This window comes from Planctopirus hydrillae (assembly GCF_001707835.1).
Lineage (GTDB): Bacteria > Planctomycetota > Planctomycetia > Planctomycetales > Planctomycetaceae > Planctopirus > Planctopirus hydrillae.
Window position 1 is genome coordinate 1 of record NZ_LYDR01000050.1, and the last position, 57,671, is coordinate 57,671.

General features: G+C 54.2%; 44 protein-coding genes, 1 tRNA gene and 1 pseudogene (1 of these 46 running past the window's edge). 24 read left to right on the forward strand and 22 right to left on the reverse strand.

Annotation, left to right across the window (positions count from 1 at the left end; translation table 11 throughout):
* Window positions 1-77: 77 nt before the first annotated feature.
* Window positions 78-176, reverse strand: a pseudogene (locus A6X21_RS24005) (hydroxymethylbilane synthase); the annotation flags it as partial.
* A 127-nt stretch (window positions 177-303) separates the two neighbouring features.
* Window positions 304-1,128, reverse strand: coding sequence for a ComF family protein (locus A6X21_RS06405; RefSeq protein ID WP_068846788.1), 825 nt, complete (start codon window positions 1,126-1,128; stop codon window positions 304-306).
* Window positions 1,129-1,177: 49 nt separating this feature from the next.
* Here A6X21_RS06405 and hpnE point away from each other — a divergent pair, with 49 nt between their 5' ends.
* On the forward strand, window positions 1,178-2,713 hold the full coding sequence (gene hpnE / locus A6X21_RS06410; RefSeq protein ID WP_068846789.1) for a hydroxysqualene dehydroxylase HpnE: 1,536 nt from the start codon (window positions 1,178-1,180) through the stop codon (window positions 2,711-2,713).
* A gap of 196 nt (window positions 2,714-2,909) precedes the next feature.
* On the opposite strand, the gene A6X21_RS06415 is transcribed toward hpnE, so the two are convergent.
* Window positions 2,910-3,131, reverse strand: coding sequence for a hypothetical protein (locus A6X21_RS06415; protein WP_068846790.1), 222 nt, complete (start codon window positions 3,129-3,131; stop codon window positions 2,910-2,912).
* A gap of 79 nt (window positions 3,132-3,210) precedes the next feature.
* On the reverse strand, window positions 3,211-4,971 hold the full coding sequence (locus A6X21_RS06420) for a sulfatase-like hydrolase/transferase (RefSeq protein WP_068846791.1): 1,761 nt from the start codon (window positions 4,969-4,971) through the stop codon (window positions 3,211-3,213).
* A 650-nt stretch (window positions 4,972-5,621) separates the two neighbouring features.
* On the opposite strand from A6X21_RS06420, the gene A6X21_RS06425 reads away from it, so the two are divergent.
* The gene (locus tag A6X21_RS06425) at window positions 5,622-8,951 is read left to right on the forward strand and encodes a WD40 repeat domain-containing protein (protein WP_131818214.1); all 3,330 of its coding nucleotides are present in this window, start codon (window positions 5,622-5,624) and stop codon (window positions 8,949-8,951) included.
* Between the two features lie 127 nt (window positions 8,952-9,078).
* Here the strand turns inward: A6X21_RS06425 and A6X21_RS06430 are convergent, their stop codons facing one another.
* Window positions 9,079-9,780: a hypothetical protein gene (locus tag A6X21_RS06430; RefSeq protein ID WP_131818215.1), complete on the reverse strand. Its 702-nt coding sequence runs from the start codon at window positions 9,778-9,780 to the stop codon at window positions 9,079-9,081.
* A 58-nt stretch (window positions 9,781-9,838) separates the two neighbouring features.
* Here A6X21_RS06430 and A6X21_RS06435 point away from each other — a divergent pair, with 58 nt between their 5' ends.
* On the forward strand, window positions 9,839-10,048 hold the full coding sequence (locus A6X21_RS06435) for a hypothetical protein (protein WP_068846794.1): 210 nt from the start codon (window positions 9,839-9,841) through the stop codon (window positions 10,046-10,048).
* Window positions 10,049-10,100: 52 nt separating this feature from the next.
* Entirely contained in the window at window positions 10,101-11,834 is a 1,734-nt protein-coding gene (ggt, locus tag A6X21_RS06440) for a gamma-glutamyltransferase (RefSeq protein ID WP_083233437.1), read from the forward strand.
* A gap of 156 nt (window positions 11,835-11,990) precedes the next feature.
* On the opposite strand, the gene A6X21_RS06445 is transcribed toward ggt, so the two are convergent.
* Window positions 11,991-12,410, reverse strand: a complete 420-nt coding sequence (locus A6X21_RS06445; RefSeq protein WP_131818216.1) for a hypothetical protein — start codon at window positions 12,408-12,410, stop codon at window positions 11,991-11,993.
* A gap of 218 nt (window positions 12,411-12,628) precedes the next feature.
* Between A6X21_RS06445 and A6X21_RS06450 the strand changes: the two genes are divergently transcribed.
* Both A6X21_RS06450 and A6X21_RS06455 read left to right on the forward strand, forming a co-directional pair.
* Complete coding sequence (locus tag A6X21_RS06450) at window positions 12,629-13,408, forward strand: class I SAM-dependent methyltransferase (RefSeq protein ID WP_068846796.1); 780 nt, start codon at window positions 12,629-12,631, stop codon at window positions 13,406-13,408.
* Between the two features lie 289 nt (window positions 13,409-13,697).
* The gene (locus A6X21_RS06455) at window positions 13,698-13,901 is read left to right on the forward strand and encodes a hypothetical protein (protein WP_068846797.1); all 204 of its coding nucleotides are present in this window, start codon (window positions 13,698-13,700) and stop codon (window positions 13,899-13,901) included.
* 423 nt (window positions 13,902-14,324) lie between these two features.
* Here A6X21_RS06455 and A6X21_RS06465 read toward each other — a convergent pair whose 3' ends face one another.
* Entirely contained in the window at window positions 14,325-14,606 is a 282-nt protein-coding gene (locus tag A6X21_RS06465; RefSeq protein WP_068846799.1) for a hypothetical protein, read from the reverse strand.
* Between the two features lie 29 nt (window positions 14,607-14,635).
* Window positions 14,636-15,100 (reverse strand): hypothetical protein, encoded by a 465-nt coding sequence (locus tag A6X21_RS06470; RefSeq protein WP_068846800.1) that lies wholly within the window; start codon window positions 15,098-15,100, stop codon window positions 14,636-14,638.
* Window positions 15,101-15,299: 199 nt separating this feature from the next.
* Here A6X21_RS06470 and A6X21_RS06475 point away from each other — a divergent pair, with 199 nt between their 5' ends.
* The gene (locus tag A6X21_RS06475; protein ID WP_068846801.1) at window positions 15,300-15,608 is read left to right on the forward strand and encodes a ribosomal protein L7/L12; all 309 of its coding nucleotides are present in this window, start codon (window positions 15,300-15,302) and stop codon (window positions 15,606-15,608) included.
* Between the two features lie 780 nt (window positions 15,609-16,388).
* Here A6X21_RS06475 and A6X21_RS06480 read toward each other — a convergent pair.
* The 3 genes from A6X21_RS06480 to A6X21_RS06490 all read right to left on the reverse strand — a co-directional run bounded on the left by A6X21_RS06480 (window position 16,389) and on the right by A6X21_RS06490 (window position 20,885).
* On the reverse strand, window positions 16,389-18,122 hold the full coding sequence (locus A6X21_RS06480) for an ATP-binding protein (protein ID WP_068846802.1): 1,734 nt from the start codon (window positions 18,120-18,122) through the stop codon (window positions 16,389-16,391).
* A 7-nt stretch (window positions 18,123-18,129) separates the two neighbouring features.
* On the reverse strand, window positions 18,130-20,022 hold the full coding sequence (locus tag A6X21_RS06485; RefSeq protein WP_068846803.1) for a SpoIIE family protein phosphatase: 1,893 nt from the start codon (window positions 20,020-20,022) through the stop codon (window positions 18,130-18,132).
* Window positions 20,023-20,174: 152 nt separating this feature from the next.
* Window positions 20,175-20,885: a phosphatase PAP2 family protein gene (locus A6X21_RS06490; RefSeq protein ID WP_165603698.1), complete on the reverse strand. Its 711-nt coding sequence runs from the start codon at window positions 20,883-20,885 to the stop codon at window positions 20,175-20,177.
* Window positions 20,886-21,208: 323 nt separating this feature from the next.
* On the opposite strand from A6X21_RS06490, the gene A6X21_RS06495 reads away from it, so the two are divergent.
* The 7 genes from A6X21_RS06495 to A6X21_RS06525 all read left to right on the forward strand — a co-directional run bounded on the left by A6X21_RS06495 (window position 21,209) and on the right by A6X21_RS06525 (window position 26,359).
* Window positions 21,209-21,297 (forward strand) — tRNA-Ser (locus A6X21_RS06495).
* Window positions 21,298-21,517: 220 nt separating this feature from the next.
* On the forward strand, window positions 21,518-21,979 hold the full coding sequence (locus tag A6X21_RS25485) for a DUF6881 domain-containing protein (protein WP_369009487.1): 462 nt from the start codon (window positions 21,518-21,520) through the stop codon (window positions 21,977-21,979).
* 535 nt (window positions 21,980-22,514) lie between these two features.
* Window positions 22,515-23,804: a TIR domain-containing protein gene (locus A6X21_RS06505; RefSeq protein WP_083233440.1), complete on the forward strand. Its 1,290-nt coding sequence runs from the start codon at window positions 22,515-22,517 to the stop codon at window positions 23,802-23,804.
* Window positions 23,805-23,917: 113 nt separating this feature from the next.
* Complete coding sequence (locus A6X21_RS06510) at window positions 23,918-24,619, forward strand: metallophosphoesterase family protein (protein WP_068846807.1); 702 nt, start codon at window positions 23,918-23,920, stop codon at window positions 24,617-24,619.
* 110 nt (window positions 24,620-24,729) lie between these two features.
* On the forward strand, window positions 24,730-25,281 hold the full coding sequence (locus tag A6X21_RS06515) for a 3'-5' exonuclease (RefSeq protein WP_205847401.1): 552 nt from the start codon (window positions 24,730-24,732) through the stop codon (window positions 25,279-25,281).
* 81 nt (window positions 25,282-25,362) lie between these two features.
* Window positions 25,363-25,800 (forward strand): SRPBCC domain-containing protein, encoded by a 438-nt coding sequence (locus A6X21_RS06520; protein ID WP_068846809.1) that lies wholly within the window; start codon window positions 25,363-25,365, stop codon window positions 25,798-25,800.
* Between the two features lie 163 nt (window positions 25,801-25,963).
* Window positions 25,964-26,359, forward strand: a complete 396-nt coding sequence (locus A6X21_RS06525) for a hypothetical protein (protein WP_131818218.1) — start codon at window positions 25,964-25,966, stop codon at window positions 26,357-26,359.
* Between the two features lie 780 nt (window positions 26,360-27,139).
* Here A6X21_RS06525 and A6X21_RS06530 read toward each other — a convergent pair.
* Together A6X21_RS06530 and A6X21_RS06540 are read right to left on the reverse strand one after the other, a co-directional pair.
* Complete coding sequence (locus A6X21_RS06530; RefSeq protein ID WP_068846811.1) at window positions 27,140-28,639, reverse strand: DUF1501 domain-containing protein; 1,500 nt, start codon at window positions 28,637-28,639, stop codon at window positions 27,140-27,142.
* A gap of 250 nt (window positions 28,640-28,889) precedes the next feature.
* Window positions 28,890-32,405 carry a DUF1553 domain-containing protein gene (locus A6X21_RS06540; RefSeq protein ID WP_068846813.1) on the reverse strand — a complete coding sequence of 1,172 codons (3,516 nt, stop codon included), beginning with the start codon at window positions 32,403-32,405 and terminating at the stop codon, window positions 28,890-28,892.
* A gap of 635 nt (window positions 32,406-33,040) precedes the next feature.
* On the opposite strand from A6X21_RS06540, the gene A6X21_RS06545 reads away from it, so the two are divergent.
* From A6X21_RS06545 to A6X21_RS06565, 4 genes are all read left to right on the forward strand, one after another.
* Window positions 33,041-34,201: a M24 family metallopeptidase gene (locus A6X21_RS06545; RefSeq protein ID WP_131818219.1), complete on the forward strand. Its 1,161-nt coding sequence runs from the start codon at window positions 33,041-33,043 to the stop codon at window positions 34,199-34,201.
* A gap of 1,036 nt (window positions 34,202-35,237) precedes the next feature.
* The gene (lnt, locus tag A6X21_RS06555; protein WP_068846816.1) at window positions 35,238-37,142 is read left to right on the forward strand and encodes an apolipoprotein N-acyltransferase; all 1,905 of its coding nucleotides are present in this window, start codon (window positions 35,238-35,240) and stop codon (window positions 37,140-37,142) included.
* An 81-nt stretch (window positions 37,143-37,223) separates the two neighbouring features.
* A complete protein-coding gene (locus A6X21_RS06560) occupies window positions 37,224-37,487 on the forward strand; it encodes a hypothetical protein (RefSeq protein ID WP_068846817.1) in 264 nt (87 codons plus the stop codon).
* 375 nt (window positions 37,488-37,862) lie between these two features.
* Window positions 37,863-39,338 (forward strand): alpha/beta hydrolase, encoded by a 1,476-nt coding sequence (locus tag A6X21_RS06565; RefSeq protein WP_068846818.1) that lies wholly within the window; start codon window positions 37,863-37,865, stop codon window positions 39,336-39,338.
* A gap of 12 nt (window positions 39,339-39,350) precedes the next feature.
* Here the strand turns inward: A6X21_RS06565 and A6X21_RS06570 are convergent, their stop codons facing one another.
* The 5 genes from A6X21_RS06570 to A6X21_RS06590 all read right to left on the reverse strand — a co-directional run bounded on the left by A6X21_RS06570 (window position 39,351) and on the right by A6X21_RS06590 (window position 44,559).
* The gene (locus A6X21_RS06570) at window positions 39,351-40,478 is read right to left on the reverse strand and encodes a Gfo/Idh/MocA family protein (RefSeq protein ID WP_068846819.1); all 1,128 of its coding nucleotides are present in this window, start codon (window positions 40,476-40,478) and stop codon (window positions 39,351-39,353) included.
* A 22-nt stretch (window positions 40,479-40,500) separates the two neighbouring features.
* Entirely contained in the window at window positions 40,501-41,292 is a 792-nt protein-coding gene (locus tag A6X21_RS06575) for a DUF4276 family protein (RefSeq protein WP_068846820.1), read from the reverse strand.
* Window positions 41,289-42,491, reverse strand: a complete 1,203-nt coding sequence (locus tag A6X21_RS06580) for an AAA family ATPase (protein WP_068846821.1) — start codon at window positions 42,489-42,491, stop codon at window positions 41,289-41,291. The genes A6X21_RS06575 and A6X21_RS06580 overlap by 4 nt, the downstream gene beginning before the upstream one ends.
* Before the next feature lie 44 nt (window positions 42,492-42,535).
* Window positions 42,536-44,209 carry a dihydroxy-acid dehydratase gene (gene ilvD / locus A6X21_RS06585; protein ID WP_068846822.1) on the reverse strand — a complete coding sequence of 558 codons (1,674 nt, stop codon included), beginning with the start codon at window positions 44,207-44,209 and terminating at the stop codon, window positions 42,536-42,538.
* Window positions 44,210-44,271: 62 nt separating this feature from the next.
* Window positions 44,272-44,559, reverse strand: coding sequence for a putative quinol monooxygenase (locus tag A6X21_RS06590; protein WP_068846823.1), 288 nt, complete (start codon window positions 44,557-44,559; stop codon window positions 44,272-44,274).
* 423 nt (window positions 44,560-44,982) lie between these two features.
* Between A6X21_RS06590 and A6X21_RS06595 the strand changes: the two genes are divergently transcribed.
* Window positions 44,983-46,977 carry a sigma-54-dependent Fis family transcriptional regulator gene (locus A6X21_RS06595; RefSeq protein ID WP_068846824.1) on the forward strand — a complete coding sequence of 665 codons (1,995 nt, stop codon included), beginning with the start codon at window positions 44,983-44,985 and terminating at the stop codon, window positions 46,975-46,977.
* A gap of 108 nt (window positions 46,978-47,085) precedes the next feature.
* Here A6X21_RS06595 and A6X21_RS06600 read toward each other — a convergent pair whose 3' ends face one another.
* The gene (locus tag A6X21_RS06600; RefSeq protein ID WP_068846825.1) at window positions 47,086-47,646 is read right to left on the reverse strand and encodes an REP-associated tyrosine transposase; all 561 of its coding nucleotides are present in this window, start codon (window positions 47,644-47,646) and stop codon (window positions 47,086-47,088) included.
* Between the two features lie 275 nt (window positions 47,647-47,921).
* Here A6X21_RS06600 and A6X21_RS06605 point away from each other — a divergent pair, with 275 nt between their 5' ends.
* From A6X21_RS06605 to A6X21_RS06625, 5 genes are all read left to right on the forward strand, one after another.
* Entirely contained in the window at window positions 47,922-48,473 is a 552-nt protein-coding gene (locus A6X21_RS06605; protein WP_240490185.1) for a sigma-70 family RNA polymerase sigma factor, read from the forward strand.
* Window positions 48,474-48,476: 3 nt separating this feature from the next.
* The gene (locus A6X21_RS06610) at window positions 48,477-50,153 is read left to right on the forward strand and encodes a FecR family protein (RefSeq protein ID WP_068846826.1); all 1,677 of its coding nucleotides are present in this window, start codon (window positions 48,477-48,479) and stop codon (window positions 50,151-50,153) included.
* Between the two features lie 523 nt (window positions 50,154-50,676).
* Window positions 50,677-51,597 carry a DUF1559 domain-containing protein gene (locus A6X21_RS06615; RefSeq protein WP_068846827.1) on the forward strand — a complete coding sequence of 307 codons (921 nt, stop codon included), beginning with the start codon at window positions 50,677-50,679 and terminating at the stop codon, window positions 51,595-51,597.
* 202 nt (window positions 51,598-51,799) lie between these two features.
* The gene (locus tag A6X21_RS06620; RefSeq protein ID WP_068846828.1) at window positions 51,800-52,228 is read left to right on the forward strand and encodes a carboxypeptidase regulatory-like domain-containing protein; all 429 of its coding nucleotides are present in this window, start codon (window positions 51,800-51,802) and stop codon (window positions 52,226-52,228) included.
* Between the two features lie 843 nt (window positions 52,229-53,071).
* Window positions 53,072-53,341: a hypothetical protein gene (locus tag A6X21_RS06625; protein WP_068846829.1), complete on the forward strand. Its 270-nt coding sequence runs from the start codon at window positions 53,072-53,074 to the stop codon at window positions 53,339-53,341.
* 132 nt (window positions 53,342-53,473) lie between these two features.
* On the opposite strand, the gene A6X21_RS06630 is transcribed toward A6X21_RS06625, so the two are convergent.
* From A6X21_RS06630 to A6X21_RS06640, 3 genes are all read right to left on the reverse strand, one after another.
* On the reverse strand, window positions 53,474-54,775 hold the full coding sequence (locus A6X21_RS06630; RefSeq protein WP_068846830.1) for a DUF1552 domain-containing protein: 1,302 nt from the start codon (window positions 54,773-54,775) through the stop codon (window positions 53,474-53,476).
* A 45-nt stretch (window positions 54,776-54,820) separates the two neighbouring features.
* The gene (locus A6X21_RS06635) at window positions 54,821-57,421 is read right to left on the reverse strand and encodes a DUF1592 domain-containing protein (RefSeq protein ID WP_068846831.1); all 2,601 of its coding nucleotides are present in this window, start codon (window positions 57,419-57,421) and stop codon (window positions 54,821-54,823) included.
* A gap of 216 nt (window positions 57,422-57,637) precedes the next feature.
* Window positions 57,638-57,671, reverse strand: partial view of a hypothetical protein gene (locus tag A6X21_RS06640; protein ID WP_068846832.1) — the 3' end only. The gene runs 329 nt beyond the window's last position; 34 of the gene's 363 nt are visible here — the last part of the coding sequence; the start codon falls outside the window, past its right edge; it ends in the stop codon at window positions 57,638-57,640.

The following is a 57,671-nucleotide window of genomic DNA, read 5'->3' on the forward strand; positions in this document are numbered from 1 at the left end:
GCTCAGTAGTTACGGGTTATTGGGCTGATGCAGCAGCCAGACCTGCCCGGAGTTTCTCTTCGCTTTCATGAGAAAGGTGTGAGTTCAGGATCCAGCGATCGTAACGAATCCGCAACAAAGTTGGCCTGCCAGAGTGCAAGCTGACTCGCACGCGTGGCAATTCGAAGTACAGGCATGGGAAGGCCATTCTCAGCAAATTAAGACCGTGTGACCGGTGGAATACTAGAACACAGTGTAATCGAGTTTGGCAGGATTGTCCGTTGTCGCTGAAATGATCACCGGGAAAAAGGGCTTCGAATCGACTCAGATGGGCGGGATCGATGAGGCCTCATCTTGAGGAAGTGGGGTATGCTGTTGACCGATTCCGCGACCCCAGACAGCTACCGCCACTGGGCCTGAGCCGCTGGCTTGCAAGGCGCGAATGCAATCGTTGGCTGTACTGCCTGTCGTGAGGACATCGTCGACCAGCAGGACTCTCTGGCTGGTGAAGCGAGTTCGCCAGCCAGCCCGGTGAGCTAGACGAATGTTTTTCCGCCGCTCTTTCCCGGAAAGCTGATGCTGCGGGATGGTGCGTCGTGGCTTTCGCAAAGCCCTCAGCAGGAGCTTTGCTTGCAACCGCTGGCTGATCAGCAGAGCCAGTTCATCGGTGGGAATGCGACTTCTCGTCAGTCGATCAATCCACTGCACGGGAACAGGGATCACCAGATCGGGCTGCCACGCAATCATCGCAGGGCCGTGGATCTCCCAGAGGAGTTCCGTCAATCCTTGAATCAAAGCGAGATCTCCCTGCTTGGCGCGAGAGATTGCGTGTGAGAGGGGTGGTTCGTAATTCCCGATCGACCAGACATGCTGCATGGCGAGCCGGTCGTTGCGGCAATGAATGCAGCCTTCGCTAGTGGCCGAATAAGGCCCGACAACAGCACCACATCGCGGGCAGTACCAAGCACTGGCGGCATGCAACTGCTGGCGACAGTCGTGGCAGAATGAACCGCCCGCATGACTCGTCGATGGCTCGCTTTCCTGATGGCAAAGAGCACACGCCGGAGGAAAAAGCCAATCACGCAACGTGCGGCTCCAGCCGTGCAGTCGCGGGTTGGTGAGTTTCGGGTGCTGAGGGGATTGATCCATACACGGGATTCCACAATGCAGCAGTGGCTCTCGCAATCAAAATTTGCCGATGCCTGGCGGTTTCGCTCGCGATGGATCGGCACACGCTACAATTCACTGGGAACAAATCGGGGTTCAACACCAGGCGACTTCGCCGGGGAGAGCAATCACTGTGGAGCGAGTGACAATTGTGGGTGGCGGGCTGGCAGGCATGGCGGCTGCCGCTGCGCTGGTGCATCACCAGGTGCCCATCAGGCTCCTCGAATCGCGTCCAAGGCTGGGTGGCCGGGCGAGTTCTTTTCGCGATCAAGTCACGGGTGAAGCGATCGATAACTGCCAGCATGTCGCGATGGGCTGCTGCACGAACTTCATCCGCTTCTGCGAAATGACAGGGATTCGACAGCACTTTGAACCTGCGCGGGAACTGTACTTTTTTGGCCCTCAGGGAGAGATGACAAAGTTTGCCGCCAGTCGCCTGCCGGCACCACTGCATTTGGCGGGCGCATTTTTCCGGCTGAGTTATCTTTCACTGTCGGAAAAGCTGGCGCTGGGCCGTGCGTTGTCGCGATTGGCAGTCGCCACGGAAACATCGATCACGTTTGCCGACTGGCTCAAGCACCAACGTCAGCCACGCCGGGTGATTGATCACTTCTGGAATGTGGTGCTGGTCAGTGCCCTTTCGGAGTCGCTGGATCGAATTGGTCTGCAGCAGGCGCGGAAGGTGTTTGTCGATGGTTTCTTGCGTAACCCTCAAGGCTGGGTGGTCGAGATTCCGCAGCAGCCGCTGGAAGAACTCTGGGCTGGGCCTGTGCGGCAATATCTCGAAGCCAACCACGGGCTGGTGGAAGTGGGGCAAGGTGTCGCAAAAGTCGAGCTTTGTAATGTGAGTCATCCGCATTCGCAGGCCAATGGTTGGCGAGTCACCGGCCTGACGATGCGTGACTCACGGATGATCCCCACCGGGGAAATGATTGTGGCGCTTCCCTGGTATCGACTGGGAGAAATCTTTCCCGAAGAGAGCCCGCTGGCGGAGATCATTACACAAGCCAGGCAGCTTGAGGCGGCACCCATTTCGAGTGTTCACTTATGGTATGACAGGCCGATCACAGATTTGCCGCATGCGACCTTTGTGAGTGGCTTATGCCAATGGCTGTTCATCAAGCCCCGGCAAGCGGGTGCAGCGGAGCATCCTCAGCAGACGGCTCGATATGGCTATCAGGTAGTGATCAGTGCGAGTCGAGTGCTGGCGGGGCAATCACAGGAGAAGATCATCGAGCAGGTGGAAAATGAGCTGAAGGGATACTTTCCTGCTCTTGGTGATGCACACAGAGTGCATGCCCGGGTGGTGACAGAGCATAAAGCGGTCTTTTCGCCATTGGTGGGAAGTGAAGCTTTAAGGCCCGCACAGCAGTCGCCGATTGCGAATCTGCAACTGGCTGGCGACTGGACGAAAACCGGCTGGCCCGCCACGATGGAAGGTGCCGTCAGAAGCGGTTTTCTCGCTGCAGAAAACGTCCTTCGTCGACTCGATCAACCGGCCAAAGTTCTGGTCGAAGACCTCCCCACGAGCCGACTCCCAAGACTGCTGTGGGGCAAACTGGGGTAAGGATACAATTAACTAACTGCTCTCGTCATTAAAGAGTATTCATATCGGTTGGATTAAGGCACTGCGCAACCCTACATCCTTCTTCGATTGACCTGGATCCCCCGCAATCACTCGCAAGACATACGTTCTGACAGCGGTAAGCGCCACTTGAATCACGATTCCCATGATTGGTTCACGTCATTTCCAATAAACCCAACTAGTGGTAGATCTCGTCTGGAACTTCTCTCCATTGATCCCGTGCAACTCGAAAATCCTGTTCGCAAGCTCGCATCGCCATTTCCAGATTGTCTTGCAGCCAATCTTTGTACGGCCCGGATGACGCTTCATTTTCAAAAACGTTCACATAGACGCCCTCAGGCCGTTCTTCCAGTAATATCCGGTACGCCCCTTGTTTGTTGAGTATGACTTGATATCCCATTTTGATTACTCTTTTAATATTTCATAGCTACAAGATTCCTCACAACACCCGCAAGGATCCGAAAATCCAACTGTTGCTGTTACTGGCTTTTACGAGCTGAACCGCTGCCTACGAATTCTTCCTGGCTCAGGGTGCCGTCTTTGTTGGTATCGAATTTGATAAACCTTTGGGCGGCGGCGGGGCCGTCGGGTTGCTTGTTCATGAACTCTTCGTGGGTTAATTGACCGTCCGCATTCTTGTCTTTCGAGGCAAAGAGTTGGACCCGATCCAATTTTGCCGCGGGTTTTTGTGCGGATTTTTCCCCGGCAGGCTTCGCCGGCGTGGAGTTCGCTCTAATTTGAGGTTTCGCCTCAGGATGGCGAGCCAGGAGTAATTTGAGCTGCTCGACGACTTGGGGCTGCTGGCTCGCCAGATTTTCTCTCTCCAGTGGGTCGGCCTGATAATCATAGAGTTCATACTCTGCGGTCTCCGGCGAGGCACCATAGCCCTTCCACTCGACGAGGCGGTAACGCTCCGTCCGAATCGCTCGACCCAGAATCGGCCCTTTTCCCTGAGGCGAACGGGGATAGACATGAATCACGTGATCCTTCAAGTGAGACTGGGGATTGCTCAGAACCTGCACCTGGCTGCTTCCATCGATATCAGCAGGTGCCGGCAAGCCAGCAAGCTGGCAGAGCGTGGGATAGATATCGACGGTTTCAAGCAGAGCCTTGGTTTTGACATTTTTCTGACGGCCGGGAATGGAAAACAGGACAGGAATTCGAGTGGCCTGCTCGTAATTGGAATGCTTGCACCACATGCCGTGATCACCCAGATGCCAGCCATGATCGCCCCAGAGGACGACGATCGTGCGATCGGTCAATTGGAGGCGATCGAGTTCATCGAGGACACGACCGACTTGAGCATCCATGTAACTGGTGGCGGCGTAGTAGCCGTGGATCAACTCCTTCTGCAGGTCTGCGGAGAGCGGGCCTTCCTGTGGCACGCCTTGATATTGGCGGAGTTCGCCCCAGTTGGTAGGGGCATAAGCCGGGGCGCCGACCGGGGCTTTGGTGATACTGGGGAGCGAGAACTGATCTCTCTGGTAAAGATCCCAATACTTCTGGGGAGCGACAAAGGGGAGGTGCGGCTTCACAAAGCCGACCGCGAGAAAGAAGGGTTCATGCGGCTTCTGGCTGGCCTGCTGCAGGCGGAGCATCGCCTCCTGGGCGATCTTGCCGTCGGCATAGGTTTCATCGGAAACATTGGCGGCCTCGATCACTGCACCTCGCGGAAGGCCGGCGGCTGACTTGTTATCGAAGAGAGCTTCTTCGCGAGTCAAACCCTGGGGGGCCTTGCTTTCTGGCAGGGCATAACCGACGACGTTGGCTTTGACGTGCGGGACACTCCAGGAGGCCTGGTCTTCGCCGTTGCCGTGACCGACATGAAAAATCTTCCCCAGGGCTGCGGTGTGATAGCCGTGCTGTTTGAAGAACTGGGGCATGGTGATGGCGTTGGGCCGGGATTTTCGGAAGTTGGTGCCCAGATCGTAAATGCCCAGCGTCTGCGGACGCAGGCCTGTAAGGAGAGCATTGCGTGAAGGAGAACAGACGGCCTGATTGCAATAGGCACTTTCAAACAGGACGGCTCGGGAAGCGAGTCGATCAATATTCGGCGTTTTTGCCAGAGGATCGCCATAGCAACCAAGTGTGGGCTTGAGATCATCCACACAGATCAGCAGGACATTCGGCTTTTCGGCAGCGGCGGCGAGATTGAGACCCATCGACAGACTGACGACGGCGAGCAGCCACAGGAACGATCGCAGCCGGAGAAAGTGGTCGAGCCAATGTTTGTGAATCATGGATGTTCTCAATGCGTGATGAAGGGACTTGGCCAGAAGTGGTGAATTGACAGCAAGGATGCCTGGTTCACTGGGCCGACATCGAGAAGAGTCTGATTTGTCGCACGAGTCAAGAGCTTGACCAACAGTGTGTACGTGTATTTTTTCGGGCGGAGGTAAACCTGAGGTGGGGTCACCTCATAAAACGTTGCGGCAGCCAGGTCCTGCGGCAGGCAGTCAACGACAGGTGGCTAAAGCCAAAACCAGCTCAACGCGGGCAAACACGATGGGATCCCGACATCAAGATCAATCACACATGTTCAAACGCCCCATGAAGGATCTCCAATCGATGTCGAGCAGTGATTCATTGGAAAGCCCTTTCGGGGGCTCCTCCATCGTCCACCAGTCTACGATTTCGGCCATTCATACCCCATGGTTGCTTGCCGCTTGTCTATCGTTGCCTCCTCGCCCTTTATCTCTATCCCTGGAAAACTACTTATAATTCTCACCTTGAGAGTTGACAAGCCGCACCACATCTGCCGAGATAGTCAGTTGTTTCATGTTCCACTCGTCCTCTTTCGATCTTGGGGAATCACGAACTACATGAAACTCACTCTGGATCAGAGTGATTCTGTCAACAAGCTTCTTGTGTGCCGTTAAGGTAAACGAACATGTCCAATCCAGTATTCTGCTGTCGTATTGTCGGTTTGTTGATAGGGCTAATCCTATGTCCCCAACTGAAAGTGAGTTTTGCCGCTACCAAAATCAGCAAATCGCTCTCCATTAAGACGCCATCACCAATCACCTGCATGACCTACGCCAATCATCCTGCAACATTAATTACTGGACACGCGGACGGAAAAGCTCGATGGTGGAACGATGAAGGGAAAATCACTGGAGATGAATGGCCTGTTCTGGACAAGCCAATCGTCGCAATGGAGTTTGCAAACGGAGGAACATACTTTATTGTAGCTACCTCAGACTCAGTTGTGCATATCTTTGACTCAGCTAAACGAGCATTGATTTCGCAATCAGCCTGCAAAGGCAAGATTACTCATATTGCAGATCATGCATATGGGTTAAATATCGCAGTTGCCGCAGATGAAATCGCATTGATCGGAATAAGAAAAGGAGATATTCTTAATAGCTATTCCTACGATCAATCAGCCACCACCTTGTTCTTCACACCGGAGGGATCTCGCCTATTTGTCGGCGGTCCAAAAGAACAAAAGTTGATCGAGCTACCAAAAGCAAAAGCTCAGACAACGTTCCTTACCTCTGGTTTTCGACATCGGGGGAAGCCACTCCGGAATCTGTCGCTTTCACAAAACCGAGAAGTCTATATGGGTGCGTTTGACGGTGGTGTGCTGGTACCATTCTTCACCCTCGAATCCACCCCCACGCATGAAACAACAATTCCTGGACTTGATCAGTTCCGTGTACTGGCTTCGCATAAAGGATCCCACGCAATTTGCATAGGTATCAATCACAAACAGGCGGTCACCCCGGGCGTTGTCTGGAATCTTGTTGACAATGTGCTTGCGGCTAACATTGATGGACTTCCTGCCTCGATAACGCAATTAGCATTTCATCCATCTTTTAACCACCTGGCGATCCTCTCGAGCGAAACAACCGTAGACGTTTGGAAATTGAATAAAGCAGCGGAATACTTCTTTTCAGTGGATTCCTTGCTTGGAAAAAAGGTACTAAACGCTAAAGGGCAGGAAAAACTGTTAGCAGAGAATCGGGATATCAATCCACTTTCACCAGTTCGGGGTACAGAGATTCTCGTTGATCACGCAAAGTTCGCAAAGGCCCCAGGCTATATGGATGGGGCGTGGCAACTTAAACCCAAGCGTACAAACGGCAGACTTGACAACCTTAACATTTCGAAGCCTGGTGTGCTCTTTTATATAATGCCCGATTCCCCGGAGGGCAATCTGGAGTTACAAAAACAATGGTTTGACATTCGTGAGATATTAACAAGGCGCGATCGGTGGTATGACTGCGGTGATTGCCCATGGAGAAAGAATGCGACAATGCTTTGCCGCCTGGAAACCATCGAGGAAGCACTTCATGGCGGTCTATTGTCATATGTGGGAAAGGATGACGAACTTTATTTCGTGCCGAACATCACTGACTTGAGTCCAGCCACTTACAAAACCTTTCCACCATTTACGCAGCATAGGATCCTGTCTCAGAAGATTACTTGGCTTTTCAAAGATCGCAAGTTTTCTGAAATCGAAGCATTGGCGATGAAATTTCATAAGTCCAAGACGATGCTTGGGTTTGGAATGCCCGCAATTGGCGCTGTTTACAGCGGAATGAAAGAGTTACCTCCGGAGAGTAAGCCTAATCGGAAAGAGCTTTTGGATGAATACAGAAAGAAGTTCCCCAAGTCTTTTGTTGCGAGAATCGGAATGTCTCACTACTTCAAAGATCTCGCCTGGAAGACTCGCGGATATGAGTCAGACCCAATGACACCGCGTGATCAGCGGGAAAGATTCAAATCTCTTCTGAAGGAAAGTCGCGATATCCTTATCGGGATTGATTGCCCAAGAAACGACCCTTACGTCAGCCTCTGCTACCTGACCTCTGCGGCGATCGAGCCGATGACCTCCAGCTCAGTCATCAATTTGACGATGAAAGGATTTACCTCCAATTATATGTGCCTTGATGCGGTTGACGCAGCTGGAAATTTTCTTCTTCTGCGGTGGTCAGGTGATGCGCAAGGACCAATGAAACTGGCGCAGCGGTTTAAATTACAGTATCCGGGCGATGCGGGTGATGCTTTGGCATGCCGCCTTGTAAGCGGAGTCATTAACAACGAGCTTGAACCATGGCAGCACTCATGTGGGCTAGAAGCGGACGATCTCGACCCACTGATTGAGGCAATGCGGCGTGTTAACCACATGGACTACGCTACGATAACAACCTGTGTCATGGCTCAGATGGCTGAGGAGGAAAGTCAGGAGAAACGCCAAAAAATGTGGCAATCGCTGGGGTCTCATGTTGAGTTATCCAGCAAAGATCAATTCTTCTCTAAGACTGCGGAGTGGAACGATGCGGTCGAGAGAGCTCCAGAGAAACAACAGATTTGGACCTCTTTTCAGTCATCAATCGTGGATGCCTGTTTTACTCGCGGATCAAAGCAGTTGGTTCTAGTGGATCGTGGTGGAATCTTGCATCGAATTGACTCTGAATCTGGCAAGCAATTATCCCAGATTGCCACCATGATGCCAAATACAGCACGTGAAATCGCTTGTGATCAGAGTAACAGTGTCTCCATTCTGACAAGGTCAGGGGTTATCCGTATCAAAGATAAAAATTTATCATTTTGTGTTCTTCCGGACATCCGCGATCATGCCCAAGCCCTGATAAGTCCTGATTGTTCTAGAGTACTTTGTCTAAAGAATTTCTTCACGACTTCTCTGGTGGATATTTCATCGAATGACGCAGTTCCTGTCGCTTCATTTCCGGAATTGGTTCGGTATTCTGATCGTGTCGAAACCCCCATGGTTATCTCGTCCGACAGCACAATGGCAGCCATCGCTTCAGCAAGCGATACTGTAACATTCATTGATATGAAAGCTGGTAACATTTCCGGTTCTGTAAAGGTTTCCAACGGAACTGTTCGATATATAGACTTTCATTCTGGCAAAAATCGTTTGATTATCGCCACGGAGACGTCGACAGCCGAGTTTGATACTAAGACAAAAGGCCTTTTATCGACGACGTCTTCACCCATTGCATCACCCGGCGACAGGTTGCAAATTTCCCATGATGGTAAGTATTGGGCGGTCGTCAAAGGATCTGTGTCAAAGAATGGCAACAAAGAGGTTGTCATAATTGACCGAAGTGATACTGAAAGAAAGTGGAGAACACTTCCCGGATTTAGAAATGATGCCCAGATTACCTGGCACCCTAGCGAGTCGAGGTTAATTGTCTTCACAGACTCGGGGGTTCTGAGTTGCTGGGATTTCAGCAGAGGACTGGAGTGATAACCAAGACGAACTCATCGATTCAATAAAATCGCTCTCAGTACACCAGGCACTGAGAGCGAGGATCGATTCGATCGATGATATGTTTAGCAAGTGGGATTGATATTGTCTCTATAATGTAAGCGCCTTAAAAGTCGAGATCCACAATGCGGCCCATGATCAGTCGCACCCATTTCACATCGACTGTCTTCTGGCCGTCGATCGTTTTCGTGATCTGAATGCCGTAGATGTGAGGAATTCCGGGAATGAGTGGCGTCTCAGATTCCAGTCGCCAGTGATCCTGATACCAGCGTGGTTTGAGTCCGCGGGCATTGATATCTGCCGATTCAGGGACATTCCACAGATCGACAATTGCTGTTCGCGGATGCTTATCGTCGGGAACCAGTCGTGAACGCCTTTGATAGGTCGTTCCCAATGTTCCCGGTGGTGGCGAAATTCCATCGCGATTGGTTGCTGGGGAGAGAATTCCCTGCCGAACTGTCAGACCGGCACCCGGCGGAACCTGTGGCGGCACTGGCAACATCTCGGTAGGGGTTGCCACTGGAGGCTGAAACACGCCCGTCGATCCTGGGAGTCCTGCGCCGGCCGGTGCCATCGCCGGTGGCGTGACCATGCCGGGAGCGATCATCGTCTGGGGAGACACGGTTTGAGGAGGCACAGGCTGAGGAACTAGAGGCTGAGGGACGACAGGTCGCACTGCAGGAATCGGGTTGTATCCCGCATCCTGTGCAGGGACGTGCTCAACAATCACCAGCGTGACCACTGGAAGAGCTGCTGCCAGGCAGGCCCGCTGCCAGTTCAGAAATTGATCGGTTCGAAAAGATAACAAGCCAGTCCCTCCATCTTGAGAGGCGTTTTCAGGAAACTCAGGCTTCCTGGTGAAGTCGATGCAGCTCATGAAAATTCATGGGCATTCAGGTGAAACCTACCACATGAGTTCCGGCTGGCTGGTTGACGACATTCCCAAGAGACGATTTGTCGCTTCGAGTTCTCCGGAATGTCACGGGAAATCAGCCAGCGAAAGTTTTCCGCCTGAGAGGATTAAAAGGATCCTCGTCGAGCTTGGTTGCGAACAACTTCTCTATGTGGCAGAGTAGTTTTACGCTCGCAGCAATGTTCCCCTTTTGAACTGATTCATGCGGAGTTGTTGTGAAATCCTTACCGATTCTGGGCCGTTTCGAGACGTTTGCTGCCGTTTGCCTGGCCATCGCGGCTGTGAGTTGTTCTGGTTCACTTCTGGCAGATGATGCCCGTGCTGATCGCTTTGCCGCCTCTTTTGAGCATGGGGCGGTCGCCGCTGATCATCCCTTAGCCAGTGAAGCGGGCGCTCAAATGCTGCGTCAGGGTGGGAATGCTGTCGATGCCGCTGTGGCGACCTCGTTCGCACTCTCGGTTGTGAGGCCTGCCAGTTGTGGTATTGGGGGCGGTGGATTTATGGTCATCTGGAAGGCGAAAGAGCAAAAAGTTTTCGCCCTCGATTACCGTGAGATCGCACCGGCAGCCGCGACGCCAGAGATGTATCTCAAGGCCCCCATGAGCAGTCGTCGCGGTGCGAAAGCTGTCGCCATCCCAGGGACAGTCGCCGGTCTTTGCCAGGCTCTCAAAGAACATGGCACGCTCGATCTGGCCACAGTTCTGGCACCTGCCATTCGGCTGGCACGTGAAGGCTACGCGATCGACGAGCACGACCTTGCGATTCAGGCTGAAACTCTCAAGACGTTAGGCCAGCGCGATGCAGAGTATGCCGGACTCTACAAACGATATCTCAATGCCGGCAAAACATGGAAGCTCGGCGAGAAGTTTTACTCTCCTCAACTCCCTGCACTTGAAGCGATCGCCAAAGATGGTCCCCAGGCCTTTTATGAGGGAACCATTGCCCGCGAAATGGCCCAGTGGATGAAAGAGCATGGCGGCATTATCACGGCTCAAGATCTTGCGAACTACAAACCCCGGCCACGTACCCCTCTGCAGCTCGATTGGCGTGGTGGCAAAGTCTATACCATGCCTCCTCCATCCAGTGGCGGGATCTGCCTGCTACAAGTCCTGCAGATTCTCGATGCCTATAGTGAAAAGCACCCGGCACAATCACTCAAGGCACTCGGCCATAACACTCCTCAGGGTTTGCATCTGTTGACGGAAGCGATGAAGCATGCCTATGCCGATCGCGCTGAGTTTTTGGGCGATACCGACTTTGTCCAAGTCCCTGTCGAAAAACTCCTTTCTCGTGAACATGCCCGTGATCTGGCCAGCCGCATCGACCTTACGAAGACATTTCCACCCGAACATTACGGCAAGTTTGCCCCACTGAATGATGCCGGGACCAGCCATCTTTCCGTGATCGATCGTGAGGGGAATGCTGTTGCCTGCACCGAGACGATCAATCTCACTTATGGCAGCTATGTGGTTCTTCCCGAGTCAGGCATCATCCTGAATAACGAAATGGACGACTTCGCCGCTGTCCCTGGCAAGCCCAATGCGTTTGGTCTTCTTCAAAGTGCCAGCAATGAAGTTCAGCCCGGCAAGAAACCGCTTTCGAGCATGACACCGACACTCTTTATTAAAGATGGACAGGTGCAAGTGGCCGTTGGAGCTTCCGGTGGGCCCAGGATTATCTCCTCGACGATCCAGGTCTTTCTCAACAGCACTGAGCATCAACTGGAACCTGCTGCGGCGGTGGCCAGCCCGCGGATTCATCACCAGTGGATGCCGAATACACTGGTGATTGAGAACAAGCTGGAAGGTCTCGGCGAAGAACTGGCTGCCTTCGGCCACGAGATTTCCCAGCGATCATCTCTGGCCATCACCCAGCTTGTGACGAGAAAAGATGGCAAGCTGTGGGCAGTCAGCGATCCCAGAAAGCATGGCCAGCCTGCGGGGCATTAGTCAAATTTCCGCTCGATCATCGAGTGGCGGAAAATGCAAGCAGCGATTCCCACGCGCGCCAGGAACGCAAAAACCTCTGCTTTGGAAACATCTCAGACTCAGAAACATCTCAGAGCAGAGGTTGGGTATCGAATCCCCACAATTAAGGCGAAAAGGCTATGGTTTCGAGACCTTGCAGGTGAATGTGCAGGTCTTTTCCCCAATGACCCATTGAGCCTTAGCCGTCTGGCCAGTGCTGAGTGTCATTCTTGGTGCCAGGAGCGTGTGGCCTTTGCTCTTCATCTGCAAACTGACTTGATGGGTCGCTTCAGGCTCTGTTGTTCCTGTCGTGACATCAATCTCGATGCTTTCGTTCGAATTCTCCATCGACACTTTCCCGCTACTCGCAGGCCTGACCACCATTTTTGGTGCGGAGAGAGTTTGAGATTTTCCGTGAACGGTCTCTTCGAGCAGGCATTCGACCACAAATGCCGACTGAGGCTCTTCGGCAGCCCCCGCCCGATTCTCATGAGTCATCAGGGTCACGGAAACCACAGCGACCAGCGCTGCCCATGCCGAGGTCATTATCCGTAACATGTTCGCCATCTCCTTTTGGCCAAGGCAAAATCACCGAACTTCTGACGCGTCGAACAAGACGCAAAGATCCTTTCCTTCCCAGATTCCGTCAACATCAACTTCGGCTGCCCCTCTCTTCATCAACCCACCACGATCCACTGACATCCATCATCCTTCCACGATACAATCCGAAAACTCAGACTCAGCCTTCACCTTAATACACGGAAGCAGCGTTCGGCATGGAAACGATTCAGGGACACCTTTACGACTTTCCCAAGTACTACGACCTGATCTTCGGCTCCGACTGGAAAGCCGAATTCGACTTTCTCCAAGCTGCGTTCGAGCGCTATTCCAAAAAGCCTGTGACGAGACTGTACGAGCCAGCCTGCGGCACAGGCCGCCTGCTCATCAAGCTGGCTGAAGCCGGTTATGAAGTGGCCGGGAACGACCTCAATCCGCATGCCGTCAAATTCTGTAACGACCGGTTTGTGCGCAAGGGTTTCGAACCTGTGGCAACGGTGGGGGATATGGCGAATTTCAAGCTCCCTAAAAAGGTGGATGCCATGTTCAACATGATCAACACCTTCCGCCACCTGCCCGATGAAGCGGCTGCGGAAAGTCATCTGCAATGTGTCGCGAATCACCTCGTCAAAGGAGGGCTCTACCTGCTGGGGCTGCATCTGACACCTCTTACGCCGCAGGTTTGTACGGAAGAATGCTGGTCGGCCACCAAGGGGAGCCTGACGGTGAATTCGCGTTTATGGTCGATAGATATCAACCCTAAAACGCGCATTGAGCGGATTGGGGTGAACTATGATGTCTATACGCCCACGAAGCAGTTTCGCATCGAGGATGAGACGACCTTCCGTACGTACACCGCCCAGCAGATGGCCATGCTGCTGCTGCAGGTTCCGCAGTTAGAGCTGATTGCCGTCCACGACTTCCGCTATGACATTGACGGCGAAATCACGATCTCCGGCGACACCGAAGACGTCGTCTACGTCTTCCGCAAAAGGTAAATACTATTCTTGTATAGATATTATTTATGTAGGGTGGGTTAAGGCTCTGCGCAACCCACCTGATCTTCTCGGAATCATGACTCATGCAAACCTTTGAGCAGATCTGGGAGTCTTCCCGCACCAACTCCTGGTCGTGGGGATGCCCCACAGTCGTCATCTGCGGTGTGCTACTCCTCATCGCGCTGTCATGTATCCGCTCAGCGATTTGGCGGCGAAGCTTGAAAGTTCTCATAGCGATTGTCTTGACGGTCCTCGCGACGGAGTTTGCAGGCCGAGAGATTATTGAGAAGTGGCAGCTGCGCATCGGGAACAACTCTCACCTCGTCAACAGGATGCTTTGATTACTGATGGGGCCAATCTCACCCTGGGGCCTGTGTTTTCTGGAGCACAGGCCGCGTTCATTTTTCTTGGCACAGGAGTCGTGTTATACATCCTGCGATTGATCGCATTGCGAATTTCTGCGAGTGAAGCGGGGATCAGCGAGATGCAATAGAGTCCTTTCCCGTTTTTTAGTATGTATTTCATGAAGAAAAGACGAGGTGACACCAGCTTCACAAAGAGTTTAATATTTTATTCTAAGGCTATACATGGTTATTGGATGAGTTGATTCAGATAATAAATGGTTAACATCACGACGAAAAACAAGATTGGCGAAACTCCTTGATCAAACTGGAGACTTACTTGCTGATCTCTCCTAAATCGAATCCAAATGAATACTATCAACAGTGATAATAGCGTCACCGTGGCTACAGTGCTTCTTACAAGAAAAGACCATGGTGTCAACGTTCTTAACAGATCAGTCAGAACAATGATTGGTATCACCAGATATTCCAAGACTTTGGATAGAATCGCCACTGCGAAGAGGACGATCGCCGAGCGACCATCGAAGGGCTTATCTGGTACGTTGTTTTCTTCATCACTCATCTGGCATCACCTCCTGTTGTCCGCCTTTGCTTTTCCGTATGCCATGCCGAAGCAGGTCCCAGAGTCCGGCATAGCGAAAGCTGGGATCGACATAATGCTCAAGGACGTAAAAGCAGAAGTAATAGGTTCTGCACGACGCCCAGATGGTGATCAGCAGCAGGGCCAGTGACTGCCACGAGAATTGCGGTGCCAGCAGCAGGCCTCCAGAAATGATTGCCAGCAAGGCAAACAATGCTCCTTTCATCTTGAGAAGTGCGGGAGATTTGATGTCCATGGCCGGTATCCTCTATTGGCGGAATTACTTCATGCCTGCGGTGCCAGGCGGAAAGTCTGCCACACGATGCTCCGATCTTCCTCACTTTCGATGTTCTCAATGGCCTGCCGTGCAGTGGCATAGGAGTTACGGTAGTCCTCCATCTCACCGGCCACATAAGCGGCATGGGCCTGAATCGTGTGGACAAAGGCCATCTCCCAGTCGGGAGTCTCTGCCCGATTGACGAAAAAGTTCCGCATAGAATTTGCCAGTGATCGTGCGACGACTCCATGACCAAGCACCGCATGCACTTCAGCCAGCAGCATCGTCGCCCGCTGCTGATTCAGTTCTGTACCAATCTGTGACCAGTGCCATGCCGAGATGTGAGCGGCAGTCAGCATCTCCAGATCTTCTGCAAGAGATCGCTCTTGAGTCGTCAGTTCCCAAGCCCGGTTATTGGCCTCCACTGCGATACGTCGATGCCAAGTTTGCTGTAGAGCAATTGATTCCTCCATGTTTCACCTTAAGACTGGCAGAGCAAAGTTTCATTCCAGGACTTCTGCCGATTGAATCTCAACGACCCGCCAGGTGCGAGATTTTTTTGTGTGAATAACGAAAATCCGAGAAACTCCCGATTCAAAGCATCCTGATTGCTGTAACCTTTATAGGTTCACCGCCACGTTCTCACAAAAACAGGAAAACCTTTTGGAAGCTATGCCCATTGTCCTCATTGGCGGAGGCATCTTTGTCCTCGGCCTTCTGGCTGTGATTGCCCTGTTTCTTCTCAAACTCCTGAGTACGCCTGCGGCGAGAGATCCGGTCGATCAGCACGAACTGCAGCAGAAGCGCGATGCCAGAAAAGCTCGCTTTGAAAAACTGCTGACTGATCTCCCTGCATCTACCAGAGACGAGATCATCGACCTGATTGGTCAACGTCAGAAGATCGCAGCGATCAAAGTTCTGCGTGATGCCACTGGGATGGGCCTCAAGGAAGCCAAAGATGCCGTCGAGTTGCTCGAGTAGGTGCGATACGACTGCCTGATTCTCACAACTTTGCATGTGTATTGATGGAAGATGTGGCTGGAGACTGCGTGGCTTAATACGAGGTGGCTGGGGTCAAACGTTTTCGTTTGCTCCAAGGCCATGGAACTTTGATTGTTCATGGCGAACCTGTAGAAAGTTAGTAAGGTATGTTTTGGATGCTTTTGCGCTGGTGAATTCGATTGACCAGAGGGCAGATGAAGAAATCCGACCCCTGCCACCCGACAGAACGAAAACATCAAGTCGAAAAGCCTAAAGACTAGGCTCTTTCGCACTGTTTTGGTTTTTTAGTGGCTTCATGGTAGTGCGCCCCTAAAGCTTGCCTGCCAAGACGAAGTCAAGTGTGGTGGCAGGGCAAGCGCATGGCGCAGCTTCTTGTTGCCGTGCCATGGCACGGCAACCCGGCCACGAGATGGCCGGGCCACCCTTGGATTAAAGACCCACGCCCTACCGCTGTGTTTTGATTTTTGGGGTCTTCAGACGCGGGCGAGGGTTCCAGAGGGAGGTATTTGATTCAGCAGGAAACGTGAGATCACCACGAAGGTCGCGAAGAGCACGAAGGCTGGAGGAGAGACAGGAAAGCGGCGGGAGCTTGCCGTGGACGTGCCATGTTTCGCGCGAAGACGCAATGGCTGCGAAAGGGGAAGAGTTGGTGCATTTCGCTGTCGCCGCATGGCACCCTACGGTGTTAAGGATGCAAAAGACCCTCACCCTGCCCTCTCCCACGCAGACACGGGCGAGGGTTCCAGAAGGAAACATGGACTAACTGCGGATGACGCGGGGCATCAGTTTGCTATTCGATTCGAGTTTTGGCAGTGGCAGGATTGTTTCTGATTCTGACTGGGCCTTGAGTTTGAGTGGCAAAACGACAGTGAAGACGCTCCCTTTGCCAAACTCGCTCTGCAACCGAACTTCGCCACCCATGAGCCGCGAGAGTTCGCGGACAATCGACAGGCCCAGCCCTGTTCCTTCGTATTCACGCGTCAAAAGATCTTTTTGACCAGGTGTCGATTGACCTTGCCGGAACTTTTCAAAGACCCGTTCCTGTTCTTCTAAGGGAATACCAATTCCGGTGTCTTCGACGATCAATGCGAAATGATCCAGCACGGGAGGAACATCAGTCGCTTCGAAGCTCTCGTTCTGTTCTTCGGACGACTGTTCAGCAGGGCAAAGATCGACCTTCACCCGCACCTTGCCACCATCCGGCGTAAACTTAATGGCGTTGGACAGCAGGTTTCCGAGGATCTGCTGCAGTTTGCCTGCATCCTGCCACAACAAAGGAACTTCGGGTGAAACTTCGCTGGTCAACTCGAGATGCTTCTTCTCCGCCAGCGGCATTAATGAACCGACTTGCCGCTCGACAAGATCGTGAATGGAGAAGTCGCTCGGGTGCAACTCCATCCGGCCACTTTCAATCTTCGCCAGATCGAGCACGTCATTAATCAGGTTCAATAAATTCTTACCAGCCGTCTGGATATTCGAGACATAGCGGCGTTGTTTATCCGGGAGTGTCGAGTTTGATAACAGAACTTCGCTGAACCCCAGAATCGAATTGAGCGGCGTTCTCAGCTCATGGCTCATCGTTGCCAGAAACTCGTTCTTGATTTTATTCAGCTCAAACAGTCGCAGGTTCACCTGGGCGAGTTCATCCACTTTACCGTCAAGATCATGATTCACATGCTGCAACTCTTCCTGCACAGTCACCAGATGTCTGAGCATGCGGTTAAAAGCATGGGACAGTTCTTCAAACTCATCGCCCGTGCGGATATCGGCCCGCATATCGAGACTTCCACGGGCAATGGCGTCGCTCACATCTTTTAAGTGTAGCACAGGTTTCACAATCACATAGCGCACAATCGCGTATGCAGCCAGCATGGCCAGAAATGCTGTGACAATGGCCGTTGTCAGCAGAATGGCATTGTTCCACGCCAGCGATCGCTGGGTCTTCTCCAAGGGGAACGAGATTTTCACCATTCCAATGAGATCGCCGGCGCGCAGCTTCGGATTTTTATTATGCTGCCGATGACAATCGAGGCAGGAATCAGTCGCATAGACGCCGCCGTAATAAATATACTGCTGTCTCGAACGATCTCGAATGACTTTAATCACTTCTGATTCACCGCCGCGAATCGCTTCGAGAGCGATATGCCCCTCACCATCCAATGGCCTGGCGGAAGGATTCGAGAGCTCTGCGTTTAATAGCGTCCAGCTATAGTCCTTGAGTTCTTCCGGCTTCAGCTCAGCCGCCATGCGCTCGACGTTATCGGTACCGATGTTCCCGCTATCCGACCATTTCCAATGCTTCTCCATAACGATCGGAGCCACGAGCAGCCGAGCGGTGGTCTGATTCTGCCGAAACACGAGATCGGTGGTTTGCCGGGCATAAATATAAAAGCTGCCGGTAATCAACAGTAAGAGACCACTACCGAAGAGCAGTCGGCATTTGCGTTCGAGGCTGGTTTCTCCCAGCATCCGTTTAATCGAGCGATACGACATGACAGCATCAAACTCCTGTATCCGTCATCTCAGGAGCATACTGCATGGCGACGATACAAAGATCATCACGTTGCGAGCGATCATCGGCGAAGGTCTCAATCCTTTCGACCAGAGTGGCGACAAACTCTTCGGCCTTCCATTCCTGCTCTTTGAGCATGGCCACAATCCGATCGCGACCGAACATTTCTTCTTCGGCATTCATGGCCTCGGTCACGCCATCGGTATAGATCACAATCATTTCGCCGGGTTTGAGCTGGAACTCCAGTTCGTTATATATCGTTTCGAGAGGGGCTAACCCCAATGGCATTCCCGAAGCCTTCAAACCCAGCAGTTCGACCTCGCCTGATTTCCGTCGAATCAGCGGTAATAAGTGGCCGGCATTGACGACTTTACCGGTGCCACTTTCGGGGCGGATTATCACCATCAGCATCGTCACAAAGCGATGCCCCAGCCCACCGGCACTCATTTCTCCATTGAGTGCCCGCATCACATCCGGCCAATTCGCTTCGGCGATCACGCGGTAGCGGGTCGCTGCATAAAGCCTCGCCATGAGTAATGCAGCCGGTACGCCTTTTCCCGCGACATCTGCAATCGCCACAGCCAGTTCATCACAGCCCGACTTCAGTGGCTGTGGTATATAGTCGAAGTAATCGCCCCCGACTTTACGGGCTGCTTCATAAAAGTCGGCGAATCTCCAGCCGCGCAGGGTGGGCTTTGATGAGGGGAGAAATCCAAGTTGTACCTGTGCCGCAAACTGCAGTTCGCGATCGAGTTCCCGCTGGCGTACCACGGCCTCATGCATCGCGGCATTTTCCAGTGCTAACGTGACGGGCTTACTGACACTCACCAGCAATTCCAGATCTTCATCGCCGAATGGCTGCATGAGATCCAGCGTGCTCAATTGAATCACGCCTAAAGTCTGGGCGTTACTTCGCATTAATGGCACGCACATCACGGAGCGAATTTTCATCGAGGCCAGCGATTCACTCCGCTGAAATCGACCATCTTCCGAAGCATCAGCCGAAAGTATCGCCTGCCCGGTTTCCAGGGCCTTGTTGATAATGGTCATACTCACAGGGACGAATTCCTGCTGATCTCCCATCCGTGACCACGTCGCGCGGATGGCCAGTCGCTCTGCAGGATTGTGATCCCATGCAGGGCTTCCCTCAGCTTCGTCGTCGTTTCGCAAGAGGAAGAAGCCATACTCGGCTTGCGGGAAAATGCGAAACAACGCTCTCAGCACAGCCGGCAGGACATCCTCAATATCGAGCATGCCACCTAATGCCGACGCAATTTCCAGAATCGATTTGAGCTTTACTTCCGGTCGGACGTTAATTCGAATGCCATGCCCAGTGGCTGCATCCAAAGTGGAAATAATCGACGAACTGCCATCTTCGCCGCCTACTCCTGCAGAAAGTTCATCGCTGGTCTCGGGAATTGTCTGCCGCCCGGCAGGCTTGGCAGATAGCCTGCCGCTTTCCGACCTGGCAATTTTCGAGCGACCGGATTCGGTCAGGTCGATTGATTCATTCGAGAAAGAGGATAACCCTCTCGGTTCTCCATCAGCAGACCGGCTCCCCACATCTCGCGGTCTCATCCGGCGCGTCAATGGGCCTGCCTGAAATTCGAAGACAAAATCGCAGATTCGCAGAAGATCACCATCCCGTAACTCGCGCGGGCCGGGGATCAATTCATGGTTGACGTGCGTTCCATTCAGACTGCGGAGATCTTCAACCCGATATTGGCCATGCTCTCGCAGGATCTGTGCGTGATGCCGACTGACCGATTGGTGATCCAGCACGATCTGGCTTGTCGCGTGCCGCCCCAGAATCATACGAGGCTCGCGCAACTCGACGATCTGACCAACAACCGGCCCTTTAATGACCTTCAGACTGGCCACTCTCCACCGCTCCCGGGAACACTGCGACAAATCGACGGGTACTGCCCATTTTGACGGCCTGCCACCTGACAGACATTAGCCCGTGGCAAAACGACTTGAATTAGATTAACCCAAAATGCCACTCAGAGGCAGTCCAACTCTTTCCGCGAGACTTAACAAGCGTCTTTCAGCTTCGAGTCGGTAATCAGCCAGCCCACCAGAAGACCGATTGCCGCCCCGGCCAGTACATCACTGGGAAAGTGAGAAAGCGATTGCACTCGCTGCACTCCGACCAGGCATGCGAGGATCACAAACCAGGTTTTTCCTCGACGATACAACGTCGAAAGTGCGACGGTCAGCCCGAAGGCTGTTGCCGTATGTCCGGAAGGAAAGCTGTGGCTGGCCACTTTTCCTTCCAGAAATGGGAGTACCGATCTGATGGTTGTCGTGACTTCGACGTTCGCCAAATCGAGCTCACGCGGTCTTTGCCGTTCGATCAATTGCTTGGCGACATCAGCAGTCAGCCCTGCTCCCAGCGACGCAGCCAGTAACCAGGGCAACAGTCGCTTCTTCGCAGGATCCAGAACACCCACCGTCACGATAATCAACAGCGTCCCAAAGGCCTGCCCATAATACTCGGCTGCCTCGAAAAACTCGCGGACGATTCCCAGTGCGCGATGAGCATGGACCCACCTTGCCACCGGCAAATCCCACTGAAAGGCCAGCATCGCACCTGCCATCAGGGCCGCCAGCAGTGCCAATCGCTGCTGCCAGACTTTTTTGCCCGGCGATGATCTCCTTGGCCCCGGTGATTCCTTCTGAGAATCCATGGGTTCTGGCTCTGACGCACAGGCACGAACTTCCCTGGCAACACTCTCACTCAATCCCGCGTCTCCCTCCATCCCTGGTCAACCTGACCATAAGCCAGCCGCAAACATCCAGCACCACGGCGTAACTCTTTTCGCCGTAAGCTACTTCGCAAAGCGCAGCTTAACAGAAAACAGTCCCCGGCACGAATGATTTTCAGCTTCCTTGATCGTATGGGGGGGATTTCAGGCCTGCCAGGTTTGTGGATTCTACCGCCAGCACGGATTTCTGCCGACCACAGCTTTCGAGAGGAAACCGGCCTCAGGTCCACTCTCTTGCCACGGAATCGGTTTTCGTTAGACTATGCTGATCGGTGGGGCGACCACTTCCCGCCGATGCTGGAGAGGTGGCTGAGTGGTCGATAGCACCGCTTTGCTAAAGCGGCGTGGGAGTCAAATCCTACCGCGGGTTCGAATCCCGCCCTCTCCGCTCATATTGCAGTGACGTTGCGTTCATGTTGCAGGCGCCGTTCATGTTGCAGGCGCATTGTTTTGGCCGGCACCCCTGATCACACGTCTGATGGGAATTCGCGCGGTCGAATTCCACGTTTCCCTATGGTCCTGTCAAAATTGATTTGCAGACGCAATCGGGTATTCTCAGTACGCTCGATTCAGGGAAACTTAGTTCCGCGATGAAGGGCGGTCGCCTGATGCGCTACTTCAAACAGCGAGGATGTTGCTTGCGCCGTGACTCTTTGGCCGCAAGTTGGGGCGAGTGCATCCGTTACGTCGAGATCGGCGATGACCGATACGCCGTTCGCCAGGTCGAGGTCTACAATAGCGGCCGTGTGCTGAGATACGAACGCTCGCACTGGTGCGACAGGTTCGGGCAGCTCTTTGGGTGTCTGTTTAGCCAAAAGCACAAAGCCATCGACGGGCGGCTCACAGCAGAAGTTATCGATGCCAAGGAGTTCGAGAGAGCTTGGCGCGAGGCCATTGACTCGCCGATGTGGGTACAGCAGGTGGAGCACTCGCTGGTAGCCGAATGGGGACTCGTGCCTCACTGGCTTCGAAAGGCACAACACCCGGAACAAGAAGTTGCGCCTGACAGCGGTCGTGTCATGGAATCTCGGGGTTCCCGTTCTCCTCGCCGTCACAGCAGGCGAGTTTGAGTGTTCGTACGGTTAATCCCCATCCAACGCAGTTTCGAGCAATCGCCGCCAATTAGCTTCCCAGCCCCGCACTCCAGCGACAAAAAGTTCAAACGGCGTCCTGTCCTCTCCGCTTGCCGCAGTGCGGCAAGAGTGGAGATTTGAGAGAGTCGTGAGTAAAACGAACGTCTCTCTCAAATCTCCTCTCTACTCTCAACTTTCCACTCTCTCTTGGCTTTCGCCTTCGAGTGATTGATTGTTGATCAGCAGGCGATCGACTTCGCCAACTCTGTCTGTGTGCTGGCTCACACGTATCCGGGTAGAAGACACATCTTTGCGGATCCCCGTTCAATCGTCTTGTCCTCTCGGCCGGCCACCATGCGAGAGCTAGTCGATATTTCCATCGAAGCGCTTTTTCGTTGTTCGGGTGAGCGTTGATCCTCGATATCGAGTTCACCCTGCCTGACCTTGGCAAACGATGCTCAGAGGATCGTGCCGTCGTTCTCATCTCGATGTCGAAAATGCGGTATAGCCCAGGTGCCGGGTGCGGTGTAGCATGAAACGACTGTGGGTGATCCGTCTCAACTCGCTTGAAACACCACGCATTGAGATTGATAAGTCCATACCACGCCGCCGAAGTGCGGTAACTTTTCTACCGCACTCCGGCGGTAGAGTACGTGTTATGCCTCAAGAAAGAAGATCACACTCCCCATGGCAAAGAAGAAAGCCGCACCTAGCGCATCGGCAAACGATGCGGCAAACAAGCGATCATACATTTCGCAGGCCGATGTCCCTGCTTACGGCATTGACGAAGCAATTCGCGTCGCAAATGCATTTCGAATACGCTGGAGGTCCCGCCACACCTCTCCAAGTTGCCGTAGCGATGAATTTGACTCCAACGTCAGGTACGTTTCGCAATCTATGCGGTGCTGCTATCGCATATGGCCTAACTACAGGTGGTTACAACTCTACTCAGATCACACTCGAAGATCTCGGGCGACGAATCGTGCAACCGCTTGAGGAAGGCGACGACGAAGTTGCAAAACGCGAAGCGATTTTGAAACCGCGGATCGTAGGTGACTTCTTACGTAAGTACCAGAATTCTCCATTGCCTCGCCGCGACATCGCCTTGAACGTCCTTATCACCATGGGTGTCCCAAAGGAACGTTCGGAATCAGTATATACGCTGATACTCGATAGCGCGCAGACCGGCGGCTTTATTCGTGAAATAAAGGGAAAGCAGTTCATTGATCTAACCGGCGTGGCGGCGGCCGTCGTCGCAAAGGCAAGCAACAATGAACCCGAAGGTCACGAGATCGAGATCGACGAGCTTTCCACAAAGAAAGACACGCCAACGCCTTCAAGTGCCGCATCATCTTCTGCGGTCAACCGTCGTGTTTTTATCACTCATGGCAAGAATCGTGAATTCATTGAACCAATCAAGAAGTTGCTAGGTTTTGGCGAGCTAATTCCCGTCGTTTCCGTCGACAAACAATCGGTCTCTAAACCAGTGCCGGACAAAGTGATGGACGACATGCGCAGTTGCGGCGCAGCAATCATTCATGTAGATGAAGAGCTCAAGTTCATCGACCAAGAGGCCAAAGAGCATGTCCTTGTAAACCAAAATGTCTTAATTGAAATCGGTGCGGCGATGGCTTTGTACGGCCGACGTTTCATCCTTTTGGTTAAGGATGGTGTGCGTCTTCCGTCGAATCTACAGGGCTTGTACGAGGTTCGGTATAAGTCCGATGCGCTTGATGGGGACACCACGATTCGATTGCTTGAGGCAATCAATGATATCAAGAACAACCCAGCACCATCTCGATATTCGGAGGCGAACAGTTAGGCCGAATAAGGCAGTGAACCCGAGCGGTGAATCGGGGAATTTTTAATTTCAACGGTTCGTGGCCGTAACCGTGTGATTTTGGTCGGTTTATAGCTGAAGTCGAGGTATCCGGATTGAAACGTCATCTCGCAATCGGCGACATTCATGGCTGCTATGATGCGTTGCGAAAACTCTGCGATGTCGTCGAGCTTGGACCTGAAGACACGATCATTACTCTTGGGGACTATCCAAATCGCGGGCCCGACACAAATGCCGTTCTGGACTGGCTCATCTATCTCCAGTCTGCTTACGATCTTCGGCCACTGCGCGGCAACCATGACATCATGATGTTGAACGCTCGTGAAGACGATTCCAGCTACCGCAAATGGATGGATGTCGGCGGTGACAAAACTCTTCAATCGTACGCGCCTTTTGACGGCGATACCGGCTCACTCGTTGACATACCGGATTCGCATTGGGACTTTCTCGAAAATAACCTGCTCTCCTACTTTGAAACAGAAACGCACTTTTTTGTTCATGCCAACGCGTACCCGGAGATATCGCTAGCCGATCAACCTGATTTTATGTTGTACTGGGAACCGTACGACAATCCACCGAAACACGAATCGGGCAAAATCATGGTCTGCGGTCACACGTCTCAGAAGTCAGGATTACCAATAGCGAATCCAAATTCTGTTTGTATTGACACACGGGCCTATGGCGGCGGGTGGCTATCTTGTTTGCATGTAGAATCAGGTATGATCTGGCAATCAAATCAACGCGGTGAGACACGTCGTCTCTGGCTGGATGAACTTCGCTGCGAAGATGCAGAATAACAAAGCAATGCACGGAACCGCGGGTCGCGCGTTTCCTGAGATCAATGTCGTTCGCTGCGGCCCGGTGAACGGTGGCGTTATCTAACTGAAATCCTCCGGCGTAGATGAATATGGAATACTATCTTGCCATTGATCTGGAAGCGACATGCTGTGATGACAATACGTTCCCACGGAACGAGATGGAAACGATCGAGATCGGCGCCGTCATGGTCTGCAAACGCACGCTTTTGTCGGTTGATGAGTTCCAGACGTTTGTCGCCCCAGTTCGAAATCCGGTTCTGACTAAATTCTGCATTCAACTGACAGGTATATCACAATCGCAGGTTGACGAGGCGCCGGGATTTAAGAATGCACTTCACAACCTGATGAACTGGGCCCAGTCGTTCCCTGGGTTCACGTTCTGCTCATGGGGCGACTATGATCGTAAGCAGATACGATCCGATTGCGAATTTCATGGACTTCCCTTTCCTTTGGGCGAAAGGCACATCAACCTTAAGGCGGAGTTCGCATCGATCAGGGGCCTGCGAAAGAAAATGGGCGTACAAGAGGCTTTACACGCAGTTGGTCTAAAGTTCATTGGTTCACATCATCGTGGCATCGATGATGCCCGTAACATTGCGAGTCTGATTCCATACATATATTCTCCTGAAGCCGGCGGATAATGATCGCGTGCACCTGAGCCGTGGGCGTCGAACCTTTTCAATTGCCCGCCACCCATCACTGCCTAAATTGATATTAAAGCCATGCAAGACTCACGAACACTTTCCACCGCACGGGTGCTGCCCTATTCACCGGAGGCGATCTTCTCGGCATTTGCATCGGCGCCAGTGCTGGCATCGTGGTGGGGGCCCGATGGATTTACAAACACGTTCGACGCCTTTGACTTCACTGTAGGTGGCAAGTGGATCTTTACCATGCATGGGCCGGATGGTACCAACTACGCCAATACAAGCTACTTCGAGGCACTTGAGCCGGGCAAACTTGTTGTCATTCGGCATGACTGCCCGCCCTACTTCACACTCACCGTACGTTTGTCAAAAGTCGATGGAGGCACGAACCTGACATGGGATCAAACCTTTGATGACGCAGCGACGGCTCAAGCCGTCAAAGCCAGAGTGGGAACCGCAAACGAAGAAAACCTAAACAGACTGACTCTGGTACTTGGCCAGGGAATCCAATGATTTGGAAATGGATGAGCAAAGTGCAATCCCTGGCAGCGGCACTTTCGATGCTCTCAACTCAACCTAGCGAACTGTTACACATGGAGCCGCGGGTCGCGCGAATCCTGAAATCAATGTCGTTCGCCGCGGCGCGGGTGAACAGTGGCGTTCGAATACAATTAGCATGAGTATGCCTCAACCAATCTTTGTCGCACTTATCGGCGCTACGGCTGAAAGAGTCGATCGCGCCAAGAAGTTTTTTCGTCTCAGTACACCCGGATTAGGGCCGTTCTACTTGGCTTCACTAGAAACTGAGCAATCTGGCAGTACACAACCACTGGTTCAACTTCCAAAAAATCAGATTACCATTTGGATCGCACTGGATCCTGAATCATTTCTAGCAGCAAGCCTGCAACATCAAGTTGATTCGCTGAATCCACGATACACCCGTGGATTTTATGACGAACTTTTGCCTGAACCATGTGTCCTCGTCAACATCGATCAATCCCCAGAAGAATCAAAGAGACGACTTACAGATCTTGCCCAGAAAATCACTAGCGCATGGTATGCATCGTCGTGACCCTACCGCTTAACACAAAAGAGTTATGACTTCCGTTCAACGGCAATTGAGGAACCGGCAGGTTTTATTTGACGAGCGGGGATTGCTCGCCAACTCATGCGTTTCCCAGAAAGTGACTGCGCGTTATTAGTTATGAGAACATGCTTGCCCAGAGCTGCTGTCTTTTACACACATCTCTGCATTCAAGTGTGGCTGGAGAATGCGTGGCTTAGTGAGGGGTGGTTGGGGTCAAACGTCCTCGTTTGCCCCCAGGTCACGGGACTTTAATTGTTTAGGGTGAACCTGTAGAAAGTCAGAAAGGCTTGTTTTGGGTGCATTTGCGCTAGTGAATTCGATTGACCAGAGGGCGGATGAAGATATCCGACCCCTGCCACCCCGGCGAGAAGGCATGCTTGCCCAGAGCTGCAAGCATGGCACACAACACAATAAGTCCGAGAGAAGACCCTCACCCTGCCCTCTCCCACGCAGACGCGGGCGAGGGTTCCAGAGGGGTATGCGGATGGCGCGGCTTCTTGTCGTTGTGTCGAACACAACGACCCGGCCACGAGATGGCCGGGCCACCCTGGGGTGGACTCAAAGACCAAGAAGTGTGTAATAGACCGCCCAGACCTGCAAGCAGGGCACACTGAGCGATCTGATTTCAGGGAAAGCATAAAGGTTGGGGCTTACCGTCATCCTGGCCTTCTCCCGGGAGAAGGGGTTGAAGGTCGATTTGCTCTCGCTCAATTGAAGATGTTCGCGGGCCATGGCAGTCAGAGTATAGCTGGCAGGCGACGGCAGTCAGGCGAGGATGGGGTGAATGACTTCGCCATGAACATCGGTCAGGCGGTAATCACGACCCTGGAAGCGATGGACCAGTTTCGTATGGTCAAAGCCCAGCAGGTGCATGATGGTTGCCTGCACGTCGTGAATGTGCATTTTGTTTTCCGCCACGCGGAAGCCCAGATCGTCGGAGGCTCCATACGAGAAGCTGCGCTTCACGCCGCCACCTGCCATCCACATGGTGAAGCAATCGGGATAATGATCGCGGCCCAGGATGCCACCACCCGAAGTTCGTCCTTCGCGGAAAGGTGTTCGACCAAATTCGCCGCCGCAAATGACCAGTGTGTCATCCAGCATGCCCCGCTGACGAAGATCCTTCAGCAAAGCGGCGATCGGCTTGTCCATCGTGCTGCACTTTTTCGTCAGTCCATCGCGAATATCTTCGCCGGGGCCTGTGCCGTGGAAATCCCAACCCCAGTCAAAGAGCTGCACAAAACGGACACCCTGCTCAACGAGGCGGCGGGCCAGGAGACAATTGTTGGCCAGCGAGGATTCGCCGGGTTTGGCCCCGTAGGCTTCAATGACATCGGCGGGTTCTTTAGAGATATCCATGACCTCGGGGACTGAGGCCTGCATGCGGAAGGCCAGTTCATACTGCGCAATACGTGTTAATGTCTCGGGATGACCTCCTTCGAGGGCCTGCAACTGATTCAGATCGCGCAGTGTATCGAGTGTCTGCCGGCGGAGCTGGCGATCCATCCCAGCCGGATCGGAAACATAGAGGACAGGATCGCCTTTGGACCGACACTGCACTCCCTGAAAGACCGATGGCAGAAACCCGCTGCCAAAACTGCTCTTACCACCATTGGGCTGGACGCCACTGGAAATGAGGACCACGAACCCAGGCAGATTCTCACTTTCCGATCCTAACCCGTAGGTGACCCACGAGCCGAGCGAGGGCCGGCCCGCACGCGGCGATCCGGTCAGCAACAAGAGTTCGGCTGGGGCATGATTGAACTGATCGGTCGTTACGGCTTTGAGCATGCAGAGCTCATCGGCCACTGTCTGCAGGTGAGGCAACGCATCGGACAGCCAGACGCCTCCCTCGCCATACTGGGCAAACTGGCGTGGTGTCCCGAGGAGTTTGGGAGTACCCGAGGTGAAGGCGAATGTCTTGCCTTTCAGATATTCATCGGGACATTCCTGCCCCGTCCGTTTGACCAGCTCGGGCTTGTAGTCATAGAGATCAAGATGGGGAGGTGAACCGGTCAGGTGAATGTAGATAACCCGCTGGGCGCTCGCCTGATGATGCGGCTGCCTGGGTGACATCGGATTCACGACCATCCCGGCAGGAACTCCGCCAGCGGCCGGAGTGGCATCTGCTGCGTGAGCTGCCTGTGGAAGACCTCCCATTTGAGTCGCGAGGGCCATGCTGCCTAATGAAAGACCGGTCTGCCCGAGAAAGTACCGCCGGGTTTGCTGTGCCAGATGGGACTGGGAAAGAGAGTGGAGGAACATGGTGGGAACCTTCTGGGGATTTTGTTGGTTGATGGTGGTGAGTGGGAGAGTTACTTCGCAGCCTCTTTGCCTGCCCGGGGGATATGGTTTGACTCGCATGATCCGTCGGCAAGAGCCTCACCCGGCCTTGCGGCCACCCCCTCCCCGCTGACACTCAAGCGGGGTACCGGGCGAGGGTTGTTTTTGAACCTTCTTGAGCCGCTTTTCTGGCTTTGTTTCTTCCTGCCTTCTGCCCTTCTCTCCTCAATCATCACCGTTTCATTAACGCTTCATCCAGATTGAGAATCACATTGGCAATTGTCGTCCAGGCCGCTCGTTGTGCGACCTGGCTTTCTTCGATCTGTGAATCTCCGGCCAGTTGGCGGGCCTGCTTGAGATCCTGCTGGAATGTCTGCAGTGTCGATTCGTAGAGCTGTTTGACTTTGTTCGACTCCTCCGGTGTGGGCTGTCGACAGAGAACTGTCGACCAGATCCACGCAATCTGTCCCTCGATATCGGCTGGAGCTTCTTTGAGCATGCGTTGCGACAGATGCTGTGACGCTTCGATGATCACCGGATCGTTGAGTGTCACCAGTGCCTGCAGCGGTGTATTGGTTCGCACCCGCCGGAGATTGCAAACTTCTCGCGTGGGGGCATCGAAGGTAATCATCGACGGATAAGGATTTGACCGCCGCCATTGCGTGTATATCGCGCGGCGGTACTGGTCTTCACCCTGACTGGTCTCCCAATCGGTATTGCCACCGAAAGCGGCATTCAGACCCAGTTTAGGCTGTGGAGGACGAACAGGTGGCCCGCCCATCTTGCGCGAGAGTAAGCCACTGACGAACAACGCCTGATCCCGCACCATTTCGGCACTGAGCCGTAATCGGGGCCCGCGGGCGAGCCAGCGATTTTCGGGATCTGCCAGATAGGCTTCCTGAGTTGTGCGGGATGATTGCCGATACGTCTGGCTCATTACGATGGTCTTGATCAAGGCCTTCAAATCCCACTTCACACGATGCAGTTCTGTCGCCAGCCAGTCGAGGAGTTCGGGGTGGCTGGGAAGCTCTCCTTGTGAGCCGAACTCTTCACTGGTTGAGACCAGACCCACGCCAAACAGATCTTCCCAGTATCGATTGGCAATGACACGGGCCGTGAGAGGATTGTCGGCACTCACGAGCCAGCGGGCCATTTCCAGCCGATTATTGATCTGCTGATGACTTTGCGACATAAAGACGGCCGGTATGCCTGGCGAAACGGGTTCACCCAGATCGAGGTAGTTGCCACGAAGCTGGACTCGGGTTTCTCGCCTTTGGCCTTCGGGAAGTTCGCTGTAAACCGGGACTGTGATCTGGCGGATGTTGGCCAGAGATTTTTCGTCGTCGGCTTTTTGTTTGCGGACTGCTTCTAACGCGGGGTGAGCTTCGAGGAACGTTTTGACGAGCAGTTGACGATCGTCATCGGTGCGTTGATCGGCAGTTTTCGAGAGAATTTCGCGGGCCGCAGCGGGATACTTCATCCAGGCGGTGACCTGAGGATCGGAGGTGGCCATGATCTGGAATGAACCCAGGAGATGTTTGTCCTGACTCGATTGCTGACGGATCGTGATGACCCACCAGCCATCCCCCGGTGCCTGCCAGGGTTCTGGAGGCAAGAGTGTTAACTGATGACGTTTTTTGTGTTGCCCGCCGACTGCCCAGCCTTGTTTTGGATCAATTTTCCCCGTGGAGAGCAGGCTATCCGCAGAAAAACCCTTTTGTGAGTAATCGGCAACCGCAACGGAAATCGGTAAAGTGGTTTTTCCCCGTGGAGAGATCGAAATCTGTGGCGAGGGGACTGTCGCGGGAGCTTGAGAAAACACCACTTCTCGATTCTCACCCAGTAACTCGACGATGTACCCGGCGAGTCGTTGTTCGAGAGAGCCGTCGGTTCGGTTCCAGAGAACGATTTCATCGATCTCGGAGACTTGCTGCAGGTCAACTTCCCACCAGGGATCTTGTGAAACAGCCGTGTGAGTGACGGAATTCTGATAGAAGTCTCCGGCGGTGTTTCCATCCACGGCCCTTTCGGCAGCACCTCCAAAATCGGTGGAACTTTGCCGGGCGGGTTTGTGGAGAGCCAGATTACTGGTATCGGGAACAGAAGCGTTGCGGCCCTTAACTTCGACTTCGGCCAGGTGAATCATCTTTCCTGCGCCCGGCAAACGAATACGCACAAAACGGGCCTGTGGAGACTGCGTGCTGTCGGCTGGTTCAAACTGAGCTTCAATACGGGAGATCACAAAGTTTCCGCCACCATGTCCGGCGCCACCACCGGGTAAGGCGGGATCGGGAATGGTTTCCAATCGCAGGCCGCCGATCGACTGGGCCGCCCGGGCTGGAATCGACAAGGTATAAACATCCTGCGGGGCCGCTTCGCGGGCTGCGATTCGCCCATCAGCCTGTACCACCAGTTCCAAGCCACTTTCGCGTGTAAGCTTCTCGGGAATCAGCGCATTCCACTGGAGTGTTCGCGGAAATGCGGTCTCCCAGGCCTGAAACTCGGCCACAAGATTCTCAGGCAAAGTCGAGAGTGCCCGTTCGTGCCGGGCAATCAGATCTCTCAATCGCTGGCGCTCCGATTCCTGCTCGGGCGTGTACCAGCTTTCCAGCGGCGATTCATCCCGGCGATCGGCATCAGCCGTATTGTTGAGCAGGGCGTAGAACTCGAAGTATTCTTTCTGCGAGAGCGGATCGTATTTGTGAGTGTGGCATTGAGCACATGCCATCGTCGTCCCCATCCAGACGGCGAAAGTGGTATTCACACGGTCAACGACTGCCACGGTGCGGAACTCTTCATCGTTAGTGCCCCCTTCGTTGTTGGTCAGCGTATTGCGATGAAATGCCGTTGCGATGCGCTGCTCCCGTGTGGGGTTGGGCAACAGATCTCCCGCCAGTTGCTCAATGGTGAACTGATCAAAGGGTTTATTGTGATTGAGTGAATCAATGACATAATCGCGATAGGCCCAGATGGTTCGTGGTGGATCATCGGCATAGCCGGCGGAATCGGCGTAGCGAGCCAGATCGAGCCAGCGATGAGCCCAGTGTTCTCCGTAAGCGGAACTGGCCAGCAATCGATCGACGACCTTTTCGTAGGCGCTGGAAGAGGTATCTTCAAGAAACGCCTGCAGCTCTTCACGCGTCGGCGGCAGGCCCGTTAAATCGAGGCTCACCCGTCGAATCAAGGCTTCTCGATCAGCTTCCAGAGCGGGTTTGAGATTCAACTCTTTGAGCTTTCGCTGCACCAGTTCATCAATTGCTCCCGCCATCACTGCCGGCGATTGATCCGGTTGATGCTGTGTGGCCACGACGACTGGTCGCACGGGTTTGACATAGCTCCAGTGTGGTTCGTATTTCGCTCCTTCAGAAATCCATTTTTTGAGCAGATCCACTTCGCGGGGACTGAGTTTTCGCCCCACGGAAGGTGGCGGCATGACCAGGTCGGCGTCTGTCGAAAGGATACGCTCGATCATCCCACTGGCTTCCGGATGGCCCGCCTTGATGGCCTGAGCACCACCACCCAGATCAGCCGTGGCTCCTTCGAACGTATCTAACCTCAGACCATCGGTGCCTCCCTTGCGGTCGGCTTCATCCGGGCCATGGCAATGGAAGCAGGCATTGGAAAGAATCGGCTTGATATCGCGCACAAAGCTGACAGATTCGGCCTGGGCGGATTGCACGAACATTAAAAACGCGAATCCACAGCCGATGCATGATCCCAACCAGTGACTGGTGTTGTAACGAGCCATAGAGTTTCTCGAAAAATGATTCGTCGTGGGTGCGAGTTCAAGAGGAACACCGTGGTTCGGAAGCAAGCTCACGAGGGGCCTGTACCGATCATTACGTTCTTCGCAAGAGAATCGTCAGATCATCTTGCGGCGGTGGGAGATTCGCTGATCGCTCGGCAGAAAGCAGCCAGTTCCCCGGCTCGCATTACCACCACCTCTCAATTTGGCAGAAATCTCGCCAGAAGCTGCCGGAGAGGACGATCAGGTCAATTAAGCGTATCACAAAGTTCCAGGGATTGAAAACAGGAAAAAGATCAAGCCGCCTGATCAATTGCCGAGAAGTCCCAATGGACCGGACGGCGTGCGACAGACCCTTCCCGAAAATTTTCCCTCTCGATGAACCTGCCGCTGGTCTCTATCTCCAGCGAAGCGGCCAGACATCTGTTCATGATGAGTCTGTTCAATCTCGTGAGAATCGGGGCATGCTTCCCTCGTGCGAACCCTCGATTGTAAAACTCGAGTCACGAACGAATTTCTACGGAGAAATCCCTAATCGTCATGTTAGACTATCAGTATGCTTTGTCCGGGCCAGTTGCATCTCCGTTAAGTGCTTCAAGCGTAATACCCTTCTGCCAGTGCTGATTGAGGCTCCCCTCATGGCGACAATTGTCGATCGTTCGGATCCTTTGTCTTCTGCTGAGTTTGTGACAGTTGACCCTGCGATGGCAGCACTGGTCGACAGGCGTCATCGCAAGATTGCCGACTGGCTCAAATCTCATCAGTTCGACGCTGCGTTACTGACGGATCCCGCCAATCAGTCGTGGCTCTCGGCGGGTGCTGATTTTTCTGGCGCCGAGATGTCGGGCCCTTCGACGGCGATGTTCGTCACACCCGAATCGCGTGTGATTGTCTGCCATAACGTGGCCTCTTCTCGAGTTTTCGAAACCTGTATTGGTGGCATGGGATTCCAGATCAAAGAGCGTCCGTGGTACGAACCGCTTGAAGTCTTATTGGCGGATTTATGCCGTAGCCGAAAGGTGGTGCTGGATCGTTTTGGTCCATTGGGCGAAGCCCGGACCGAGGCGTTTCGTAATTTTCGCTGGCCACTCGATGACCACGATGTGGAACAGCTCAAAATGGGTTCAAAAATCATAACTCATGCCGTGGAAGCGACTTGCCGCGGCTGGTATCCGGGGAAACGGGAGTGCGAGCTGGCTGGCGAAGTTTCGCATCGCCTGCTCAAGCACGAAGTGACTCCCGTTCGTGTGCAGATCCTCGCTGATGGTCGGGCCAGGCGTTTCCGCGACTGGGCATGGTCTGAAGATGAAACGACCAGCACAGTCACGATCGTGGCCATTGGTCGTTACAAAGGGATGCATTGCGGAGTCAGCCGGACGGTTCTTGATGGGCCGCTGGAAGGGAGTTTTGCCGAAGCCTGGGAAAAGCTGGCATTGGTTCTCGGGACAGCCATGTTTTTCTCACTGGGCAGCACGCCTTTGAGCCAGATCTGGGGTAAAGTCGCTCGCATTTACGAAAAGTTTGGCTGTGCCGATGAATGGGAAATGGCTCCTCAAGGAGAGCTGCTCGACTACGGCCGCATTTCGGCACTGATTACGCCTCAATCCAAAGTGGCCGTCCCGGCGCGCGGGGCTATTTTCTGGCGGCCATCGATTGCGATGGCGATGGCGGGAGAAACTGTTCTGGCGACGGAAGAAGGAGCGCGAGTCCTGACTCACAGTGGCGACTGGCCCACCTGGGATGTCGAAATCAAAGGAAGCCACGTCCCGGTCACGGCGATTCTCAGCCGCAGCGAATAACGCAAAACTTATGGCAAAAGGCATGTCGACTGGCTCTTGAGAGGTTTGCGCATATAGTTCGCTGATAACGACTTACCTCCCCGACTTCTCCAACCTTCGTGCTCTTCGTGATCTTCGTGGTGATCCTGCCTTCAAACCGTCGGGATCCAGTTTCTGAGCGATCTGGCGCCGTCAGACCCAACCGTGGATTTTGTCACCGATCCCGGAAATCGAATAGGTCTGAAGCATCGAAACGAGCATGCTTGCTCCGCGCTGCGGATGTGGCAGGAGACTTTGTGCCTCGGGTCAAACGTCTTTGTTTGCCTCCAGGTCGTTGGACTTTGATGAACTCTGTTGAACGTGCACGAAAGTCAAGAAGACTCATTCCGGATGCATTTGCGCTGGTGAAGCTGATTGATCAGGGGGCGAATGAGGACATTCGACCCCTGCCACCCGACAGAACGAAAACATGAGGTTGAAAAGTGTAAAGTCCACGCCTCGGCACTATGAAATACGGAAAAACCCTCACCCTGCCCTCTCCCACGCAGACGCGGGCGAGGGTTCCAGACGGGCATGCGCATGACGAGTTGGGCACGATTTGGCCGGGCCACCCTTGGGTAGCAGCAGTTGTGTGTCATAGACAGCCGCAAGCATGGCACACTCGCTGGGGGTTTGAAGACTCAACCCCAACCACTGACCGAAATACTTGAGAACTGTGCGATCTGGCGGCGTCAGACCCAATCGTGGATCAACGACGGACCTGCATTCGCTGCCACAAACCCCGCGAAAGGTATCGTGAGAACTGAGCTTTCTGGCAGCGTCAGACCCAATCGTGGATCAACGACGGACCTGCATTCGCTACCACAAACCCCGCGAAAGGTATCGTGAGTTCTGAGCTTTCTGGCAGCGTCAGACCCATTCGCGAATCAACGACGGGCCCGCATACGCTGCCACAAACCCCGCAGGGGGGGGAATTGGCATAGGGGAGTTTTTTGGAGTTTGTTAAACTGTGGGGGATGGTTTGTTTTCTGGATGATTTTTGATCGCAAGGAACGCGATGACTCCCTCACCTGCCACCTTGATGGAACCGGATACCAAGACTGAAGTGAATGCCTTGAATCGAGGATCAGGTCCAGCGAGCGACTCGGGTCATGAGGCTGAGGTGCGGCGGCTGATCGCGCAGGCAAGAAGCCGTATTGAGCGGCCTGATGACGAGATTGAAAATCCTGTCTCGGCCGGCTGGGGCTTGCTGTCGATGTCGGCGGTCTTGATGTGGGCCACATTTGCACCGCTAGATCAGGGATATCTGGGCTGGCTGGCCCTGGTACCTGTCCTGTGGCTGGTGCAGAGACCACGGTGGTCGAAACGCACCATCCTGGCGGCGTATGTGACGTCGCTGGTCAGCCAGTTAGCGTCATTGCAATGGATGCGGCTGGGAGATCCCACCATGTATGTGGCCTGGGTCGCTCTGGCGGCATACATCGCCTGTTATCTGCCTGTATTTCTGCTGCTTTCCCGGCTGGCTGTGCACCGGTGGAAAGTCCCGCTGGTGGTGGCGGCCCCCGTGATCTGGGTCGCACTGGAGTTTGTGAAGGCTCATTTGTTCACAGGTTTTGCGTGGTACCTGATGGGTCACTCGCAATATCGCTGGCTGGAAATGATTCAGATCAGCGATCTGGGCGGGGCCTATCTGGTCAGTTTTGTGGTGGTCACTGGTGCCTGTGCCATCATGATGGCTGTAGCTCGCTTGTGGGGAACATGGCTCAGTCGGCGAAAGTCGGCTGCACAGGCTGCGACTTCGATCGAATGGGCGATGGGTAAGTCGGCTGTCGTGCAGATTCTGGCGGCTTCCGTACTGATTTCAGCCTCGCTCGGTTACGGCTATTTGCGGCGCTCACAGGCGAATTTTACTCCTGGCCCGAAAATGGCTTTGATTCAGGGGAATTACCCGGCATCACTGGTCGCACGAGCCGACGATTCTGCACCGATTTTCGTTACACATATGCGAATGACGGGGATGTCGGTGGCTCATCGGCCGGATGTGATCGTCTGGCCCGAAACCATGTTCCGCTGGCCATTGTTTGATGTCCCTGCCGATTGGACCGATGAGAAACTGAAGTCGTTGAGAAATGGCCCGCCCATCGCGGCCTGGCGCGATCAGACCATTCGCAAGACGTTGGCGGGGGAAGCCCAGAAAGCGGGCGCTGCCCTGATTCTGGGCCTGGAGTCGATTGTGCCGAGCGAAGAGAAGATTCTCCGACACAACTCAGCAGCTTTTGTAAGGCCCGACCTGGGAGTGATGGGGCGCTACGACAAAATTCACCTGGTTCCTTTTGGCGAATATCTGCCACTGTCTCAGACGATACCGGCTCTGAAGTTCTTCCTGCCTCCCGAGATGAGAAACTCGTTTGGGCTCGATGACGGCAAATCGGCGGCTGTCTTTGAGTACGGCAAGTGGCGTATGGTCCCCGTGATCTGTTTTGAAGACACCGTCCCACATCTGGTGCGGGATATTGTTGGCAGTGTCAGTGAGAAGGAGCAGGGTCGGCAGGTCGATGTCCTGGTCAATCTTTCAAACGACGGCTGGTTTCACGGATCGAGTGAACTGGAGCAGCATCTGATCACCGCAGCTTTTCGAGCGGTTGAAACACGAACACCACTTGTTCGAGCAGTGAATACAGGGATTTCGGCATTCATCGATGGCGATGGGGCGATTCTCGAGCCAGAGGTTTATCTTGATGGTGATCGGTTGGGAAGAACCAGCCCGCGCGACCCGAAAACCGGTGCCTGGCTGAAGCAGGTCAACAGTGCCCAGATCCGCACAGTTCCACTCGATGACCGCACCAGTTTCTATGTGCAATATGGTGATTGGTTCACCGCCTTGTGTGGGTTGCTGGTGGGAATACTGCTGACAGCCGAGTTCGTCAGCCGCTGCCAGACCTGGAGGCAGCAAAAGGCGTAACCGGTAGTTTTCTGATCCAAGGTCTCGACAGTCCCTGAAGAATTGGCCAGACTGACGGAGGGAACAACGGAGAGGACTGTCATGAATGCACGAGAACAACTGCTTCAGGAGGCACTGAAGCTCTCTGTCGCAGATCAACAATATTTAGCTCAATCGTTAGCCGATCATCTCATTGCCTGTATTCCTCAACCTGTTGCGGAGATTGAGGGAACAAATCCTGATGAATTCTGTCAGGAATTAATCAGACGATCTGCCGCCTACCAGAAGGGAGATGCTATTTCGCGGCCTGTATTCGAGTGGCTGGCAGAATTTCGAACTCGGCAGCAGGGTGAAAGAGCCAATTGAAGATTCATATCATTGATGAAGCTGCGGAGGAAATTGATTCTGCGAGGAGCTACTTCAATCTGCGGGCCTATGCTCTCGGCGACAGGTTTTTGGATGACATTGAAGAGACATTGAAGCGAATTGAACAGGACCCTTTCGGTCTTCCTCTCCTGTAAACACATCCTGAATCAATGTCTTACCGGCGCGCATTACTGAAGGTGTTTCGATACGCCGTGATCTTTGAAATACTTGCGGATAAAGTGCTCGTTGTGGCTGTTTGTCACACCAGCCGAACTCCTCACTACTGGCTGAAAAGACGGGAATCGTAACCGATCTTTCCCGATTCGGCGGAACGACATAAAACACGGCATCGGCCTGTATCAGGAGTGATGCCACATGTCCTATTTCGTTTCAAACTGCCTCATGACTGCCCGCAGTTATGGCAGAGTCATGATTCTGTGCCTCGTACTGGCAATGACTGGCTGTGCAAAAGCCCCGCAGGATGCCAGGACAGCCACTGATTCCTCTGAGAAGGCTTTTGTCGTCTCACCGTTGACGGCTTCCGGCGGCCCGGCTGGTGCTGCCGACTTCCCACTCGATGATGGATCTGCTGCTGCGATGCCATCAATTTCTGATGGCCCGATTCTGCCAGATCTTCCCGTACAGACAGAACCTGCGATTGCCGGCAATGAACCCCCACCCTTTCCTGCCGAAGAGCCAGGAAAGGAAGAGACGGGTATGGAAACTGTGACTGTCACCGTGAATGGTAAAGCCGCCATCGAACCCAAAACGATCGAGTTTGGAGAATTTGATCCATCCCAAGGTGTTGCTCGCGAGATCCAGCCCCGGCCCGCGATTTCGCCAACAGCCCGGCAATCTTCCGATAGTGGATTTACCCGCGAAACCATCTACTTTGCGACCAATCGAAAACGCACGGGTTCAACCAGTGCCAAGGAGGCATACAGTTCCCATCGAGGCGAACTGCAATGGGGAATGTGCCAGGTCAGCATTCCTTACAAGCATAAGCCCGGCGAAATGGAATCGCCCAAATGGTACCAGTGGAGTGAAGATCCCAAGCAGCACATTATCCTGATGGAGCCTCTTGAACAGCTTTCGGAAGCCAATTGGATGACTCGGATTCGACAGAAGCTGGCGGGTGCCAGCTCGAGTGAGATTCTCGTTTTTGTGCATGGCTACAACGTCACTTTCGAGAATGCGGTTCGCCGGACGGCTCAGCTTTCCTACGATCTCAATTTCCCAGGGGCGGCCGTCTGCTTCAGTTGGCCGGCGGGGAACAGCATGGTTTATACGACTGACTGGACCAATGCGGAATGGTCGTTGCCGCATTGCCTGCATGTTCTCAAGCAGTTGGCTTTGTTTTCGAGGGCCGACAAGATTCATATTGTCGCTCACAGTATGGGGAGCCGAGTGGTGACTTTTTCGCTCAAAGAGCTGCTGCGCGAGTTGCCAGTACTCGATAACCAGCCGCTCTTTAATCAGGTCGTTCTGGCGGCTCCTGATCTCGATGCTGAGATCTTCCGCACGCAGATCGCACCGGCAATTCAGAAGGCCTCCCGCAGGCTGACGATTTACGCTTCTGAGCAGGATCTGGCTTTGAAGCTCTCTCAAGGACTGAATGGTGGCACTCGACTGGGAACGGCCACACCTGTCTCATTGACGACGACGGGCTTCGAGTGGATCGACTGCATCGATGCCACGGCGATGAGTCAGGAGCCCATGATGACCTTACAGCATGCATATTACGGCGATTCGCCGCGTATGATCAGTGATCTGCGCAGAGTGCTGGCTGGTGAGAATGCCACAATGCGGGGACTTATTTGTGAAAAACCCGGGCTCTTTCAGATTCGTTGAGGCCGGGCTGATCTAAGGGGATTTGAGTAAGCCACTCGCCTGCAACACAGCCGTTTGAACGGCCAGATCGTGGGCGTAGGAGTAATCACTCAGCTTTTCACCCCGGATGATCTTCGCCATATCGGCGGCATCTCCGACATAACGGGCATACTTGGGAAGTTCGATCTCCTGCACGCCCTTGCGATAGACCTTTCCAGTATCGGGATCGGTCACTGGCTCAGCCAGAGAGAGCCGGACCGAGGGATTATCGAGTGGTTGAATGTGGAAGGTTCCTCGTGTCCCGCACACAGTGACATGTCTGCGGGCAAAACCTTCCACTTCCACGCCTGTCGAGCGAATGGTGGCAGTGGCTTTGGGGTATTCGAAAACCGCCAGCATGTTATCGATCAGACGATCTTGACCAGTGACGACCTGCCTCGAGAACGACGTGATGCGATCAGGTTGCGGAAGAACATTCAGCACCAGATCAATCACATGGCAGCCGAGTTCGAACATGATCCCGCCAGGATAGGCTCCCAGTTGCTCGCGAGTGCGGGGATCGAGGATTTTACTCATGACGGCGTGGACTTCAAAGATCTCGCCCAGCCAGCCTTGCTGAATAAACTTCTTGAGAAGTAAATAGCCCAGGTTATAGCGAAACATATAGCCCATCTGCACGAGGAGGGATTGCCGCTCGGCGTTTTGCAGAATCCGGCGATATTGTTCGAGAGATTCTCCGGCTGGTTTATCGAGATGCACATGTTTGCCAGCGGCAATACAGGCTTCCGTTTGATCCAGCAGGTGACGAACTTCGGTCTCGATCAGCACCGCCTGCAAGCCGGGCTGGGATAGAAGTTCCTCGCGAGTCATCCAGGGGAGATCTCGAAAAGCCGGTTTGTTCTGAGCCGCCAGCCTGAGTTTTTCATCCGGCTCAACAATCCCTACCACCTCGTAATCGGGCGAGTTGCGATAAACGGCCAGCTTATCCGCATGCGCATGCCCGACGCCGATCTGACCGATTTTGATGCGTGGCAATGGTGATCCGGGAGAGACATTGCCGTCCTTTGCTGTGGCCCGCAAGGACTGCGCTAACCCTGTGCCAGCCGTGGCAGCAACACTTCCCAACCATTTCAAGACATCGCGTCGATCGAGCGTGAACATGGGATTCTTCTCTTCAGAGGATCTACTCTTCGGCGTCAAGCGGACGAATCTGGCTGGCGGGTGGTTGGGCTGCCAATTGGGTCACTGTCACATCCCAGTAGAGACCCTGTTCGAGTTGATACTCCTGACTGCGCTTGCGCCCCATGGCTTCCCAGATCCAGGCGACAAGAGTCCGCAGGGCCCGGCAATGTTGAGGGTTTTCCAAGACTTTCCGGAGATCGAGTTTCTTGGCAATGGATGCTCCGTGCTTTATTTCCCGAAATTTTTCTTTCGGATCAATTGAACGAATCGCCTTGTCGATTTCCTGTTTTGGATGGCGAATATTCTCTACATCGCCCGGATATTCACCAAGCAATGTCTTACAAACCTGATTCACCACTTCAGGATGCTTGAAGTAATAGGCTTCGATCATGTTGACGAAGAAATGCACAGAGAATCGATTCTTTATTTCCGGCTGTGCGTCGAGTATGCGATGAATTTGTTCCTGGTAAAAGTTAAACTGTGATTCTGCTAAGAATCGTCTTTCTGTTTCAAGATCATCGACGAGAACTGCATAGTGTCCTGTCGAGGTCAAGAGCCAGGGCCGTATCTTCTTGACGGTCGCCTTGTCGATCTTTTCTAGAACCTCTTTTCCATGTTTTGCAAGTTTTTTGGCGTTCGTCGAAACCGTGATCTGCGGAAATGCATAGTCCGCTGTGATGATCACCTCACCAGATTCAAAATGTCTTAACTGGCGAAAAAAGGTAGCTAGAAAGGTTTCCTCACCTTCCCCGGTCACGAATAGCTTCAGATGAATCTGGCGCCAACCACTCATTCCACTGCATCCATTTCGGTGAAAAGCGGTTTATCTCCCTGTTTCCCGATAATATTCATTTGGTAGAGTGATCCGAGATCGTATCGATCCAACAAGTCACGGTCTTCCTGAATCTCACTGACGCGAGTGGCCGTCACGCCGGTTTCTCCGGACTGCATCAGCAGAATCTCATCTTCTTTGAACTCTGATAGCAGCGTCGGGGAATGAGTAGCAATGATCACCTGCCGGTTCCACTTCGACGTGGCCTCTTTAATGGCATCGGCCAGGACCGTGAGCGCCCAAGGGTGGAGGGAAAGATCGGGTTCGTCGAGCACAACTAATGACGCTCGATTCCCAGAGACGTACAGCAAACATAAGCAATATGCCAAATGGAAGAGTCCATCCGGTGCCAAATTAACTGGATAGGGTAAATCCTGTTTATGTTCGTGCACGAGGCATGTGACATTCTGTCCTGTGGTTTTGAGTTCGAACTCGCGAAAACTAGGAAATGCTCGATTTAGAAACGACAGAATCCTTTGGTAGATGATTCTAGATGCGTGATCATCTCGAAGATTTCTCAGAACATTCCATAGCCCTTCGCCATGCTCTCCTAAATCAAGGCCATCTTGAGATCTCGAACCAGATTGCCCCAGTTGATCGATATTAAAACGACGACAGTTTGTAATTAAAGCAGTTCCAAGTTCAAACTGAAATCCTATCAGATCGGTAAGGTCGATAGCAATTTTTTCATTCCATAAATCGGCTTCTAAAGCTAGATCCCAAAGGCTCCTGCTGGTAAATCGTTCATTAGATGTCAAGTATTTTACTGGTGACAGAGGGTGTCCCCAGATTTGCTTTAGAGATGAGTCAAAAACAATTAATTTGCCGTCTTGACTATTGAGTACAAGAAGTTCATCGCCAGTAGCATAATCATTAGACGAAACATCGAAGCAGCGGGAATATTCAAGAGTCTCATGCTGAATTGAGATGGTAGTGATCGTTTCGCGAGGCAACCCCAAAGTTCGTAGTGCTGAAACACCGCCAGCTCTACGGACTGAGTCTCTGAGCCCTAGTCGAATCGTGGATGAGAATAAGTCCAGCCCCTGAAGGAACGTTGATTTGCCCGATCCATTTGGCCCAAACAACACGTTGATCGGCCTCAGGTCGACATGCAACTTGCGGATGGATCGAAAGTTTTCGAACGAAATCGAATCGAACATGATCAATGCTCCTTCAGGGCATTGCGACCTATCTCGGACAATACCTACTCATCCGTCACGCAGCCCTCGCTGGCATTCTTGACATTCTTAATGTACTTGTACAGTGTGCCGCGGGTGGCGAGGTAGGGTGGGGCGACGAAGGCGGCTTTGCGGGCCTGGTAGTCGGCTTCTGTCCAATTGACGTCGATGCTGTTTTTCTCGGCGTCGATGGTGATGATGTCGCCGTTTTTCACGAGGGCGATCGGGCCACCTTCCTGGGCTTCGGGTGTCACGTGGCCGACGATGAAGCCGTGAGAGCCACCACTGAAACGACCGTCAGTCAGCAGTGCGACATCGCTCCCTAGACCGGCTCCCATAATGGCGGAAGTCGGGGTGAGCATTTCGGGAAGACCTGGCCCACCCTTAGGCCCTTCGTAACGGATGATGATCACATCACCCTTTTGAATTTCGTTGTTTTCCAGCCCCTTGAGCATCGCTTCTTCCTGATCGTAGCAGCGAGCGGGGCCCTTGAAGACTAACCCTTCCTTGCCAGTGATCTTGGCGACGGCCCCCTCAGGGCAGAAATTGCCTCGCATAATGCGGATATGGCCAGTCTCTTTGATGGGTGTTTCAATCGGCACAATCACGCGCTGGCCTTCCGCCAGACCGGGGAGTGGCTCCAGATTCTCTGCCAAAGTCTTGCCTGTCACCGTCAGGCAACTGCCATCCAGCAAGCCTTTTTCGAGCAGATATTTGAGAACCGCGGGAGTTCCACCCACGTTGTGCAGATCTTCCATGACATATTTACCGCTCGGCTTGAGATCAGCGATAAAGGGAATTCGGTCCGAGACAGACTGGAAGTCGTCGATTGTGAGCGAGACGCCAATCGCGCGAGCCATCGCAATGAGGTGGAGAACAGCGTTTGTTGAACCACCAGTGGCCATAATGGTGACCATGGCGTTCTCGAAAGCTGCTCGCGTCATGATATCTGAGGGCTTGATATCCTTTTCGAGCAAAGTGCGAATCGCCTTGCCTGCGGCCAGGCATTCTCCCATTTTGAGAGGATCTTCAGCCGGGATCGATGAACTGTAGGGTAATGACATTCCCAAAGCTTCGATCGCACTGGCCATCGTGTTCGCGGTGTACATGCCGCCACAGGCACCGGCACCGGGACAGGCATGTTCGATGATTTCCTGCCGCTCTTCGTCGCTCAGTTTGCCGGCGAGGTATTCACCATAAACCTGGAAGGCGGAGACAATATCGAGCTTGGGATGTCGTGGAGTACAGCCTGCGCGGATGGTACCGCCATAAACCATGAGGGATGGGCGATTGAGTCGAGCCATAGCCATGATGCAGCCAGGCATGTTTTTATCGCAACCGGGAAGGGAAATGTTGGCGTCGTACCACTGGGCGGACATCACGGTTTCGATGCTGTCGGCAATCAGATCGCGCGACTGCAGCGAGAACGACATCCCATTGGTGCCCATCGAGATGCCATCGGAAACGCCAATGGTGTTGAATCTCATGCCGACCAGACCGGCGGCTACAACGCCTTCTTTCACCTTGTCAGCGAGCTTATTGAGGTGCATGTTGCACGGGTTGCCATCGTACCACACGCTGGAAATGCCAACCTGGGCTTTATCCATATCTTCGCGGCTCATGCCTGTGGCGTAGAGCATGGCTTGAGAGGCACCTTGCGAGCGTGGCTGGGTGATTCGTGATGAGTACTTGTTGAGCATGGGATAACCGTTAATTCATCTGGAGATCGTGAAGAGATTGAAGCAATACAGGCTGTCATCAACTATTGAACAAGGTCGCTGGGGTGAGGTACGCGGTCAACTTTGGGAAGCACGCGAGGTACATAAATGGTCGTGTAGGCTTCGGCAAGGCGATGGGCATCCAGGGCGGTTTGAGATTCCCAGTGTTCATTGAGGATAAAGACTTTCGAGTCATTCTTTGACTGATAGACTTCGAACCGCAGACAGCCGGGCTCCGCCCGCGAAAGCTCGCCCTGCTTCTGGAGCAACTGGCGGATCTCGGGAACATCTGCGGCTTCGCGGACTGTCAGAAGAACATTGACGTAAATCATGCTAACTCCGCCGAATCATCATGGGTGACTGAGAGCTGGCCGACAGGAGCAACCGTCTGGCTGGAAGTCCTGAGGCAATCCATCGCTGAAAGTTCGTGGAATGTAGCATAACGGCCGTCTTTGTGTTTCGCTGCCACTGTGACGAAGTTGATCATGTGTCAATTTGTACACCACGACTTTACTACGGCTTCAAAACGGTCCAAGACTGCCAGAAATTCTGCGGCGTGGATCGGTCAATAATCTGCCTTTGTTCATCATAGCGGCTAAACGCGATTTGACTTGGCAGGAACCGACATCATAATGATTGCGCACGCCTACGTTTTGAAATCAAAACGCACAACGCGACAATGATTGTTAATCTAAGTGATACACTGACGAATCTTCGGGATTCGGGGCGCAACAGATAGACAGAGAGAATCCCATATGGCTGCTGGCTGGTTGTCTCGAAATGAGTTTCGTCAGGCTGCTGAATTCCCTGATCTGCCGGAATTTTCCGTGTGGCAGCAAGAGGTTTTTCAGTTACTTCCCCGGGTGACGTCTGTCGATGCATTCGGGCGGGAAGTTGCGGCCCGACTTGCCGGCCTGCTGGGGGTCAGCTATGTCGCCATCTGGCAAAGATCACCTGCCTGGGCCTCGATGGTTCAATACGGCCGACTGGCCAACGATGATCTGCCCCAGAGCCTGATGATTGAAGCACTCGACCGTGATGCAGCGACGATCGGTGTTAAAGCCAGTGGAAGCTGTCTCGTCGCCCCCTTGCCTCAGGAAGATGGGCTGTCTTCATTGGGGACGGCTGTCCTTGTCATCCATGGCAAAAACCTGCATGAAAAATATTTGCCCGCCGCGCTGTTCGCTTCGCAAACGTTCGCGACCGCGCTGGCCGTGTGCCAGAAAACAATCAAGGCACTCGACCGAGCAGAAAAGCTGCGCGAGATTCTTAAGCTGGCTGCACAACTGGCCAATGAGCAACAGACAGAGAAACTGCTGACAAGAATTGCCGAGGAAGCGACCCGACTGCTCGACTGCGATCGCGCCAGCATTTTCATCTGGGATCGCGAACATCACGAAGTGATTGCCTGCCCCGCACTGGGTGTCGAAGGGGGTTCACTTCGACTTTCTGACAAAGTTGGTGTGGTGGGAGAAGTCATTTCCAAGGTGCAGTTGATTCGTGTGGACGACGCCTATGCTGACCCGCGATTTCATCGCAAGGTGGATGCCTCCAGTGGCTATAAAACCAGCAATCTCCTCTGCGGCCCTTTGCGCGATCTCGATGGCAAAGTTCTCGGCGCTTTTGAAGTCATCAATCATCGGCAGGGCCCCTTTTCGCAGGAAGATGAGACCACACTTCTTGACCTGTGCATTCAGATTGCAGCGGCCCTGCAGAACACCAGAGAACGCGAACTGCTTGTCACATCGAATCGTCAACTGACGGAGCAGGTCTCGCGTGGGGTCCACATCGTTGGCGAAAGCCCGGCCATCGTCGCGATGCGGAGTACCATCCGCCGCCTGGCGGGAACCGATCTTCCAGTCCTGATCCTTGGGGAAAGTGGCACGGGGAAAGAAGTCGTGGCTTCTTCGTTGCATTACCAGGGATCGCGGGCTGATCGGCCATTTATTGCTGTCAATTGTGCAGCACTCACGGAAACACTTCTCGAAAGCGAACTCTTCGGGCATGAGCGTGGGGCGTTCACCGATGCCCACGAGATGCGGCGAGGCAAGTTTGAACTCGCAGAAGGGGGCACGATCTTTCTCGATGAAATTGGCGATCTGAGTGCGGGTGGTCAGGCCAAGCTTTTACGTGTGCTGGAGCAGAAAGTGATCACGCGTGTGGGTGGTTCGCAGACGATTCCGATCAATGCCCGCGTGATTGCCGCCACCAATGCCCGACTGGCGGAAGCTGTGCGCGCGAAGAAGTTTCGCGAGGACCTCTACTTCCGGCTCAATGTTGTGACGTTAGAAATCCCGCCGTTGCGCGAGCGAGCGGACGATGTTCTGCCTTTGGCCGAATATTTTCTCGAACAGTTTGCTGTGCAGGCCCGTCGAGGAAAGATGCATCTTTCGGCGGAAGCCAGACGCCGCCTGCAATCGCACGCCTGGCCCGGCAACGTGCGTGAACTGCGGAATCTGATGGAGCGTGTCGCTTTTCTGGCACCGGCTGAGCGGATTGAAGTTGAAGATCTGGCCTTCATACTCAGCCCAGAGCGCGACAGCTTTCATGAGCCATCGCTCGATATGGGCCTTAGTGAAGCGACGAACTCCTTCCAGCAGGAATACATCCGCCGGGCGATCAAGCGGGTGCGGAACAACATGAGCGAAGCAGCCCGACTGTTAGGCCTGCACCGCTCGAATCTGTACCGCAAAATGCGGCAACTCGATATGGCGGAAGCAGGGGATGGGGAAGAGGAATCGAATCCTTAATCCGTAGGGTCCGCTGTGCGGACCATGTTCGACATGCCATGTCGATGTGAATCAAGAACCTCAGCCAATAAAGGCACGCAATATGGTCCGCACAGCGGACCCTACGGGTTATTCACCCGTGTCTTCGAGGTCTTGCGGGAGAGGTGCCGAATGATCTCGGCAACCCCAACCTGGGGGATAGACTCCTTTTGCCACCCAGCGGTGAAACGAAGAGTGAGGCCATGCGGACGGACAGTTCACATACCCATGCTTCACCGGGTTCCAGTGGATGTAATCAAAATGTCTTAGAAAATCGTCTTCGTCGCGAAGTGCATGCTCCCAGAACTTTCGCTGCCAGACACCTCGACGTCGATATTGCTGGCGTGAAGAAGAAACCCACTGCTCCGTACCGCCACTGGCCAGATATCTTTTCGTGAATTCTTTCTTGATCCAGGCCCAACGACGGGAATAATCGGCATCCCCGGTGGGGAGTGACCAGATCGCATGCAAGTGATCGGGCAACAGCACAACGGCCTCTATTGTGAACTGCCACTGGACGATCGCTTCACGAAAGATCTCTCCAAGCAGCCTCACTGAGAAAATCTCGGCAAAGACCGGAGCGTTGCGCTCCGTCTTGACGGTAAAGAAATACATGCCCCCGGGTACGAAGGCTCTCCGATAGTTGGGCATGGGGAGGACGTTTTCATAGAGAGAGCATATTGCGCCAAGAAGACGTTTAACAAAAGGATACGATGAATGTGCAGTCGTCTCCAGTTGAATCGTCTTCGAGGGTGATCGTGGTGAGGGATGGGGAATAAGTGGGCGCCCAATATGGTCCGCATAGCGGACCCTACGGATCAAAGGCGCATTTTCGGTGGATTTCACGGTAAGTTTTCGTGGAACCGGGACAATTGGAAGTGTGGAGGACCTGCAGAACCTGACAGAATGCGGGTGTGGAGAGTGAGGTGGTTGTGGAACAGAATCTGAATGAGTCGCAGGCTTTGCAGGGGAGCGAGCTGTTTGTCGCGCTTTTGACAAAAGAACACTCCCGGCTGCTGGGCTTCATTCTGACGCTGGTACCCCATCGCCATGATGCCGAAGATCTGCTGCAAAAAGTAAGTCTCACCCTCTGGAGCAAATTCGGTGAATACGACTCGACGCGGGATTTCTTCGCGTGGGCGTCGAAGGTCGCGTTTTTTGTCGTTTGTAACCACCGCCGGGCGCTCTATCGGCGCCGACTGACTTTCAGCCAGGAATTACTGGATGTCATGTCTCGCGAGCGGGTTGATCATCTTGAACAGCAGGGGACGCGGCTGGATCTGCTGGTGACTTGTGTCGAAAAGCTGGCAGTCGATGACCAGCGGTTATTGTTTCAAATGTATGCTGAGAATTTTTCGATCAAAGACATCGCCGCCACGACCGGCAAGGCGGTGCAGACACTCTACAACCGGTTGGGGATCCTCCGCCGGAACCTCATGCAGTGTGTGCAGCGCAAACTGTCGGTTGAAGGGGTTTAGTTCATGACTTCCGAATCAGACATTCCCGATTCAAATACAACGGAAAACAGATCGAGCGACGGGCTGACACAGCGTGTTGCGGGGCTGTCGCTGCGAATGATGCTGGGCGAGGCAACACCGGCAGAACATCGCGAGTTCGAAGAGTTACTGGCAAGCGATCCTGCGGCCAGGCAAACCTATTACCATCTGCTCGATGTCGACCAGGGACTGATGGAACTCGGCGAATCCGGTGCGAGCCTGCTTCCTCAATCGACAGTGATTTTGCCTGCGCAACCCGCCAGGAAGCGTCCTTGGCGGAGGCTTTCCTCGCGTGGGATGCGGTATCTGGCGGTGGCGATGTTCTCAGTCGTTGCCACGATCGGAGTGTCGCGGCTGCTTGCCACATCGCAGCCAGTGGTGGCCGCCGCCAATCGCCAGCGGATTGTGATGCAGGATGCGGCGCCCGCCTTTGTGGCGACGTTCATCCGCTCGACAAATTGTGTCTGGGCCAGCGATACGGCCACGCTCATGGAGGGCCAGCGGCTGCTTTCCGGCAATATGAAACTGAAGAGCGGCCTGGCGGAATTTCGGTTCGATTCGGGAGTGCGCCTGGTTCTGGAAGGACCGGCCCGGTTGCGGATTGTTTCTGCGCAGTGCGCGCATCTCGATGCGGGCAAGGTCGTACTACATGGGCATGAAATGGCGGACGAGTTCGCGCTGGTGACGCCGCGTGGCACATTGTTCGACGTGGGAACCGAATATGGCACGTTCGTCGACGATGACGGCGATGTTGAACTCCATGTCTTTGACGGTCAGGTGCGCATCGAATCGGCGATGGTGCCCCCTGCAGAAAGCCTCGTGGAGGCTGGTGACGCTAAACGCCTTGGTACTGCCCAGGTGGAATCGCTTTCACTCAATCCGGAGGAGTTTCAGCGAGAGACGCCTGGCAGGTCTGCTGGCGGCGATCCTGCTCAAGGAGGGCTGCTGGCTTATGATGGATTCACTCTTTCCGGGCCTGAGAATGATTGGCATACAGGAGGGTTTGGCTGGAGTGGCGCCTGGCTGCACCACATCGGTTCTCCGAAGCTCTCGACGGTCTTGTCAGATCCACAGGCGTCGATCGAGTTTGAATCCCGTCGCCAGAATGACCGCGCGGGGTTGATACGACTGGCCCCCAAGAAGGAACTGGCCAAACGGTCGCTGGCTCATCCCCTTCGTCTGAACATGGACAACGTTTACTACCTCAGTTTCTCGTTGCGAAAGGTGGAGAATGTGGCACCTAATGTGCCTCAGTATGCGAGCGTCTCATTCCGATCCTCGATTGCCGGTGAAGAACGGCGACGGATTGTCGTGGGAATGAGTTCGGAGCGGCTGCCAATCCTTTCGCATAACGACCAGAATCTGCAGGTGGCACCTCCCCTGATGGTTGGTGAAAGCTACCTTTTTGTGGTCAAGATTGTTGCGGGAAGCAGCACGCCAGATCAGATCCTGTTGCGGATTTACTCCAAAGAAGAACCGCCGCAAGCGTCGGAACCTTCTGCCTGGACGGTAATGACACGCCCTGATTTCGACCATACGGAGTATGACCATATCATGATCTACTCCCAGGGAACGACGTATGAGGTCGATGAAGTGCGACTGGCGACTACCTGGGAGGCCGCAACAAGCAGTGCGACTCCCCAACCGCCCCTTGAGCAGTAGGATCCACGATGCGGACTTTGTTCTGCGTACTTTTATTGGCTGAGGTTCTCGAATCACATCGACATGGCATGTTGAACATGGTCCGCAGAGCGGATCCTATTTCCGCGCTTTACCAGATCAAGATCAATTGAAAGCGGAGTCATTCCCAGTCGAATTGTTTTTGAAGTCCATGGGTGAGAGAGAACGGAGGACGAAGTGGGTGTCGAACATGGTCCGCACAGTGGGCCCTACTTGGACGTGGCGCAACAGGGCCAGACAGATTGATGGATCTCTTGGCGGCCGAGAGCCTGATTTCATTGATTTTTCATCTGGATCGAAATTCCCCGGTAAATCGGGATTCTCTTTGGACAATCTCCCTAAAAGCCAACCGTGATCTACCGCCCTGAACTGCCATCCTGATTTGCCCCACCTTGAGACGTCATTGTTCAAACTGTTTATTGCCCCAGTTTTGCGCTCATTTTTTGGTGTTGGTCTGCGTTTGCAGTGACTGCTGTGGACGCTGGAGTTGTTCCCGGGAGTTTGTATGAAGTTTTGCCATGCTTCGCGCCGTCGCGCCTTTACGCTTATTGAACTTCTGGTGGTGATTGCCATCATTGCAATTCTGATTGCACTCCTGCTGCCAGCTGTTCAGCAGGCTCGCGAGGCGGCCCGCCGCACACAATGCAAAAACAATCTCAAGCAACTGGGGCTGTCACTGCATAATTATCACGATACGGCACTTCAGTTCCCCCCGCTGTTCCTTTATGAAGAGAACCCGGCGGCCTGTGCCGCCACCCCCTGTAATGAACCTTCGTGGGGTTGGACGATGATGATCCTGCCCTACATGGATCAGGCCCCGCTCTACAACACCGTGAACCCCGGGCCGATCACACTCAAGGCGGCTCTGGCGGATACCACCAAGCGGCCACTCCTGCAGACGCCGCTGGCTGCCTTTCGCTGCCCATCGGATGTGGGTCAGATCCTTACGGCTCAGGCGATCTCCGGCCAATTGACATCGCGATCCAGCTATCCCGGCGTCAACGGCACCGGACCCCGGGCTTATATGACGGCCCAGGCTGGAATCTTCGGCAAGCGGAATGTCGGGACAAAGATGCGGGACATTACGGACGGCACATCGAACACGATTATGGTGGGTGAGCGGGCGTCAAAGATCAAAACAAATGTGAACGACACTTATACGCATTGGGTCGGAGTCAGCGAGGGGAACACCGACAACAGTGGCTTTAAAGGGGCTTTCGAACTGGCGGGAACAACCGGTTATGCGATGAATACACCCGAAGCCGCCAGCTGGATGTTCCGTGGTTGGTTCAGCAGCCTGCACACTGGCGGTGCGCACTTCCTCATGGCGGATGGCTCCATCCGGTTTGTAAGCGAGAATGTCGATCTGACTCTTTACAAGAATCTGTCAACCTTCAGCGGCGGTGAAGTTGTTGGTGAATTCTAGCCGGAAGATGCTTCACAGCGTTGCTTCACAAGGCTCTATTCCCGTACGAAAAAGTTGCCCTGTGCCCTACTTACGGCTCGGAGTAAGGATACGATCCCCAGAGGCGGCTTAAGGTTTATCCAGGGGCAGGCGTCGGCTGGCATCATCCCCGAATAGTCTTTTCTGGCGTTGTATCGGCATCGTGTTGTCGAGGATCTGTGTGATGTCTTTGCGTTGTATTGTGGGTCTGATTGGGTTCAGCCTGTCTTTGTCAGTTTTGGCTGCCGGTTGCGGCGGTTCATCGGATCGACCGGAGCTGGCCCGCGTCCGCGGGAAGGTGACGCTGGATGGTGTTCCCGTCCCTGCGGCGAAGGTTTACTTCCAGCCGGCCCAGGGGCGTCCTTCATTCGGCAGCACTGATAGCGATGGTGTCTACGAACTGATGTATGTTGCCGACGTTCGCGGAGCCGTCATTGGCACCCATGAGGTGAAGATCAGCACCTATGATGTCTTGGAGATTCCCGAAACAGGTTCGCGGAATGTTGTGCAGGAGATCCTGCCGGATATCTATCACGCGAGGTCGAACCTCAAGGCGGAGGTCAAACCCGGGACCAATGAGATTGCTTTCGAGTTGAAGTCGCTCAAGCAGTGAGAAATCAACCGATTCAACCAGCACGCGTTGGACGCAAATTGCCCCGATGGAATCGTGGCGCTGCCTGAAAAGCTAAGGTTCTTGAATCACTTCGACATGCCATGTCGAACATGGTCCGCACAGCTGACCCTACTTGGGCGTGGCGCAACGGGGTCTGATAGGGTGAAGGCTCTTGTTTGGGCGCGCCTCGCAAATGGGGGAGAATTTCCCTGCTTGTGACTCCGGACAGAGGGTGCTTCACCTGGGCTCGGTCAGGGCCTCTCGCCGGGGTGATGTGACAATCGCCGCCGGTTGGAGTGTTGCGTTCACGCAGTGCTCCACTCGAATTCGAGATATTTGCGTGCGGTTGTTCGGCTTTCGGTGATCACGAACACTCAACCTGAATCGTGATTGCCAGGGTGACAACAATCGTCAGGGTGAGATCCAACCCGCAACGGCTTTCCCCCACTCTTCATACGGTTGCCTGAAAACAATTGCGCGTTGCTGGTCGCGAAGACATGCTTGCCCAAAGCTGCAAGCATGGCACACAGAGCGCTATCTTTTCATGGAAAGCGTATCAGATCCCCTTTTCGCAAAGGGAACTCGGTGGTGGGACGTTGCGCGGGGACTGACACGAACCGGGACATTTTCAAGACGCCCTCAGGCTGCTGGTCACAGTGGTCTGGGGGTGTTTTTTGTTGGGGGTTGGGGGTTGGGGGTTGGGAGTTGGTGGTTAGAACTGAGGGCTACGTTGTTGACAAAGAATGGGGGAAGAGAGGGATTGAAAAGCGACTGTGGTGCCAGCAGACTGAATTCGTGAGTGCTCACACTTCAGCGGTCTTACTTGGGTTCTCTGGAAAGCCGATGACAGTACTGCGTGGATTTCTGATCACAATCTCAAGCGGTGTCGCCTTTGGATCTTTTGGGGCTGTGGCAGGATATCTGCTTGGTTCCGCTGCTCCGGATTACTATCGAACTGTCTTTCAGCTACCACCGGAATCTCCCATCAATCTGGCACAAGCCGGGCTGGGACTGGGTGTTACACAAGGGACAGCAGTTGGATTGTTCGTCGGATTGGTGATTGTCGTAACTGTCGCCTGGTACAATTCACGAACGGCTGCGGGCTCTCGGTAGCGCAAAGAGCGACCTCGTAGTCAATAAATGATCGAGCCTTGTCTGGCACTTTCAAGAAACCATTACTCTAGCGAAATCTACCAGAGTAAAGCCGTATTCCGACCTGGTTGCTCTCGGCTGATGGGAGCCTGATTAAGCCAGTTCGAGGCCGCGCATTGTGCCGGTGGAGCTGGCGAAGCGGTCGGTTTCCATGCCCATGCGCTGGAGCATACTGACGAAGAGGTTGGGGAGCGGGTAGTTGCGGTCGCGGTCGAAGCCGAGGTGTTGGCCGTGTCGGAATCCGCCACCTGCCAGGAGAGTGGGGAGATTGGTCGTCACGTGGGTCGAGGCGTTCCCCAGGTTCGAGCCGTAGAGGATCATCGTGCGGTCGAGGAGCGGCTGGCCATCCTCTTGGGAATCCTTGAGTGAGGTGAAGAGGCCGTCCAAGAGCTTCATGTGCCACTCGTCGATCGCCTGGAGCTGGGCCAGTTTTGCGGGGGATTTGCCGTGATGCGAAAGGTTGTGGTAGCCCTCGGTGATCTCGTGATCCTCCAGCTCAAGAACCGGCGAGTTGACGCTGTCGAGCATCAACGTGACCGAGCGGGTCGAATCGCTCTCGAAGGCGAGGCGGGCCATGTCGTACATAAGCTTCGTCTTGGCCATGTATTCCGCAGGTGTGGAGATATCGGTCGGGACGGGGCCGGGCGCGGCGGGTTTGGGTTTGCGTTCCCACTCCTTACCGACGGCCAGCCGCTGTTCGAGATCGCGCACGCTGCCAAAGTATTGGTCGAGCCGCTCGCGATCTCGTGCGGGGAGCGACTTCTGGAGATCTTTGGCTTGTCCTGCGACGGCATCGAGAATGCTCTGCCCCTGCTCGAGTTTCCTCACCTGGGCCTCGATCTGCGCCGGCGACCCCTGGGTGAACATGGCACGGAAGATGGCGGAGGGCTTTTCCTCGCAGGGGATCAGCACGCCAGATCCCGTCCACGAGAGACTGCGCAGACCACCAGAGGTGTTGACGCCCAGCGTCAACGAGGGAAAGCGGGTTTTGATGCCGATCTGCTCGGCGATGTACTGGTCGAGCGAGATCGTGTTGCGGAAGCCACCGCTGGAGGGATGGGGGGCGGCTGTGAGAAAGCAGATATCGGCGGGGTGGCCGCCATCGACATCGGGATGGGAGACACCGCTGAAGACGGTGAAGTCGTTGCGGTGGCGCTGGAGGAGCTTCAGGTAGGTCGAAGCCTCGTAATCGCGCCCTGTTCCCTCGGGAAAAAAGTGCTCTGGAAGCAGGCCAAGGTTGTTGCAGATGCCAAGAAATCGCCGGGGTGTTTCCGACTCCCTGGGAGTCTTCGCCAAAGCGGGTGTCATCGATTCCAGGAGCGGCAGCGCCAAGCCCACACCGGCGGCTTGAAGAAACAGACGCCGTGGCACGGCCATTCCGGTAATGCGATTCATAACGGGGAATCCTCGATCGTGCACAAACTATTGCGAAGTATTGAACTATTTATTGAGAAACAGGGGGCTTTGGACAAGTGCGTGAATGAGATCGGCAGTGCGGTAGCCGTTTGCCGCCGCCTCATTGAGTATCGACTCGATCGCCGGTCGATCACTGAATCGAACCGGTGCTCCGGTGGAATAAACGGTGAATTGACCGACGAGATTGCGGGCCAGTTGCCGTTCATCGGCGAGGAGGAGTCTTTTGAACTGGGTGATGTCCTGGAAAGATTCCCCGGTGGCCAATTGACCGCTGGCATCGACGGGCAAAGCTTCCTTGAACTGGAGGGGCTGGCCGCTGCGGGCCAGACCGGCAACGCGGGTCTCTTTCTCGGCCAGAGCGCGGTATCTCGTGCGGAAGCCGCCCGCGATATCGAAGCTTTCCAGGGCGAATCCCGGTGGATCAATCTGGGCGTGGCAGCCATTGCACGAGACCTGATTGCGATGTTTGGCCAGTTGTTCCCGAATGGTGGTGGCACCACGCAGATCGGGTTCGACGGCGGGAACAGGGGGCGGCTTGGGCGGTGTCTTTCCCAAAATGCGATCCATGACCCAGGCCCCGCGAACGACGGGCGAGGTGGTGGTGCCGTTGGCGGTGACGGTCAAGATGCTGGCCTGTGTGAGCAGGCCGCCACGCACCGAATCGGGCGGGAGCATCACCTTTCGAAAGGTATTCCCCTCCATTGCGGAAAGACCGTAGTGGAGGGCGAGCCGTTCGTTGGCGAAGGTGAAATCGGAGTCGATAATATTCCTCACGGGGAGGTTACCAGTCAGCATCTCTGTGAAGTAGAGGCGGGTTTCTTCGAGTGCGGAGTCGGTGAGCCAGTCGTCGAGATAGTAGTCGCCGTAAAGGCCTGCATCGGGGGAGTTATTGAGGATTTTGCGTTGATCGAGCCAGTAGTCGATGAACGACGTCACGAAGCGATCCCGGCGGGGGTCGTCGAGCAGTCGCTGGGTTTGTTGCCGCAAGACCTGAGCCTCGCGCAATCGGCCGGTTTTGGCCACAGTGCGAAGTTCGGCATCGGGTTCGGAGTTGATGAGGAAGTAGGAGAGCCTCGCAGCGAGTGCGAAGTCGTCGAGCGGGCCGGGTTCACTATGGCAGGTGGTGAACTCCGGCGAGCAGAGGACCGCCGTATAGCCTGCGATCATCGCCTCGCGAAAGGAGACACCTAAAGCGAGCTGTTGCTGAATCACGGGGAGGAAACGAAGCTGTTCCGATTCGGAAACTGGTCGACGGTAGGCCCGCTCGACGAACTGTTTGAGCAATCGAGTCGCATCGGCCTGTTGATCAGTAGAGACGATTTCGACGGATTGACCTTTCCTTTTGCTTCCCGCCGGAAGACGCATCGGCAGGTCGCCAAAGAGCAATTGATGCCCCCTTGGTGGCCAGACCTCGTGAATGGGCCCCTCGACCTCCAGCCAGCGATAAACGACACCTGGTTGCCCATCGGCTTCCGCCAACGGATTCTGCCAGCGTGTTTCGCCGGGGCGTGAACGGAAGAAGCGGGAGGCGTCGGGACGGATGGTTTCACCTGCCAGCAGATCGACTTCCAACTCGTGAATACCCGCTTCCGGCTGAACGTCGAACGCACCCAGACGTCGCAACTGCCGAGGTGGCATTTCGGCGTAGATGGTCACCGGCTCGGAGCGTCGACCCGCGCTGACATCATCCAGATTGGGAATGAACCATTTGGGCGACTTGGCCTTGGGATTCTTGAGATTATGATTGGAGCCATTCGGCCCGACCCATGCCGAATGGGCCATAATCCGCAACTTGTAACGGCCTGACGCGGGTGCGCGAAACTGATCGAACTTCGGTTCGACCGGTTCGTAAGCCCCCTGCACCAGACCGATCCCTTCAAGTTCCCGCGCCACTGGATCGGCCGCACCGACAGACATTGGCTCGGTGCCGTCGCGCACCTTGGGCTGGGCGGTGTATCCCATCACGGGGAACGCGGCCCGTTCGGGGGCGGTATTGAACTGGCTGAAGGTCATCTTGCGGGCAAACGAACTTTGTTCCCGGGCATAGTACTTCCTGACGACGACTTCTGGTGGCTTCACCTGATCGACCACAACGCCATTGAGGGCCAGATCAGCGGCTTCCAGATAGCGGGCCATCTGCACGTGGGAGACATCCAGTGCATCGCCGACTTTGTTGTAGCCGTGGGCGACGGCATCCTCGGGCAGGACCGAGCGAATTGGCAGCCATGGGGCATCCAGCAGATCTCGCAGCGTGTTCTCGTACTCGATGCGGTTGAGGCGACGCCGGGTGGCCCGGCCCTGGACTTTGGTTTGCCGCTCTTCCTCGGTGGTGATGGCATGGTTGATGACGCGGAGCAGCGCGGTGCGATCCGACGGTGTGATCGCTTCGCCATCCCTGGGAGGCATCTCCCCCGATTGAACGCGGTCATGAATCCGCACCCAGACTTCGGCATTCCGTGGATCGGCCGGATGGAGTGGCAAAGCGGAGAGATTCAACTGACCCGAAGGATTTGACGCATCATGGCAGGCCAGACAATTGGTCTTGAGCAGGGCCGTCAAATCCTCTGCACCCCGCACGGAGGTCGCGAGAAACAGTCCGGCGATGAGGACAAAGACCCTCAGCATTACAAAACCTCAGCTGGGCCAGTTCGACATTCTCTGGCCGATACATCGCGAGTACACCCATAAGTAAAGATAAATATAATGGATAGCATGGGGAATTGCCATGGAATTGTGGCATGCGGGGATGGGGAGGATGAGCGTGGTGGCAGAAGAGGCAAGTTTGGGTGCTGAATGTGGTCGGAAGAGCGGACCCTTCTGGTTTACTTGCCACTCACTTTTCTACCTAATCGACACATTTCTTGAAACGCAGTCG

Excerpts from the sequence above, each read along its gene's own strand:
- A6X21_RS06590 (WP_068846823.1), bottom strand. The coding sequence starts at position 44,559 with ATGATTTACGTCAATGTTCTTCTGACAGTCCGCGAAGCCGCAGATGTT.
- A6X21_RS06630 (WP_068846830.1), bottom strand. The coding sequence starts at position 54,775 with ATGAATCGCATTACCGGAATGGCCGTGCCACGGCGTCTGTTTCTTCAA.
- A6X21_RS06560 (WP_068846817.1), top strand. The coding sequence starts at position 37,224 with ATGAATGCACGAGAACAACTGCTTCAGGAGGCACTGAAGCTCTCTGTC.
- A6X21_RS06435 (WP_068846794.1), top strand. The coding sequence starts at position 9,839 with ATGCAGCTCATGAAAATTCATGGGCATTCAGGTGAAACCTACCACATG.
- A6X21_RS06595 (WP_068846824.1), top strand. The coding sequence starts at position 44,983 with ATGGCTGCTGGCTGGTTGTCTCGAAATGAGTTTCGTCAGGCTGCTGAA.
- A6X21_RS06505 (WP_083233440.1), top strand. The coding sequence starts at position 22,515 with ATGAAACGACTGTGGGTGATCCGTCTCAACTCGCTTGAAACACCACGC.
- A6X21_RS06445 (WP_131818216.1), bottom strand. The coding sequence starts at position 12,410 with ATGTTACGGATAATGACCTCGGCATGGGCAGCGCTGGTCGCTGTGGTT.
- A6X21_RS06415 (WP_068846790.1), bottom strand. The coding sequence starts at position 3,131 with ATGGGATATCAAGTCATACTCAACAAACAAGGGGCGTACCGGATATTA.
- A6X21_RS06470 (WP_068846800.1), bottom strand. The coding sequence starts at position 15,100 with ATGGAGGAATCAATTGCTCTACAGCAAACTTGGCATCGACGTATCGCA.
- A6X21_RS06405 (WP_068846788.1), bottom strand. The coding sequence starts at position 1,128 with ATGGATCAATCCCCTCAGCACCCGAAACTCACCAACCCGCGACTGCAC.
- A6X21_RS06520 (WP_068846809.1), top strand. The coding sequence starts at position 25,363 with ATGCAAGACTCACGAACACTTTCCACCGCACGGGTGCTGCCCTATTCA.
- A6X21_RS06610 (WP_068846826.1), top strand. The coding sequence starts at position 48,477 with ATGACTTCCGAATCAGACATTCCCGATTCAAATACAACGGAAAACAGA.
- A6X21_RS06545 (WP_131818219.1), top strand. The coding sequence starts at position 33,041 with ATGGCGACAATTGTCGATCGTTCGGATCCTTTGTCTTCTGCTGAGTTT.
- A6X21_RS06575 (WP_068846820.1), bottom strand. The coding sequence starts at position 41,292 with ATGAGTGGTTGGCGCCAGATTCATCTGAAGCTATTCGTGACCGGGGAA.
- A6X21_RS06525 (WP_131818218.1), top strand. The coding sequence starts at position 25,964 with ATGAGTATGCCTCAACCAATCTTTGTCGCACTTATCGGCGCTACGGCT.
- A6X21_RS25485 (WP_369009487.1), top strand. The coding sequence starts at position 21,518 with ATGCGCTACTTCAAACAGCGAGGATGTTGCTTGCGCCGTGACTCTTTG.
- A6X21_RS06615 (WP_068846827.1), top strand. The coding sequence starts at position 50,677 with ATGAAGTTTTGCCATGCTTCGCGCCGTCGCGCCTTTACGCTTATTGAA.
- A6X21_RS06465 (WP_068846799.1), bottom strand. The coding sequence starts at position 14,606 with ATGGACATCAAATCTCCCGCACTTCTCAAGATGAAAGGAGCATTGTTT.
- A6X21_RS06620 (WP_068846828.1), top strand. The coding sequence starts at position 51,800 with ATGTCTTTGCGTTGTATTGTGGGTCTGATTGGGTTCAGCCTGTCTTTG.
- A6X21_RS06540 (WP_068846813.1), bottom strand. The coding sequence starts at position 32,405 with ATGGCTCGTTACAACACCAGTCACTGGTTGGGATCATGCATCGGCTGT.
- A6X21_RS06480 (WP_068846802.1), bottom strand. The coding sequence starts at position 18,122 with ATGTCGTATCGCTCGATTAAACGGATGCTGGGAGAAACCAGCCTCGAA.
- lnt (WP_068846816.1), top strand. The coding sequence starts at position 35,238 with ATGACTCCCTCACCTGCCACCTTGATGGAACCGGATACCAAGACTGAA.
- A6X21_RS06580 (WP_068846821.1), bottom strand. The coding sequence starts at position 42,491 with ATGTTCGATTCGATTTCGTTCGAAAACTTTCGATCCATCCGCAAGTTG.
- hpnE (WP_068846789.1), top strand. The coding sequence starts at position 1,178 with ATGCCTGGCGGTTTCGCTCGCGATGGATCGGCACACGCTACAATTCAC.
- A6X21_RS06600 (WP_068846825.1), bottom strand. The coding sequence starts at position 47,646 with ATGCCCAACTATCGGAGAGCCTTCGTACCCGGGGGCATGTATTTCTTT.
- A6X21_RS06570 (WP_068846819.1), bottom strand. The coding sequence starts at position 40,478 with ATGTTCACGCTCGATCGACGCGATGTCTTGAAATGGTTGGGAAGTGTT.
- A6X21_RS06625 (WP_068846829.1), top strand. The coding sequence starts at position 53,072 with ATGACAGTACTGCGTGGATTTCTGATCACAATCTCAAGCGGTGTCGCC.
- A6X21_RS06450 (WP_068846796.1), top strand. The coding sequence starts at position 12,629 with ATGGAAACGATTCAGGGACACCTTTACGACTTTCCCAAGTACTACGAC.
- A6X21_RS06635 (WP_068846831.1), bottom strand. The coding sequence starts at position 57,421 with ATGCTGAGGGTCTTTGTCCTCATCGCCGGACTGTTTCTCGCGACCTCC.
- A6X21_RS06420 (WP_068846791.1), bottom strand. The coding sequence starts at position 4,971 with ATGATTCACAAACATTGGCTCGACCACTTTCTCCGGCTGCGATCGTTC.
- A6X21_RS06565 (WP_068846818.1), top strand. The coding sequence starts at position 37,863 with ATGTCCTATTTCGTTTCAAACTGCCTCATGACTGCCCGCAGTTATGGC.
- A6X21_RS06515 (WP_205847401.1), top strand. The coding sequence starts at position 24,730 with ATGGAATACTATCTTGCCATTGATCTGGAAGCGACATGCTGTGATGAC.
- A6X21_RS06425 (WP_131818214.1), top strand. The coding sequence starts at position 5,622 with ATGTCCAATCCAGTATTCTGCTGTCGTATTGTCGGTTTGTTGATAGGG.
- A6X21_RS06475 (WP_068846801.1), top strand. The coding sequence starts at position 15,300 with ATGCCCATTGTCCTCATTGGCGGAGGCATCTTTGTCCTCGGCCTTCTG.
- ilvD (WP_068846822.1), bottom strand. The coding sequence starts at position 44,209 with ATGCTCAACAAGTACTCATCACGAATCACCCAGCCACGCTCGCAAGGT.
- A6X21_RS06530 (WP_068846811.1), bottom strand. The coding sequence starts at position 28,639 with ATGTTCCTCCACTCTCTTTCCCAGTCCCATCTGGCACAGCAAACCCGG.